Source organism: Liquorilactobacillus cacaonum DSM 21116, assembly GCF_001436735.1.
Lineage (GTDB): Bacteria > Bacillota > Bacilli > Lactobacillales > Lactobacillaceae > Liquorilactobacillus > Liquorilactobacillus cacaonum.
In genome coordinates, this window is the sequence record NZ_AYZE01000008.1 from 115,344 (window position 1) to 173,014 (window position 57,671).

43 protein-coding genes, 2 pseudogenes and 1 CRISPR repeat array (2 of these 46 cut by a window edge) are annotated in these 57,671 nt (G+C 33.9%); of the genes and pseudogenes, 15 read left to right on the forward strand and 30 right to left on the reverse strand.

From position 1 onward, the window contains the following. A protein-coding gene (locus FC80_RS01940; protein ID WP_057828468.1) for a PTS fructose transporter subunit IIABC crosses the window boundary here: on the reverse strand, positions 1-1,579 show its 5' portion. The gene continues 317 nt to the left of window position 1, outside the view; only the first 1,579 of its 1,896 coding nucleotides appear in the window; it begins with the start codon at positions 1,577-1,579; its stop codon lies off the left edge, out of view. A 213-nt stretch (positions 1,580-1,792) separates the two neighbouring features. Here FC80_RS01940 and FC80_RS01945 point away from each other — a divergent pair, with 213 nt between their 5' ends. After that, positions 1,793-2,449 (forward strand): ribose-5-phosphate isomerase A, encoded by a 657-nt coding sequence (locus FC80_RS01945; protein WP_235807220.1) that lies wholly within the window; start codon positions 1,793-1,795, stop codon positions 2,447-2,449. Further along, positions 2,436-3,416, forward strand: coding sequence for a Gfo/Idh/MocA family protein (locus FC80_RS01950; RefSeq protein ID WP_057828469.1), 981 nt, complete (start codon positions 2,436-2,438; stop codon positions 3,414-3,416). The genes FC80_RS01945 and FC80_RS01950 overlap by 14 nt, the downstream gene beginning before the upstream one ends. A 375-nt stretch (positions 3,417-3,791) precedes the next feature. On the opposite strand, the gene galE is transcribed toward FC80_RS01950, so the two are convergent. Genes galE through FC80_RS01970 form a run of 4 tightly spaced genes read right to left on the reverse strand, consistent with a single transcriptional unit; the run spans position 3,792 to position 8,484 of the window. Then, entirely contained in the window at positions 3,792-4,787 is a 996-nt protein-coding gene (gene galE / locus FC80_RS01955) for a UDP-glucose 4-epimerase GalE (RefSeq protein WP_057828470.1), read from the reverse strand. A gap of 17 nt (positions 4,788-4,804) precedes the next feature. Next, positions 4,805-5,812 (reverse strand): aldose epimerase family protein, encoded by a 1,008-nt coding sequence (locus FC80_RS01960; RefSeq protein WP_057828471.1) that lies wholly within the window; start codon positions 5,810-5,812, stop codon positions 4,805-4,807. Beyond that, positions 5,809-7,299 (reverse strand): UDP-glucose--hexose-1-phosphate uridylyltransferase, encoded by a 1,491-nt coding sequence (galT, locus tag FC80_RS01965; RefSeq protein ID WP_057828472.1) that lies wholly within the window; start codon positions 7,297-7,299, stop codon positions 5,809-5,811. Before galT ends, FC80_RS01960 begins: the two co-directional genes overlap by 4 nt. 18 nt (positions 7,300-7,317) lie before the next feature. Continuing rightward, on the reverse strand, positions 7,318-8,484 hold the full coding sequence (locus FC80_RS01970) for a galactokinase (protein WP_057828473.1): 1,167 nt from the start codon (positions 8,482-8,484) through the stop codon (positions 7,318-7,320). Between the two features lie 296 nt (positions 8,485-8,780). On the opposite strand from FC80_RS01970, the gene FC80_RS01975 reads away from it, so the two are divergent. Together FC80_RS01975 and FC80_RS01980 are read left to right on the forward strand one after the other, a co-directional pair. Then, positions 8,781-10,691: a sugar MFS transporter gene (locus FC80_RS01975; RefSeq protein ID WP_057828474.1), complete on the forward strand. Its 1,911-nt coding sequence runs from the start codon at positions 8,781-8,783 to the stop codon at positions 10,689-10,691. Positions 10,692-10,713: 22 nt separating this feature from the next. After that, positions 10,714-12,732 carry a beta-galactosidase gene (locus FC80_RS01980; protein WP_057828475.1) on the forward strand — a complete coding sequence of 673 codons (2,019 nt, stop codon included), beginning with the start codon at positions 10,714-10,716 and terminating at the stop codon, positions 12,730-12,732. Positions 12,733-13,001: 269 nt separating this feature from the next. Here FC80_RS01980 and FC80_RS01990 read toward each other — a convergent pair whose 3' ends face one another. Both FC80_RS01990 and FC80_RS01995 read right to left on the reverse strand, forming a co-directional pair. Continuing rightward, a complete protein-coding gene (locus tag FC80_RS01990) occupies positions 13,002-13,238 on the reverse strand; it encodes a hypothetical protein (RefSeq protein ID WP_057828477.1) in 237 nt (78 codons plus the stop codon). A 30-nt stretch (positions 13,239-13,268) separates the two neighbouring features. Beyond that, positions 13,269-13,553: a helix-turn-helix domain-containing protein gene (locus FC80_RS01995; RefSeq protein ID WP_057828478.1), complete on the reverse strand. Its 285-nt coding sequence runs from the start codon at positions 13,551-13,553 to the stop codon at positions 13,269-13,271. A gap of 165 nt (positions 13,554-13,718) precedes the next feature. Between FC80_RS01995 and FC80_RS02000 the strand changes: the two are divergent. Continuing rightward, positions 13,719-13,916: pseudogene (locus tag FC80_RS02000) on the forward strand (site-specific integrase); the annotation flags it as partial. Positions 13,917-13,967: 51 nt separating this feature from the next. Here the strand turns inward: FC80_RS02000 and FC80_RS02005 are convergent. The 4 genes from FC80_RS02005 to FC80_RS02020 form a co-directional block, all read right to left on the reverse strand. Beyond that, positions 13,968-14,972, reverse strand: coding sequence for a LacI family DNA-binding transcriptional regulator (locus tag FC80_RS02005; RefSeq protein WP_057828480.1), 1,005 nt, complete (start codon positions 14,970-14,972; stop codon positions 13,968-13,970). A 74-nt stretch (positions 14,973-15,046) separates the two neighbouring features. Continuing rightward, complete coding sequence (locus tag FC80_RS02010) at positions 15,047-15,622, reverse strand: TetR/AcrR family transcriptional regulator (protein WP_057828481.1); 576 nt, start codon at positions 15,620-15,622, stop codon at positions 15,047-15,049. 299 nt (positions 15,623-15,921) lie between these two features. Next, positions 15,922-17,280, reverse strand: a complete 1,359-nt coding sequence (locus FC80_RS02015) for a dihydrolipoyl dehydrogenase family protein (protein WP_057828482.1) — start codon at positions 17,278-17,280, stop codon at positions 15,922-15,924. Positions 17,281-17,308: 28 nt separating this feature from the next. Then, positions 17,309-17,770, reverse strand: coding sequence for a MarR family winged helix-turn-helix transcriptional regulator (locus FC80_RS02020; protein ID WP_057828483.1), 462 nt, complete (start codon positions 17,768-17,770; stop codon positions 17,309-17,311). Between the two features lie 191 nt (positions 17,771-17,961). Between FC80_RS02020 and FC80_RS02025 the strand changes: the two genes are divergently transcribed. Beyond that, positions 17,962-18,954 carry an LCP family protein gene (locus FC80_RS02025; RefSeq protein ID WP_057828484.1) on the forward strand — a complete coding sequence of 331 codons (993 nt, stop codon included), beginning with the start codon at positions 17,962-17,964 and terminating at the stop codon, positions 18,952-18,954. A 258-nt stretch (positions 18,955-19,212) separates the two neighbouring features. On the opposite strand, the gene FC80_RS02030 is transcribed toward FC80_RS02025, so the two are convergent. From FC80_RS02030 to trpB, 8 genes and pseudogenes are all read right to left on the reverse strand, one after another. After that, positions 19,213-19,980 (reverse strand): DUF1003 domain-containing protein, encoded by a 768-nt coding sequence (locus tag FC80_RS02030; protein ID WP_057828485.1) that lies wholly within the window; start codon positions 19,978-19,980, stop codon positions 19,213-19,215. 432 nt (positions 19,981-20,412) lie between these two features. Next, positions 20,413-21,234, reverse strand: coding sequence for an undecaprenyl-diphosphate phosphatase (locus FC80_RS02035; RefSeq protein ID WP_057828486.1), 822 nt, complete (start codon positions 21,232-21,234; stop codon positions 20,413-20,415). Between the two features lie 160 nt (positions 21,235-21,394). Continuing rightward, positions 21,395-22,831 carry an APC family permease gene (locus tag FC80_RS02040; RefSeq protein ID WP_057828487.1) on the reverse strand — a complete coding sequence of 479 codons (1,437 nt, stop codon included), beginning with the start codon at positions 22,829-22,831 and terminating at the stop codon, positions 21,395-21,397. Between the two features lie 259 nt (positions 22,832-23,090). Beyond that, the gene (locus FC80_RS02045) at positions 23,091-24,440 is read right to left on the reverse strand and encodes an MFS transporter (RefSeq protein WP_057828488.1); all 1,350 of its coding nucleotides are present in this window, start codon (positions 24,438-24,440) and stop codon (positions 23,091-23,093) included. Positions 24,441-24,453: 13 nt separating this feature from the next. Then, complete coding sequence (gene leuD, locus FC80_RS02050) at positions 24,454-25,038, reverse strand: 3-isopropylmalate dehydratase small subunit (RefSeq protein WP_057828489.1); 585 nt, start codon at positions 25,036-25,038, stop codon at positions 24,454-24,456. Between the two features lie 2 nt (positions 25,039-25,040). Further along, positions 25,041-26,417, reverse strand: coding sequence for a 3-isopropylmalate dehydratase large subunit (gene leuC, locus FC80_RS02055; protein WP_057828490.1), 1,377 nt, complete (start codon positions 26,415-26,417; stop codon positions 25,041-25,043). A gap of 5 nt (positions 26,418-26,422) precedes the next feature. After that, the gene (gene leuB / locus FC80_RS02060; RefSeq protein ID WP_057828491.1) at positions 26,423-27,466 is read right to left on the reverse strand and encodes a 3-isopropylmalate dehydrogenase; all 1,044 of its coding nucleotides are present in this window, start codon (positions 27,464-27,466) and stop codon (positions 26,423-26,425) included. 350 nt (positions 27,467-27,816) lie between these two features. Next, positions 27,817-29,002 (reverse strand): annotated as a pseudogene (gene trpB / locus FC80_RS02065) (tryptophan synthase subunit beta). Between the two features lie 547 nt (positions 29,003-29,549). Here trpB and FC80_RS02070 point away from each other — a divergent pair. The 6 genes from FC80_RS02070 (at position 29,550) to FC80_RS02095 (ending at position 38,014) form a co-directional block, all read left to right on the forward strand. Beyond that, on the forward strand, positions 29,550-30,962 hold the full coding sequence (locus FC80_RS02070) for an amino acid ABC transporter substrate-binding protein/permease (protein ID WP_420806303.1): 1,413 nt from the start codon (positions 29,550-29,552) through the stop codon (positions 30,960-30,962). Then, positions 30,962-31,702, forward strand: coding sequence for an amino acid ABC transporter ATP-binding protein (locus tag FC80_RS02075; protein WP_057828493.1), 741 nt, complete (start codon positions 30,962-30,964; stop codon positions 31,700-31,702). Before FC80_RS02070 ends, FC80_RS02075 begins: the two co-directional genes overlap by 1 nt. Before the next feature lie 428 nt (positions 31,703-32,130). Beyond that, positions 32,131-33,330, forward strand: a complete 1,200-nt coding sequence (locus FC80_RS02080) for an acyltransferase family protein (protein ID WP_057828494.1) — start codon at positions 32,131-32,133, stop codon at positions 33,328-33,330. 480 nt (positions 33,331-33,810) lie between these two features. After that, positions 33,811-34,425, forward strand: a complete 615-nt coding sequence (locus FC80_RS02085; protein ID WP_057828495.1) for a TetR/AcrR family transcriptional regulator — start codon at positions 33,811-33,813, stop codon at positions 34,423-34,425. Positions 34,426-34,442: 17 nt separating this feature from the next. Continuing rightward, the gene (locus FC80_RS02090; RefSeq protein WP_057828496.1) at positions 34,443-36,170 is read left to right on the forward strand and encodes an ABC transporter ATP-binding protein; all 1,728 of its coding nucleotides are present in this window, start codon (positions 34,443-34,445) and stop codon (positions 36,168-36,170) included. Further along, positions 36,170-38,014 (forward strand): ABC transporter ATP-binding protein, encoded by a 1,845-nt coding sequence (locus FC80_RS02095; protein WP_057828497.1) that lies wholly within the window; start codon positions 36,170-36,172, stop codon positions 38,012-38,014. Before FC80_RS02090 ends, FC80_RS02095 begins: the two co-directional genes overlap by 1 nt. A 179-nt stretch (positions 38,015-38,193) precedes the next feature. On the opposite strand, the gene FC80_RS02100 is transcribed toward FC80_RS02095, so the two are convergent. The 8 genes from FC80_RS02100 to FC80_RS02135 form a co-directional block, all read right to left on the reverse strand. Beyond that, positions 38,194-39,471, reverse strand: a complete 1,278-nt coding sequence (locus tag FC80_RS02100; protein WP_057828498.1) for an O-acetylhomoserine aminocarboxypropyltransferase/cysteine synthase family protein — start codon at positions 39,469-39,471, stop codon at positions 38,194-38,196. A gap of 391 nt (positions 39,472-39,862) precedes the next feature. Next, positions 39,863-41,359: a glutamate/gamma-aminobutyrate family transporter YjeM gene (gene yjeM, locus FC80_RS02105; RefSeq protein WP_057828499.1), complete on the reverse strand. Its 1,497-nt coding sequence runs from the start codon at positions 41,357-41,359 to the stop codon at positions 39,863-39,865. Positions 41,360-41,533: 174 nt separating this feature from the next. Continuing rightward, on the reverse strand, positions 41,534-42,781 hold the full coding sequence (locus FC80_RS02110; protein ID WP_057828500.1) for a sensor histidine kinase: 1,248 nt from the start codon (positions 42,779-42,781) through the stop codon (positions 41,534-41,536). Continuing rightward, the gene (locus FC80_RS02115; protein WP_057828501.1) at positions 42,778-43,464 is read right to left on the reverse strand and encodes a response regulator transcription factor; all 687 of its coding nucleotides are present in this window, start codon (positions 43,462-43,464) and stop codon (positions 42,778-42,780) included. Before FC80_RS02115 ends, FC80_RS02110 begins: the two co-directional genes overlap by 4 nt. Positions 43,465-43,475: 11 nt before the next feature. Next, positions 43,476-44,087 (reverse strand): GTP pyrophosphokinase, encoded by a 612-nt coding sequence (locus FC80_RS02120; protein WP_057828502.1) that lies wholly within the window; start codon positions 44,085-44,087, stop codon positions 43,476-43,478. Between the two features lie 132 nt (positions 44,088-44,219). Then, on the reverse strand, positions 44,220-45,101 hold the full coding sequence (locus tag FC80_RS02125; protein ID WP_057828503.1) for a hypothetical protein: 882 nt from the start codon (positions 45,099-45,101) through the stop codon (positions 44,220-44,222). 37 nt (positions 45,102-45,138) lie between these two features. Next, entirely contained in the window at positions 45,139-45,864 is a 726-nt protein-coding gene (locus FC80_RS02130) for a gamma-glutamyl-gamma-aminobutyrate hydrolase family protein (protein WP_057828504.1), read from the reverse strand. A gap of 213 nt (positions 45,865-46,077) precedes the next feature. Next, complete coding sequence (locus tag FC80_RS02135; protein ID WP_057828505.1) at positions 46,078-46,617, reverse strand: YagU family protein; 540 nt, start codon at positions 46,615-46,617, stop codon at positions 46,078-46,080. Between the two features lie 297 nt (positions 46,618-46,914). On the opposite strand from FC80_RS02135, the gene FC80_RS02140 reads away from it, so the two are divergent. Further along, on the forward strand, positions 46,915-48,003 hold the full coding sequence (locus tag FC80_RS02140; protein WP_057828506.1) for an Ldh family oxidoreductase: 1,089 nt from the start codon (positions 46,915-46,917) through the stop codon (positions 48,001-48,003). A 133-nt stretch (positions 48,004-48,136) separates the two neighbouring features. On the opposite strand, the gene FC80_RS02145 is transcribed toward FC80_RS02140, so the two are convergent. Then, positions 48,137-49,378, reverse strand: coding sequence for a chloride channel protein (locus FC80_RS02145; protein ID WP_057828507.1), 1,242 nt, complete (start codon positions 49,376-49,378; stop codon positions 48,137-48,139). A gap of 453 nt (positions 49,379-49,831) precedes the next feature. Next, a complete protein-coding gene (gene dld / locus FC80_RS02150) occupies positions 49,832-51,517 on the reverse strand; it encodes a D-lactate dehydrogenase (protein ID WP_057828508.1) in 1,686 nt (561 codons plus the stop codon). A 151-nt stretch (positions 51,518-51,668) separates the two neighbouring features. Here dld and FC80_RS02155 point away from each other — a divergent pair, with 151 nt between their 5' ends. Beyond that, positions 51,669-52,574, forward strand: a complete 906-nt coding sequence (locus tag FC80_RS02155; RefSeq protein WP_057828509.1) for a LysR family transcriptional regulator — start codon at positions 51,669-51,671, stop codon at positions 52,572-52,574. Positions 52,575-52,737: 163 nt separating this feature from the next. On the opposite strand, the gene adhE is transcribed toward FC80_RS02155, so the two are convergent. Beyond that, on the reverse strand, positions 52,738-55,410 hold the full coding sequence (gene adhE / locus FC80_RS02160; protein ID WP_235807227.1) for a bifunctional acetaldehyde-CoA/alcohol dehydrogenase: 2,673 nt from the start codon (positions 55,408-55,410) through the stop codon (positions 52,738-52,740). Between the two features lie 269 nt (positions 55,411-55,679). Here adhE and FC80_RS02165 point away from each other — a divergent pair, with 269 nt between their 5' ends. Beyond that, on the forward strand, positions 55,680-56,891 hold the full coding sequence (locus tag FC80_RS02165) for an acetate/propionate family kinase (RefSeq protein WP_057828511.1): 1,212 nt from the start codon (positions 55,680-55,682) through the stop codon (positions 56,889-56,891). Between the two features lie 30 nt (positions 56,892-56,921). Continuing rightward, a CRISPR array of direct repeats spans positions 56,922-57,671; the repeat unit is 36 nt; unit sequence GTTTTACTGATAGGAAAATGTTGAGAGTACAAAAAC (it continues 1,663 nt past the right edge of the window).

Below are 57,671 nucleotides of genomic sequence, written 5' to 3' on the forward strand. Positions count from 1 at the left end.
TCCATATCGTTGTGGCAATTGCGATTGCAAGCGGTGGAATCATACCACCCACCATAACAGAAGCCATCATACTACCATTGCCTGTTGCTGTTAACACACCTATTGCAGTAGTATATGCAGCCTTATTGACTGGTCCACCCAAGTCGACAGCTTGCATTCCGCCAAGAATTGCCCCAAGTAAGATTGCATTTGCAGTACCCATCGTTGTTAAGAAGTGTACTAAAAATAAATTAACTACTGAAAAAATTGGATCAATCACAAAAAACATTAAAGTACCTACAAGAAATAAACCAAGTACAGGGAAGATAATCATTGGTTTAAGTCCATCAAGTGATTTAGGTAACCTAATGAATAATTTTTTAAGCACTAAAATCAGATAACCAGCAATGAATCCGGCAATAATTCCACCAATAAATCCAGCACTCCCATTTGATTTGACAATACTTGCACTTGCTTGTGTAGCCATATATCCACCAACAAATCCCGGCATCATTGCTGGACGATCACCAATTGAAAATGCGATAAAACCAGCTAAAATTGGAATCAAAAAGCTAAAAGCATTCGTTCCAAGAGAATTTAAAAACACAAAAGCCGTCGAGGTCTTACCTAAAGATTGTTCAAGTAAGAACGAAATCGCCATTAAAATTCCACCCCCAACAACAAACGGCAGCATGTTTGAAATCCCACTCATCAAATCTTGATAAACATGATGCCAAATTCCTCCTTGTTGCCCCTCGTCTGCCTTAATAACTTCCGCATTTTCACCATTAAAAATTGCCGGCTTCCCATCAAGAACAGCTTGGATTAATTTCTCAGGTTTTTTTATTCCATCAACTACTGCTGTTTGTAGTACTTTTTTCCCGGAAAAACGATCAACCTCAACTTTCTTATCAGCTGCAACAATCACACCTATAGCTTGATCAATTTCTGATGTACTCAATCGATGCTTTACACCCTCAGATCCGTTTGTTTCAACTCTCATTTTGACATTCATCTTCTTGCCAGCTTCAAGCAAGGCTGATTCCGCCATATAAGTGTGTGCTATCCCAGTAGGACACGCAGTCACAGCAACAATTAATGGTAAGTTTTTTTCATCAATAGCTGATGATTCTTTTTTCTTTTTTTTATCACTTGCCTTTTTAAATAATTCTTGTACTTCATCAGATGTTTTAGCATTTTTTAGACTTGAAATCAATTCACTATCTAACAGTAAAGATGACAAACTTGCTAAAGCTTGAAGATGGATATCGTTAGCATTAGCTGGTGCAGCAATCATAAAAAATAAATGTACTGGTTGTCCATCCAGTGCTTCATATTCGATTCCCACCGAACTTTTTGCAAATAATACCGCAGCTTTTTTTACAGCTATATTGCGAGCATGTGGCATTGCTATTCCATCACCAATTCCAGTTGTTGCTTCCTCTTCTCGTTTAAAAATATCCTTAGCAAAAAGTTCCTTATCATCGACTAAACCGCTTACAAAAAATGAGTTAATCATTTCATTAAGGGCATCCTCCTTAGTCCTCGCTTTTAAATCCATAATCATGATGTCTTTTCTCAGAATATCCAATACGTCCATCGTGAAAACCTCTTTCTTGATTTTTTTATTAATGAAATTAATTACAACAAAAATGTAACCGCTTTTTCTAAATTTGTCAACTACAAATTTAAAGTGTTGACAAATAAAATTTCAAGTAATATCATTTACTTGTAAATTATTTTCACAAAAAATAATATTATGAAATAATTGAAAGAGGTGATTTCATTGCTTGCGTTAATCGAGGAGGCTTTGTTGTTAATTAAACCCAATATGTCTATAAGTTTGGGTGGTGGTAGCAACGTCGCTAAATTAGCTGCTGAACTTGCAAAACACAAAAATCTTCATTTAACAATTTGTACACCTTCTGAGGTTACACAAAATTATTGTGAATCTATAGGTATACCGATTACGGATTTTAATCAAGCATCACATTTCGATATTGCATTTGATGGCTGTGACTCTTTAGATTCAAATCTCAATGCGTTAAAAAGTAACGGTGGTATCCATTTATCTGAAAAAGTTAGTGCTGAACTTGCAGATGAATATGTAATTTTGGCACCACTTCAACGAGTTACAAAAATACTTAGTCCGGATATTCCGCTTACTTTAGAAATTGATGAAAAAGTTATTGGACCCATCCAGAAACAGCTAAATGAGTTAAAACTCAGAAGCAAAATCAGAATGTCAAATGATATTGCAGGTTATGTAAGAACGGCATCTGGAAATCTTTTAATTGATTGTTACGCAGATAACTGGGGTAATATTAGTTTTCTTAATGACTCCTTAGCTAAACTTAACGGAGTAATTGCTACTTCTTTTTTTGAAAATTTGGTGACGCTCGCTTTAACCTTTGATACAGATGGTAAAATTCATAAATTTGAAAGGAAGATTGACTATGACAAAATATAACTGGGGAATGATTGGTACTGGTTGGATTGCACATGAAATGGCGGATGCGTTAAATGATGTTAACGGTGAAGTCTATGCAGTTGCAGACGTTAACAAAGAAATGTTAGCAAAGTTCGCAAGTGAAAAGAATGTTAAAAAGACTTTTACAGATGCAAATGAAATGATAAACGATCCCGCAATAGATGTGATTTATATTGCTACTCCACATACCTATCACTATCAATATATTAAAGCAGCCTTAGAAGCAGGAAAACATGTTTTTTGTGAAAAAGCGATTACTGTTAATGCCAAACAATTTGATGAAGTTGAGACACTTGCTAAAAAGAAAGGATTGATTCTTACTGAAGGATTGACCTTATACCATATGCCCGTATTTGATCAAGTTAAGAAAGTAATTGCTGACGGAAAACTTGGCGACATTAAACTCGTGCAAGTCAATTTTGGAAGTTTAAAAGACTATGATCCAAAAAATCGTTTCTTTAACAAGGATTTAGCTGGTGGCGCATTACTTGATATTGGTGGTTACGCTACCGCATTTGCAAGGACATTTTTGGCAAGCAAACCTAATACGACTTTGACGACTGTCAAATTTTTTGAAACAGGCGTAGATGAACAATCAGGTATTATTTTAAAAAATGACGAAGAACAACTAGCAGTAATGGCTTTGTCAATGCGCGCAAAGCAACCAAAGCGTGGAGTAGTCTCAGGTACAAAGGGATATGTTGAAATTAATAACTATCCTCGTGCTACTAGTGCTGAAATCACTTATACTGCTGATGCTCATGAACAGGCAAATGAAATATTGACGGCTGGCGATGATACACAAGCTTTGCGTTATGAAGTTAGAGATATGCAACATTATATCGATAATGGTCATGATGATGGTCAACTTGCTATTTCACGAGATGTGGCACATATTTTGAATGATGTGCGTAATGCTTGGGGAATGAAATACCCTTTTGATTAAAAGAGTGCAACTTCATCCCGAAAAAAGCTGAGTATAACGAAAAATAACCCATAGCGAGATTTTGGCTGTGGGTTATTTGAGTTAGACGGAAGATTTTGGGTGGTGAAGCACGTTTAATCAGAGTGCGACTCCATCCCGGAAAAAGCTGAGTATAACGAAAAATAACCCATAGCGAGATTTTAGCTGTGGGTTATTTGAGTTAGAAGCATTAATCACGCTTTCAAAAAATCATATCATTTGGCTTAACATTGAATGAACCCGCATTGAATAAAAAGGCCTATTTTCGATTACATACCGAAAACAGGTCTTAACATGTCTAACTTATTCACTATCTAGCTTCTTTATACATTCCTAGCAATTACACACTTTTTATTACTACTTATCCCCATAGCCATTAGGATGTGTTTCATGCCACTTCCATGCAGTTTCAATAATTTTATGGATGTCATCGAATTGTGGCTGCCAACCTAATACCTTCCTCGCTTTATCAGAAGCTGCTATCAAGGTGTCAGGATCTCCGCCTCTTCTTGGAGCCATTTGTGCTGGAATCTCTTTTCCAGTAACATCACGCGCAGCCTTCAAAATTTCCAGATTTGAAAATCCAGTTGATGAACCCAAATTAAATGCCGAACTCTCATTACCATCACTAAGGTATTTTGTAGCTAAGATATGCGCATCCGCCAAATCAAAGGGATGAACATAGTCACGAACATTCGTTCCATCAGCTGTATTATAGTCATCTCCAAAAATTTGTAATTTAGCGCGTGTGCCTGCAGCTACTTGCAAAACAATTGGTAACAGGTGTGTTTCGGGATTATGATCCTCACCGATACTTCCATCTGGTTTTGCACCTGCAACATTGAAATATCGCAGAGCAACAAACTTAATACCGTTTGCTTCATCTGCCCAGCGCATAATTTTTTCCATCATTAACTTACTTTCACCATAAGGATTAATTGGATTTTGGAATTCCTCTTCTGTAATTGGAATGTTCTTAGGAATTCCATAAGTTGCAGCTGTTGACGAAAAGACTATCTTATTTACCCCAACTTCATTCATAACTTCAAGTAATTTGATCATCCCAGCTGTATTATTGTCAAAATACTTCAAAGGTTTTTTCATTGATTCTGCAACAAGAGAAAACGCAGCGAAATGAATAACTGCCTCAATCTCTGGATTTTCTTTAAAAACATGACGCATGAAATCTTTGTCCGCAATGTCTCCTTGATAAAATTTTGCTGAAGAATTAACTGCATCAATGTGACCTGTTACCAAGTTATCAACTACTACAACTTTTTCACCATTTGTTACCAATCGATCAACTGTATGTGAGCCAATATACCCTGCTCCACCAAGTACCAATATTGTCATCTTCAAACCCCCATTACTTATTTTATCGTGTTATAGTGATATCTAATTTCATATTGAGCTTTTTTCGTGTCTGCCAAATAATAGTTTTCTCCCCATTCGGGATGATGCATAAAATCGGGTAATCCTTGTGCTTCCAATGCAATCGCATTAAACTCGTTTTTATTTCCAAAAATATTAGCGGTATATACCACAACTCCTGGGCGATCTGAATAAATTGCTACTTGTTTTCCGTTTTCACGATTACTAATGATTGCTACAGGTTCGTTTTCGTCTTCTTTAACTACAAAAATATCGTCAAGTTCATTGATACCAAATTCTTTTTTTATTTGACTTAAAGATTCAGTAACTAATTTTCCATTTTCAAAATCATATCCCGTTGACTTATTTGCTAAAAATTCACCTGTAGGCAATTTTTCTTTATTGAGTTCCAGCCTGGAAGCCCCATTAATTTTAAGAACATGGTTTCTTAAACTAGCTTGATTAGACTCCAAATTAAAGTAGGCATGGTTTGTTGGATTAAATATTCCATCTCCATTTGCAACACCCGAAAACTTAATGCTCACTTGATTTTCTTCATCAAATGAATATTCGATTATTGCTTGCAAGTCTCCTGGAAAGCCATCTTGAGTTTGGAGGACATTTTGCGAAAAAACAACCTTTGATTTATTTAACTCTTCAATCACAGTTGCATCCCAATTAAAGTCAGAAAACCCATGTGGTCCACCATGTAATGTATTAGTTTCTTCATTTTGTGGAAGTTGAAAAATTTTTTTGCCTATTTCAACTTCTCCACGACCAATTCTACCTGCGACGCGTCCAACACTCTTACATAGATATGTCGGTGTTTCGTAGTATTCTTCAATTGTATCAAAATGTGCTAATAAATTTGCATCGTCTGCAACAAAAGAAAGCCAAGTTGCTCCTTGTGACATTACTTCAATATAATTTTCTTGTTTATTGGTGATTTTATATTTGACAACGTCTTCTCCGTGAAACTTACCAACAACTTCTTGTTCTACATTCACTTGATGACCTCCTTTTCATTTATTCCTACAAATTCAATAAATCGCTTAAACGCAGCATTACCATTTTCATCATTTTTAAACACACCTGCATCTTCCAAAACTCTTGTAAAGGTTCGACCAACTTCTTCTTTAATGATTCCGTCTACATTTTCAGATGTAATTTTTTCATGAGATTCTTGTATCTTTTTTACCCATGTTGCATGTTTCTTTGCTACAGAATTATTATTTCCTATTAAGAAATCCTTTATATCAGCCAGCTCTCTTTTCAGTCTTGGTGGCAAGATTGCTAAGCCCATAACTTCAATTAGCCCAATATTTTCTTTTTTAATATTTTGAACATCTTGATGTGGATGAAAAATTCCATCTGGATACTGCAAAGATGTTTGATTATCGCGCAAAACTAAATCCATTTCAAAAATATTACCTTTTTTTCGAGCAATTGGTGTGATTGTGTGATGTTCTTCCCCGTTACTTTCAGAGCGTACATCTACACTTTCATCAGAATACATTTTCCATTTATCAAGAATCTTTGTTGCTAATTCAACTAATTGATCTTGTTTTGCTCCTCTAATTCTAATTACTGACATTGGCCAATGAAGTATTTCAGCATCAATCCCTGTAAACCCAGCAAATTTAAATTTGTATCTTGCTTTTGCTCTTGCCATCGCAAAAGTATGACGTCCCCCTTGGAAATGCTCATGATTTAGAATTGATCCGCCAACAATTGGCAAATCGGCATTGCTACCCGCAAAATAAACTGGGAACGTATTGATAATTGCTAAAAGGCGTCTAAATGTTTCTTGGTTAATCTTCATTGGTTGATGGATTGAGTCCACGAAGATACAGTGCTCATTGAAATATGCGTAAGGCGAATACTGTAACCCCCATACTTCATCTTCCAAATTAAATCTGACAATACGATGATTTGTTTTTGCTGGAAAATCAGCTCTACCTTCATATCCTTCATTCTCAAAACATAACTGGCACTCAGGATATGTGTTGGTAGTCGCTAATGACTTCAATTTTGCAATATCTTTGGGATCTTTTTCAGGTTTTGCAAGATTGATTGTGATTTCAAGTTCACCATATTTTGAATCATATTTGAAATACTCATTTTTTTTGTTATCTTCAACCTTAATATAGTTACTTTTTTGTGAAATGTGATATAAATACTCAAGTGCCGCATCCACACTCACTTGATACTTCTCCCAAAATTTATTATTAATTTCACTAGGTACCGGAACAATAAAGTTCATTAATTCTGTTCTTATACACTCAAGTTCATTACTTGTTTTATCACTAAACGGTTCCAACAACTTATTAACTAATCCAAGAAAATCAAGACTTTCATTAGCAGAGAGTTTTTCGTCATGATTTGCTAAAATATTCAAAACACGGTTATACAAATAATATTCATCCAGTTGTGTGTAAGAAGAATTATTAATTACTTCTTGAACAAAACGACCAATCAAAGTCTGTTTAATCATTTTCTCCACCTCAATATCTTAGTCTAGTACTTTGGTTCCGGTAGCAATTTGTGCAATATAAAATGATGGTGCATATCCTATTTTTTCTTTATAAACACTACCGACTTTTTCTTTAAACTCATCAACTTTATTTCCATCTACAAGCGCAATTGCACAGCCCCCAAATCCTGCACCAGTCATACGTGCACCTAAAACACCACTTTGTTGCCATGCAGTGTGCACAAGTGTATCTAATTCGATTCCTGTAACTTCATAGTCATCTTCAAGTGACACATGAGACGCATTCATTAAGTGCCCAAATGTTTCAAGATTTCCCTTATCTAAGGCTTTTTTTGCTTGTAATGTTCGTTGATTTTCAAAAACAGCATGTCGTGCACGCTTACGTTCTACACTGTTCTTTATCACGAAATTATATTCATCAAATAGTTCAATAGATAAATCTCCAAGTGTTTTGATATCCAAAACTGTCTTAAAATCTTCCAAAGCACTTTCGCATTCTTGACGGCGTTCATTATATTTGGAATCTTCAAGCTTTCTTTTCTTATTAGTATTCATAATCACAATTACATTATCACCTAAATCAATATCTGCATATGCATAGTCTAATGTATTTGTGTCTAACAAAATTGCCTGATTATCTCTCCCCATTCCAACAGCAAACTGATCCATTATTCCTGAATCTACTCCAACATAATTGTTTTCTGTTTTCTGACCAAACTTCACTAAATCAAGCATTTCAATATTCAAACCAAACAAGGCATTAATCATTGCTCCTGTTAAAAGTTCAATTGAAGCTGAGGATGATAATCCAGCTCCATTTGGAAGATCACCATCAAAATATAAATCAGCCCCACTATTTATTTCATACCCAGCATCAAGAAGTTCAAGAATCATTCCCTTAGGATAGTTAATCCATTCACCTTTTTTTCTTTCATCCAAAGAATCAAGTGTTGTTTCCAATATTCCTAATTCTTCAAAGTTAGCTGAAAAGAATCTAATTTTGCGATCGTTTCTCTTCGTTGCTGCACCATAAGTCCCAAGATTAACTGCACATGGAAAAACATGTCCACCATTATAATCAGTATGTTCACCTATTAAGTTAATTCTCCCAGGAGAAAAGAAAAGTATCTCTGGTTCTTTTTTGAATACCTTTGCAAATCCTTCTTTTAGCACTGTTTTTTTCATAATTATCCACCTAACTTCCTTTATTTTATTGTCGAATACATTGTAACTTTTATTTACTAAATTTACAACTGTTTAGTAAATAAAAATAAATTTATTATTTTCTTGTATTTACAAGCATTTTCAGCAACAAAATTTAAGTGTGTTTCGGTATTTATCATATAATAATAAGTATTACGTTGTCTAAAAAAAATAAATTTAGTAATACTGTTTACTTGTTAACTAAAACATGTATAATAAGCAATGTAATCGTTTTCTAAAATTAAGAAACCAATTTGGTTGCTCGGGAGGAATTTAAAATGCAAGAAACAAAAAAACTTACCGGTAAAAAGCTGGTATCACGCATTTCATTCGCATTTGGTAATTTAGGGCACTCAGCGTTTTACGGTGCGCTAAGCACTTATTTTATCGTGTTCGTAACTAGTAGTATGTTTAGTAATCTTGATAAGTCAATTGCTAATAAATTAATCGGTCTAATTACCGGATTAATCGTTGTAATTAGAATTGCAGAAATCGTAATCGATCCTTTACTTGGGAATATGGTTGACAATACTCATACTAAATGGGGAAAGTTTAAGCCATGGATTGTAATCGGTAACATTGTAAGTGGTCTCCTCTTATTCGTCCTCTTTACTGGCATTTTTGGTCTAGCAAAAATCAGTTGGATACTATTCGCAATTGCTTTTGTAATTATCTTTATCACTTTAGATATCTTCTATTCTTTTTCTGATGTCGCATACTGGGGGATGGTTCCAGCTTTAAGCGAGGATAGTCATGAACGTGGCATCTATACTTCACTTGGAGCATTTACTGGTACAATTGGTTGGAATGGTTTAACAATTATCATCATCCCGATTGTTACGTACTTCACCTATCTTTCAACAGGAAAAAGCTATCAAGGTGCTCCTGGGTGGGTCGCATTTTCAATTATTATTTCCCTAATCGCTATCTTGTGTGCACTTTCTGTTGCATTTGGAACAAAAGAAAAAAATAATATTATTCGTACTTCCGCAAAGAAAAAAACAACAATCAAAGATGTTTTCTCAGCACTAGCACATAACGATCAAATTTTATGGACTAGTCTAGCTTACTTTCTATATTCATTTGCATATGTTGTTACAAATGGTGTTTTGTTTTATCTCTTCAAGTACGTCGTGGGAAAGCCAAATGAATATTGGTTAGTTGGTATTATTGCGACAATTATCGGATTTTGTACTTCACCAATTTATCCAATTTTAAATAAGTTTATTTCTAGAAAAGTTCTTTTCGCTATTGGACAAATTTCAATGATAGCAGCCTACCTAATTTTTATTTTTGCAAGAACGGATATGACACTTCTAGTAATCGGTTTGATATTGTTCGATATTAATTTTGCTCAACTTGTTACAGTATTAACACTGACAGATTCAATCGAATATGGTCAATTAAAAACTGGTGAACGAAATGAAGCCGTGGTTTTAGCAGTTCGTCCAATGATTGATAAGTTAACTGGTGCCTTCTCAAACGGTTTAGTTGGTTTTGTTGCTATCTCAGCTGGTATGACAGGTTCTGCAACTGCCGCTGATATGACAAGCAAAAACATTCATACCTTTGAAAGCCTAGCATTCTATGTTCCTTTAGTCATGGCAATTTTGGCATTATTAGTGTTCCTATCAAAGGTGAAGCTAACAGAAAAAGAACATGCTAATATTGTTGAAGAACTTAAGGACAAACTTATTAAAGGTGAAATCTCAATTGAAGATGAATCAGTCAACACACCTATTACAACCACTTCGTCCTCAATTTATGCACCAGTAAGTGGACAACTTGCAAATCTTGATAAATTAAAAACTGAATTTCCTGGTACTGGTTTTGCTATCAAACCAAGCGATGGAGTGATTTATGCACCTTTTGACGGAACTATTCGTTTCACTTTCACAACAAAACATGCATTAGGTATCATTTCAACCACCGGTATTGAAGCCATCATTCATATTGGGATTGGAACGGTTAATATGCATGGCAATGGATTTACAACACATTATACCGATGGACAAGTTGTAAAACGTGGTGATTTGCTAGTAGACTTTGATCGTGATTTGATCAAAGAAGACGGTTATGATGATACGGTTATCTTCTTCTTGACGCAGCCACAAAAATTGAACCTAGGCGAGATTGAAGAAAAAGCAATCAACCATGGCGACAAAATCTGTGACGTAACTTTTAAATAAAAAAACTGGGAGGATTTTAATAATGAAGAAAAAACTTACAACGATGCTTTATGGTGGAGATTATAATCCAGAACAGTGGCCTGAAAAGTCTTGGAATGACGACATTAAGATTTTTGAAGAAGCAGACATTAATTCAGTAACCATCAATGTATTTTCGTGGGCTCTCTTGCAACCAAATGAAAACACTTATGATTTTTCAATACTTGACAAAATTATTGATAAATTTACAAAGAAGAATTTCAAAATTGTTTTAGCGACTGCAACTGCTGCATTACCCGCATGGATGTTTAAAAAGTATCCCGATGTTGCTCGTGTAGACTATCAAGGTAGGCGCCATGTTTTTGGACAAAGGCACAATGCTTGTCCAAACAGCCCAAATTATCTCAGGTTGATGCAAAAACTTGTTGATAAAATTGCACAGAGGTATGCTTCCAACAGTAACATAGTTGTATGGCATATCAATAACGAATACGGTGGTAACTGCTACTGTGATAATTGCCAAAGTGCCTTTAGAAAATGGCTTAAAAATCGTTATCAGACAGTTGAAAAACTTAATAGTGCTTGGAATATGAATTTTTGGAGCCACACTATTTACGAATGGGACGAAATTGTTGTCCCAAATGAATTGGGCGATGCTTTTGGTCCTGAAAACTCCGAAACAACTGTCGCTGGTTTGTCAGTTGATTATCTCCGTTTTCAATCTGAAAGCATGTTAAATACCTTTAAGTTGGAGAAACAAATTATCGAATCCTATGATCCAGATACTCTGATTACAACAAACTTTCATGGTCTACCAAACAAGCAAACAGATTATGCTAGTTGGGCAAAAGAGCAAGATATCATTGCATACGATAGCTATCCAACTTTTGAGACACCTGCATTTGAGACAGCATTCATGTATGATATGATGCGTGGATTAGGTAATGGAAACCCGTTCATGTTAATGGAATCAACACCTAGTCAGGTAAATTGGCAAGCTTATAGTCCTTTAAAACGTCCAGGGCAGTTACGTGCAACTGAATTTCAAGCAGTCGCACATGGCGCAGATACAGTTCAATACTTCCAATTAAAACAATCACTCGGTGCAACTGAAAAGTTTCATGGAGCTGTAATCAGTCATTCAGATAGTACTGATACACGTGCATTCAAAGAAGTTGCACAACTCGGTCATGATCTTAAAAAAATTTCCAGTGATATCATGCACACAACAACTTCTGCAAAAGTAGGGATTTTATTTGATTGGGCTAATTATTGGAGTGTTGAATATATGGCCACAATCACACAAGACTTGAATTATACAAAACTAATTCATGACTACTACAAGGCTTTATATAATAACAACGTTACAGTAGATGTGATCGATATTGATAGTGACTTTTCTAAATATGATTTACTTGTTGCTCCACTGCTTTATATGGTTAAAGATGGCTTGGGTAAAAAAATTGAAGACTATGTTGCTAACGGTGGTAATTTCTTAACCACTTACTTCTCGGGACTTGTCAATGAATCCGACAAAATTTATCCTGGCGGATACCCTGGCCCACTGAAAAAAGTCACTGGCCTATGGGTTGAAGAGACAGATGCAATTATCCCCCAGAACAAGGTAACAATTAACTATGACGACAAAACAACATGTACAGGAAATCTTGTCAGTGATATCATTCGTCTCGAAGGTGCTGAAGCTATAGCAACTTATGCATCTGAGTTTTATGCTGGGACACCTGCAGTTACCAAAAATAATTTTGGTAAAGGAGTTGCTTATTATGTAGGTACACATCTTGATGATTCAGGTTTAGCTCACCTATTCAAGTACCTAATAACCAAAATTAGGCTTTCCCAACTCAGCACAAATATAAATCCTTCACTTGATATTACCGAGCGTCATAATGAGAAAAACACTTTTTATTTTATTTTAAATATGAGTAACGAACCACAAGAACTGCCATCAGAATTCAAAAATAATCAGTTCATTGATATTTTGACTGCATCCCAACCAAAAACCACTTTAGATCCTTGGGCCGTAACTATTCTAAAAAAATAGGTTTAATTAATTCGATTTCAACTATCTAAAAGTAGCTTACAAAATACAGTTATATCAACAAAGAGGGGCTGTGCCATAAGTCCTTCAAAATAGAAGAGATTAGTGAAAGTCGTTCCTTGATTTTCACTAATCTCTTCTTTAGGTTTATAAAACGGTTCTGGTGCAAAATTAACAAAATAGTCTGTGTGTGCTAACTTGAGAAGATTGTTGAACAAATCATTGTGCTAAATTTTTCACCAGAACCTTATTAAGATAAATTAACCATAAAATCAATCTTTTCTGTGTTTAAAATAAATCGTTACAAATTTAATCCAAGCAATTAGGCTGCCGACTAAAAACAAAAAAGAAAACGAAGATCCAATATCAATTCCAGATCCCTCAGCATTATTAGTTACTGTAAACCAGCTACTAAGAAGGCTTCCACTGCTTAAATAAGCGTATAAGCTCAGTATTGAAAGTGTAATCGCAACAATTAATGAATAAACAGTATATTTATGTTTTAACAAGTTAATTCTCCTTTATATGGAATTTATTATTTATAATGTGGGACTAAATTGAATTGTTAATCGTTGGTTAGTTGCCTGCGCAATCTCAGACAATACCTTAGTCGAAACATTCATTGATCCATTTTCAATTCTAGCAATGGTTGATTGTGGTTTACCAATTAGACTAGCAAATTCACGTTGACTCATACCCATATTTTCACGGAGATCACGAACTTTAACAGCTACCTCTAAGTTGATATTTTCTTGTTCCACGATTTTTGCAAAATCAGGATTATTTTTACTTCTTTCAGCAACATATTCATCAATTTTACTCATTATTGGTCCTCCTTGTTAAAATACTGGCAGCGTCTTTATCAGGCAATTGATCCAAAAATTGTTTAAATTCATTCCAGTCATAATAGTCAAATTCTATTTTTTTTATATTTATATGATAGCCTATTAGCTATCAAAAAGCAAACAATTGTGTAATAACACAATCCCTTGCCACAAGCGGATATTTTTAATCCGGACGGCTCAATTAAACAAAATGCGTTTATTCATGATAAAAAAACTGGTAAACCTAACACACTTTATTTAAAACCAGTTCAACAAGATTTATTGCTTTATCATCAGTGGCTACTAGAAAATAAATTACATTCTGAGTGGCTCTTTCCGTCAACTCAACAACCAAAAAGACATAAGCAAAAGTTAACTTTTGCTTATGTCTTTCTATTGATAACTATACCTAATTTAATTAATCGTACTATCTCGTAAAACAAAATCAGTTGCAAGCGTAATCATCTGTGCAGGATGTGAATTTTTGTTTTCAATATGAAAAGTATTTAACAACATCAAAGCCAGCTTGCCCATTTCCTCAGTGAACACATGTACACTGCTCAAAGAAGGCGTAATGTATTTTGAAATCGAAGTATCATTGAATGAAACCACACTCACACGGTTTGGTACATCTATGCCTGCCTCTTTTAACGCCTTCATTGCACCAATTGCAATAGAATCATTTGCAGCAAAAAAAGCTTGAGGTAAATCTTCTTGTAACTCATTAATTGCCTTTTTCATCATTTCATATCCTGAATCAGCAGTAAACCTACCAATATATACATAATTAGGATTATATAGATGATATGCACTTAAATAATTTTTAAATGAAATTAATCTTGGATCTATCAGACTTTCAACCATATCCATCGTATGTTCTTCACCAACAAGCATACCAATTTTCGTTTGCCCTTTATTTATAAAATGTTGTAATAGTTGTCCAATAGAATTATTAAAATCAGTTACCACACAGTCAAATCCAGCATTGAGAGTGTTACTATCAACAAAGACCAGATGTTCATTTAAACTAGCCATAAGCTCTTGTTGTTGCTTACTATATTTTCCTATCGCAAGCACTCCATCAACATCTTGCAATTTTTCACCAAATTCGCTTTGAAAATATCTTACAACTTCAAATCCCAAATCCTGAGCTTTTTTCTCAATTCCTGCTCGAATCGAATAATAATACAAATCATCTAACTCTTCTTTTTGAGAATACCATTCAACAAGTGCAATCTTCCCAATATTTTTGCGCCGAATTATGCGTTTGGATTTTACGTAGTTCAATGCACTTGCAACCTCAAAGATTCTATTCTTAGTTTCTTCACTAACTGACAATGTCTCATCCATGTTTAAGACACGCGAAACCGTTGCGGTCGAAACACGTGCTTTTTCTGCAATATCCCTGATTGTTGTCACAAAAATCCCCCCTTCTTCAATATTTACTAAACAAGTATAACATTAAAGAAGTGTTTACTAAAAACAAAACATCACTATTCTCCCAATTGTTCATTTCTATTATCATTAACAATACCGTAAAGAATGCCTTTAATTATAGCATTAAGTGCATCCTTCAAACTAATTTCATTATCATTAAGAAACTTAGGATCTGTAACAAGTATGCCAACTTTAATTAGTAATTTAGCTAAGACTCTTAAATTAGTATCTTCCTTTAGCTTGCCAATTTTTTTTGCATGTTCCAGCAACTCAAAAATACATGAAATATTTTTTTCTTTTAAACTTATAAAATCATTCCATAAATCTGGATAGGAAACCTTAATTTCATTTAATGAACTTACAGGTAGCCGGTATTTGTGTGTAATTTTTAAAATAGCATAAATTTTACCAAAATCATCCGAATCGCTATTCATTATTTTATCTAATTCAAATGAATTGCTCTCAAATATCTCACCAACGTAATCTTTAATAAGTTCATCCTTATTCTTGAAATATTTATATATCGTTTTCTTACTAATATGTAAGGTAGTTGCTATTTGACTCATCGTAAAATTTTTAAGTCCAGATTTAGCCACAATCTCTTCCATAGCATTTAATATTTGTTCTCTCACAAAAACCCTCCTTTAAACAAGAATATTAACTTTCAATCTGATTCACCAAAGGACCTTAAAAACAGGCTTATCATATTCAAAATATAAACTCAATTATTTCAAGTTCTCTTGTTACAAACATAAATAACAGAATTATTGATAGCTTTAATTATACACCAGATTCAAATGGATATATAACCTTGAATCTCACTAAAAGCCCTTTAACTCATCGTTTGTAATTAAAAAGTTCTTTCTATATGAGAAATATGGATAACAATCCACTCGCATAATAGAAAGAACTTTTTAGTTGACACACTATATCATTTAAATTTTCTCAGATACGGTGTCAACATACTTAATAACCCTATCGTTTGACTAGGAAACGCAAATATTTGCTTATTCAATTCTGATTGGGTTAGTTTTTGCCCTATAATTATTGCCAAAAAATTAATTAATTCAGGAGCTTCATCACCATAAACACTAGCACCTACTAAATATGAATCCTGATCAAAAATTAAAGTGGCTTCCGCTTCTGGTTCATTCTTAGTCTGAAAACGCAAGCGACTTCCATAAGGGATTGTTTTAATCAAGTACTGATCCTCTTTTTCTTTAATCTCCAACTCACTTATTCCCACTTGTGCAATTCGTGGCAAGGTAAAAACGACACTTGCAATAGCAGGATATTCAATAGCTTCACTTGTCTCACCTAACAACAATTTTGCTAAGTAGTTTGACTCAAATGTCGCAGTAGGTGTTAATCTAGGTATTTTTTTATCAATTACATCACCGCTAGCATAAATATGAGAAATATTTGTTTGTAGATGATTATCAACAATAATCCCGCCTCGATTAAATTCAACACCGGCAGCCTTAAGGTCAAGCTCATCAATATTAGGAATTCTTCCTGTGGCATCAACAATATAATTGGTTTTAACCTCAAGTCCTGAAGCAGTCACAACACTTAACCCGTTAGTTTCATTTTGTTGAATTTTTTGCACCGCTTCATTAAAATGGATTTTTATACCCATCTTTTCCATTTGCTGCAAAAGACTGTCAACGTACTTTTGATTAAAACCTCTCAGCGCTCCTGCAGCAAATTCAATTACTGTAACCTCAGCACCTGCAGTTTTAACTAGCATTGCAAATTCTAAAGAAACAATCCCAGCCCCAATAAATGTCATATGTTTTGGCAACTCAGATAAGTCCAAAAAATCACGACTATCATGTAAAAATTCGTTTCCCTCTACTGGTAATCGATTAGGCTTTTGCCCCGTCCCAATTATAAAATCAGTTGCACTAATTCTATTTTCACCAACTGATATAGAATGTGCATCCAAAAACCTAGCTGTTCCATTGAATATTTCTATCCCTACAGCTTTGAATTGTTGCTCTAATAACAGATGGATTGGATTTATTGTTGCTTTTTTATATGCCATTAACTCTTTCCAATCAATTTGAAGATTGCCTTTTATTCCAAATCCTTCGTATGCGTTAGCTTGGTGAATTAAGTCAGCTGCCCCATCTAATAAAATTTTGGCATTACATCCATAATTCGTACAAGTTCCAGCAATTAAATCTTTTTCAACAATTGCCACTTTTTTCCCTGCTCTTTGTAATTCTACAGCTGCATGCCAATTTGCATGTCCACTTCCGATAAAAACAACATCAAATTTTTTCATATTTTTTCCTCAATCTTTTCCTTATTCTTTATTTATATTCTTCCATTTGTTCAGAAATTACTTTTGCAACTCGTTCATTCAGTTCATGTGCTTCATTCAAAATTGAAATAAACTTTGAATGCTCAGATCCAACTAACTTGGCCTGAATCTTAGCAATTTTAGCTTGAATAACTTTAAAATTTAGCATCGCTTTACCTGTCAATGCCAATTCAAAACTCCGTCCATCAGTTAAAGATTTTTCTTTATTAATCCAGCCCTTTTGAATTAGTTTCTTTACGACAGGTGTCAAAGTATTGGTATCCAAATCTAAATTAAGACAGATCTGAGACAATGTACATTTCTCATATTGAGTGATACTCAATAGCGCCATATATTGCAAATAAGTCAAATCGTACTCAGTTAGCACCAACTGATATAGTTGATGAAAATAACGGTTAGTTGTATAGACCGCCAAACAAAGTTCGTCATAAAAAACGTTTTTGGATTCCATGATTCCTCCTCTTTATATCGTATACGATATATTATCGTTTTTTTTTAGTTAAATCAAGTCATTTGAAAATAAAAACATTAAGATATTCATAACTTCTCTTTTTTTTAGTCAAATCTTCATAATTATCATTTACAGATCCTAAAATCACACTAAAGTTAATAAAAAAGGATTTTTTTAAAGGAGCTAGACTTGTGCAAGAAAATAGAAGACGAAGAAACAAAAGGCAAACCAAAAAAAAGCATCACTTATGGTTTTGGGGAATATTAATTGCAATTCTTATTATATGTGGCAGTGTTTGGATGATGTGGAATTACTTGAATCCTCAAAAACATTTTTCTAATCTCAAAACCCTCAACACAACTAAAACTAAGTATCATCAGGCAAAAGGAACTTTCAATATCTTAGTAATTGGTTCGGATGAACGCCCTAATCAAGTAACTGGTCATACAGATTCAATGTTATTAGTCCACGCTAATTTAAATAGTCATAAATACAATATTGTCAGCATTCCCCGTGATTCTCGCATATATATGCAAAATTTTGGCTATACAAAACTAACAAGTGTCCAATCTGTCTATCAAGAAAAATATGGCGCAAAAAAAGGCGTATTAATGGCAGTTAAAACTATTTCCAGTTATCTTAATGTTCCTGTAAACTATTACCTTGAAACAAATTATTGGGGATTTCGATCGATGGTAGCGGCCGTTGGTGGTATAACTATGAATTTACCGTTCAACGTGACACTAACTCACCCCTGGTACGCAGATGATCAAAATAAGACTTTTACAAAAGGCAAGCACAACTTAGATGCAAAAATGGTTACTGAAATTGTCCACGAAAGAGATTCTCTTCCCGGAACCGATTTTGGAAGACAAAGACTTCAAGAAGATGCTCTCGTTGGAATCGCTAACAAGGTAAGCAATCCTGTTAATGCATTCAAAATACCTGCGCTGGTCAATTCGACTTCTAAATTTCTAGTCGCCACAAATATGAATAAAACTGACATGATTAGTATTGCTTTAGCCGTCGCAAATAATTTCGATGCAAAAAAACAACTTCACTACTTCCAACTTAAAGGGACTAACGAAGTTGCTTATGACAATATTCTTGAAAATTATAATGACGAAATAATCCTAAATAAAGCAGATTTACAAAAAATTATTTCAAATAAGTTGGATAATTAATCATTATTTTTCAAGTAATTATAAATTAATATTTATGCATTTGAAAAGTTGCTATATCTGAAACATAAAAATTTTAGTTCTTTTTGTGGAATTTTATTTTTAAAATCAAATTTCGATGCTCTATACTTTAATCACATTTATATAAAAAAGGAGCTAAATCAGAAAATAGATCTGATTTAGCTCCTTCTTCTATCTAATGTTTCGTTTCTACAAATGTTTAAATTTTACTGTGCTATAACTTAAAAATCCACACAATGTTCACTTTTGATCTTTTTGCGTTGCATCCCTTGCTTCAAAATATTGTTGAAGTCTCCGCAATTCACTAACTTGCGATTCGATTGAGCCCAACATTTCTGTTTGAATCTTTTGGATTTGTAGCAAATTGGGTTGATCTTGCTGGATAAGGTGATCAATCTTTGAATGCAACACTCTGATTTCTTCCTCCGACTTTTGGTTTACTTGGTAATCATTTCGCGATTCCATTCGATCATACTCTGAAGAGCGATTTTGACTCATCATAATCAGTGGTGCTTGAATAGCCGCTACCATACTTAAAAACAAGTTAAGTAAAATAAATGGGTACGGATCAAAGTGGACCCCGAACCAATGGAAAATATTTAATAAAATCCAAAAAATCATAATTCCGATAAATGTCAAAATAAATGACCAACTACCACCAAAACGAGCTACTCCATCAGCAATTTTTTGCCCAAAAGTTAAAGAATGTTCTAACTGCTCCCTTACATCAATCATCTGATATGCATCATTTTCCATCACTCGTGTCAATTTTCTAGTTAACTTATCATTTTGCCGATAATCTTTTGCAATCATCTGATCCATTTTTTTTACACGATATTCAACTAAATGCTCGCTACATATAAATTGATTATCACTTGCTTTAGGAAAATCTCTTCTTATTAGGGCCCGCAAAGAACCGTCCAAGTCCTTTAGAAATACCCCATCTACTAAATCATATTCCTTTTGATCTACTAAACATTTTAGTGAACGCTTAACTTCTTTTTCCAATGATAATTACCTCTCAATTGAATTATTTTAGCGTTCATGCCGCGAGGGATCGCAATCGTCTGCACCATGAACAGTTATCTCATCATTATTATTGTTATTATCTCTATGACTATCTGACATTTCCCTCACCACACTTTCTAAAAGTTTATTATAACCATACAAGTTAAATTTATTGATTTATTAACCGCATGTCAACTTAATCTTAAATTTGTATTTTTTTTTTAATAATTCATCCCATTTTATGATTTTTAACAAAGCTATAATATCAAAAAGCTGTCTTATCTATATCAGATATTCTATTTAACATTAAAAATCATAAGTGTTGCCTAAATAAAAACTCTAATTAAATTTAGAATGGGGCTAAATCAAAATATAACTTGATTTAGCCCCATTCTATCACATAAACCATTTTTAAAAATTTCCAGCTTATAATTACACACCAATTAACTTAGCAATTACAACTGCTCCACCCATCAAAATGCAGTAAATCGAAAATGGGCCCATCGTGTTAATTTCTTTGCGATTGAACCAATGCATCAAAAAATAAACACTTAAAAATGCAAATATTCCAGCAACCACACCACCGCTCAAAGATAATGTTAGTAAGCCAGCTGGATGATTATGAATTAATTTGGGCACTTCTAAGACAGCTGCACCTGCAATAACCGGAGTGGATAAAAGCATTGAAAATCTAGCAGATTCCTCATTAGATAACCCCATCCAAAAACCTGCAGTCATGCTTGACCCAGAACGCGAAAAACCAGGTATTAAAGCAAAAGATTGGAAAACTCCAACTATCATTGCCTGCCACCAAGATAATTCCTCTAATTTCTTGGTACCTTTCTTCCGAAGACGTTCACCTAAAAATAACAATACTCCATTAATACACAAGAAACTTGCTGCAAGTGTTACGCTGCTAAATGCATCAGTAATGGATTTTTCAAAAATCGCACCAAGCAAAATTGCGGGAATTGTTCCCATTACAAGTAATAACAGTACTTTTTTGGAATCTTTAGCGGTAAAAAGAGAACGAATTATTTTTGCCCAGTCTTTTCTGAAATAAATCAACAGTGCAATTGTCGTACCAATATGCATCATCACCACAAATTCTAAAAAATTATGCTTTAAAAAACTTGGATTAAGGTTCCATCCAAACAAATACGGTACAATCACCGCATGAGCGACACTACTAATTGGAAAAAGTTCTGAAATTCCCTGTACAATAGCTAAAATAATAGTTTTAAAAAAAGTCATTATGTACAATCCTCCCTATTTTTATCAATTGTATCTTGATAGAAAAACAAAAGTGGATGTCATAATAAATTCTTAAAAAACTTTGCACTAATTTATTATTTTTGAAAACAATCTCTACTATAACTGTACTAGATCAATTTTCATATTCTTTAGGCTGACCTCATTTTCTTAATTCACGTTTTCTCAAATATGGTAATAATAATCCTACGCCAAATAAAACAAAGACGGTAATAAAATTCATCAATAATTGATGATCAAATGATTTTGTCCCTACTGCTGCATCTTGTGGAATGAAACCTAATGTCGCACAAACAAAAGTAAATAAGAAACACCATCCTCCGACAAGTAAGGCGAACTTACGATTTCGAATAAATACATAATCTGATTTAAACTTCTTTTCACGCCACCTTATTGCAAGAAAGGCGAAGAATACCCAACAGGTTTTGTATGGTGAAACAATTCCATTGATATTTAATAACCAATTGTAAATAGTATTAATATTGGGCAGCGTACCTGTCAGTAATAATAAGAACAAACTCAGTCCTGTAGTCATCAAATATGAATTAACTGGTAAGCCCTTCTTGTTCTTCTTCATAAGCCAGCTTGGCATAAATCTATCGGCAACATCCCCAGCAAAAACACGACTTGAAGCATCCAGTAATACTGCCAATTGTGCCATCATAAAAATTGCTTGTACAACAGCAAAAATGTACATTAAAAGCTTACCTACACCAAGTTCAGCTCCTAACATTGAAAATGCATAATATGGCCCGTTCATCTTGAAATCATGTGGAATTGCATTTGCATTAAAGAAAATCGCTAATGAAAGTGTCCCGAAAATCGTAAGGAAAGCGGTCATCAATGCTAATAGCCACATTGCTTTTGGAAATTCATGTTTTGGATCTCTCATTTGAACAATATAAGGTGCCGCCAATTCCGCACCAGACATCGCAAAAATCAACAGCCCAGTTGTTGAAAAATATTTCAAGCTAAAATGTGGCATAAATGCCCCAAGATTAAATGGCTGTGTTGCAATATGAGTACCATTCATCAAAGCATATCCTGCCAACAAGACAAATAACAAGGACATGATGAACATCGCCCCACCACCAATAAGAGATAAAATTTCAAGTGAATTTTTAATCAAATTCTCTAGCAAGATAAATACTAAGATGATAATAAACGTCAATAATCCAAATTCAAACGTCGACATCTTATTACCTAGTGTATTATTACCCAACACCATCCAGCTAAATGAAACAATAACCGAATTAGAGACATCTACAATATAAGGAACACTTTGAATCCAATACATCCATGATGTCCAGTAACCTAAAGTATCGTTACCACCACGTCTTACCCATGAGGCAAGACCGCCACTTTGATTGTCAAAAGTCAAACTGAGTTGACTAACAATCAATTCATATGGAATTATATAGGCAAATAATAGAAAAACCCATGATACAACAACTGAAAGTCCTTGATTTTGAAACGGATAAAAAATATTTTCAAAACTAATTATGGTTACAAAATCCAAAAGAGCCATTACCGGCCAACTCATATAATGTTTTTTTGGTTGTAAAAAATTATCTTGCATGTTTATTCCTCCAAATTATAATTACTTTAGTTTCTAAAATAATTATAATTTGGCGGCTTGTTTACAATTGTTGCCAGTTCTAAGCACAAAAGAAGCTCCCCCACTTAACCTTAAATTAGTACTTGTCAGAAATATAGCCTGCACAAATTAAGTTATCTTACATATCTGCCAAAATTCATACTTACTTATATATTTCCTAAACTCCCATAACTATAAATTTTAAAGCAATGCTTTCTAAAAATAAAGTATAAATAATAATTTAATCGACTTCTTGGTTATTAGTCTCTGGTCCAAAGAAATAGACTATACAGGCTGCCACCATAGCAAAAATACTTATTATAACAAAAATCATCATTGAATTTGAAACACTTAATAACCATGCGACGACCAGAGGCATTCCTACAGCTATGAGCTTGGAAATTCCATTTGCAATTCCTGCACCTCGAAACCGGTATTTGGTAGTGAACAACTCAGAAACATACACTCCTACCACTGATGCCATCAAAATATAGAAAAAAGTTGTCAAGAAAAAACCAATTACCATAACCATGGTGGCACTTTTTTGTTGCGAATAAACAATCCCCAAGATTGCTGCTAACATAAAAGCTGTCACAATTGTGGGCTTCCTTCCTACTCGGTCAACTAACTGGGAACCTAAAAATGCACCTATTGGAGCTCCTAACATCATAATAGTTGAAAATCCCAGTGAAGAAACAATGTTAATTCCTTGTCTCACCAATAAGGTGGGTACCCATGAAGTAAAAGTATACTGGCAAATAATTGTGGCAGAAACTGCAAATATTGCAACAAAAAGATTACGTTGAAAATGATTGTTTATCTCTTTTGTAGCTTTTTCCCCTTGCTTATTTTTTCCAATTATTTCTTTTTTTGTATCTTGTTTATCCATCTCAGACTCTAATTTTTCGATAACACCTTGCGCTTCTTGCATGCGCCCATGTGTAATACTCCACCGTGGTGATTCTGGGAGACTACGCCGAAAGTACCACAACACCAAAGCTGATGCCCCAGAAATAACAAACATTATCCTCCACGAAAAAAGTGGAATTAATAACGTACACATCAACATCGTAATTGGAGCTCCACAATTAGCAATACAAGAGGTCATTGCACACCATTTTCCACGACTTTTAACTGGTGCGAACTCATTAATCATTGCAAAACCGGTAACGATTTCGGTTCCTAAACCAATACTTGCAATTAAGCGACAAACAATTAAAAAAAATATGTTTGGAGCAAAAGAGCCAATAAGTGTAAAAGAACCAAATACTAATAGATTCAACTGATATGCTTTTTTTCTACCAAAAAAATCCCCCACTAAACCTGCAAAAACTGAGCCTAAAAATAATCCAAAAAAACCAACTGCCAAAAATATCGAATTAAGTTGCAAAGTTGACCACTTTGTTTCTAAAAGATAACTACTAACCCCACTTGCTAAATAAATATCAATTGCATCTAAAAACATTCCAGCTGAAACAAGTATAAAAATTTTATAAAATGTTTTTGTTGGTTGAATTTGATTCATCCTAATTTTCAATTGTTCTACATTTTCATTATCTGTCATTCTTTTTGAATTTGTTATTTCGTCCATTTTAAATCCCCCTCTATTCAAAAATTGGTATACTTTTCTCAAAACTTTGAATCTTATGTTCTTGTTTAAGAGTTAATTCAATATCGTCTATTCCATCAATAAATTTTTGTTTCCATGTAGGATCAATGTCAAAAGAATATATTCTGTCGTGACAAATTACCTTTTGATGAAGCAAACTAACAGTTATCTCATCATTTGAAGCAAGTTGTGCAAATTTTTCACGTGCTATTTGCGGTAAAACAATTGGTAATATTCCATTTTTTGTACAATTCATAAAGAAAATATCACTGTAACTACCAGCAATAATAATTTTGAATCCCCAATCTTTAAGTGCCCAAGCGGCATGTTCACGTGAAGATCCACATCCAAAATTATCGCCAGTAATTAAAATTGTAGCATCTTTATATTCGGGTCTATTTAGAATAAATTTTGGATTAGGACTTCCATTATCAAGAAACCGCCAATCATGAAAAAGATGGTTTCCATAACCCACTTTTAAAATATTTTTCAAAAATTGTTTAGGGATAATCTGGTCTGTATCAATATTATTGTTCATCAGTGGAAGAGTCGTTCCTTTGTGTATTTTGATTGCCTCCATAGTCAGATTACCTCCTTTTGTCGAATATCAATAAAATGTCCATGAATTGCTGCTGCAGCTACCATCGCAGGACTTGCTAAATGTGTTCTTGCATCCTTACCTTGACGCCCTTCAAAGTTACGATTAGTTGTTGATGCACAATGTATCCCTGCTGGAATTTTGTCTGGATTCATCGCTAAACAGGCTGAACATCCAGGGTCTCGCCATTCACACCCTGCATCCTTAAAAATTTTATCAAGTCCCAATTTTTCAGCCTCATGCTTGATTGTTCTTGATCCTGGAACAATCCATGCTGTCACACTCTTGGCAATATGTTTTCCATTCATTATTTTTGCGGCTTCCTTAATATCTGACAAACGTCCATTAGTACAAGAACCAATAAAAATCCATTGAATTGGAATTTCAGTTGCTTTAATTGCAGGCTTTAAACCCATATAATCATATGCAAGTTGAATGTTTATATTACTAATCTTTGGCAAAATTCCATTTATGGGAACCGCCATAGAAGGATTCGTCCCCCAAGACACATAAGGTGCCAAGCTACTTACATCAAATTCGATTATAGTATCATAGTCAGAGATGTTATCGGTGAAAAATTGTTTCCAATATTCAATTGCTTTTTCTATATTTTTAGGCGCATACTCCCGGTATTTCAAATACTCAAAGGTAGTTTGGTCTGGTTTCACCATCCCCATCTTTGCTCCACCTTCGATTGCCATGTTACAAATTGTCATTCGATTTTCCATAGACAACTGCTCTATTATGTCACCATAAAATTCAATCGCATATCCTGTTCCAAAATCTACTCCATTTTGAGCAATTAGCGCCATGATAATGTCTTTTGCCGCTACGCCAGTTTGTAAATTTCCATGTAAGTGAATCCCCATTGTTTTAGGTTTGAGTTGCCAAATAGTTTGTGTAGCTAATACATGTTCAACCTCTGATGTCCCAATTCCAAATGCAATTGAACCAAATGCACCATGAGTCGCAGTATGCGAATCTCCACATACAACAACTTGTCCAGGTTGCGTCAATCCAAGTTGTGGGCCAATAATGTGCACAATCCCTTGATTTTCATTTCCCATATCAGCCAAACGTATTCCAAACTCTTTGCAGTTTTCCTGCAATGTTTCAATTTGTTTTCTTGAAATTTGGTCTTTAATATTAAAAATGTCTTTTGTGGGCACGTTGTGATCCATTGTCGCAAAAGTTCGATTTGGTCTCCTCACAGCTCGTTGATTTGTTCTCAATCCTTCAAACGCTTGTGGAGATGTCACTTCATGTACAAGATGCAAGTCAACATAGATCAACTGTGGCTCGCCATTTTTTCCACTAACCACGTGTTTTTCCCATAATTTATCAAATAATGTTCTTCCCATGTTCATCATCCTTTCAAATTCTTAATTACTTCTTTTACGACTTGGTTTGTTGTTGCTACTCCACCAAGATCTGGAGTCAAAAATCTCTTTTCAATTGTCTTTTCTACTGCCTGAGCAATATTATTCGCGATTTCATATTCCTTGAATGACTCGCGCAACATCATTTCTATGCTTAATATCATTGAAATTGGATTTGCGATTCCTTCTCCTGCAATGTCTGGGGCTGATCCATGAATAGGCTCGTACAAACTGGGACCTCTTACTCCTACGCTCATCGAAGGAATCGTTCCAAGTGAACCAGTTAGTACTGATGCCTCGTCACTCAAAATATCTCCAAATAAATTAGCTGTAACTATTACATCAAAACTATTTGGTTGCGTAATAATTTTCATTGCCGCCGCATCAACATAACAATAATCTATTTTTATATCTGAATACTCTTCACTTATTTTTTCTGCAACTTTTCGCCATAACTTTGAGGTAGCCAACACATTTGCTTTGTCCACTACTGTCACATGCTTTTTACGATGCCTGCTCATCTCAAATCCCACTCGCATGATTCTTTCAACCTCTTCTGCTTTGTAACTTGAAGTATCAATTGCCAACTTCGCGTCTAATTCTCGAGGTTTTCCAAAATATATTCCACTTGTCAATTCACGAACAATCACAAAATCAGTACCCTCTAGCACTTCAGCTTTGATTGGTGATTTTTCAGCCAAAACTTTATTAATCATAGTTGGTCGAATATTAGCAAATAATCCCAAGTGTTTTCTAATCTCTAATAATCCCGTTTCTGGTCTAACCCTCTTCTTATCCCACCTAGGGCCACCAATCGCACTCAGTAAAATAGCATCAGAATCTTGACATCCTTTTAAAGTTTCTTCAGGTAGTGGTTCACCATATCTATCAATTGCTTCACCACCAAATGGATAATTGTATATTCGATATTTAAAACTAGTATTTTCACTGGCCAACTTCAATACTTCAAGTCCCGCATGCATTATCTCTGGACCAATATAATCACCTTGTAAAACAGCTATTTTTTTCATTCTTCTTCTCCTTTTCTTCTTTTTTAATTGTTTAAATAAACAAAAAAAGACGTCCCATTCATGTTGAATGAGACGTCCTTTCTCGAGCCCCATTCCCATAACGCAAACAGGACTCGACTAATAATGTCAGAGTCCTCGGTCATAGTAGTAGGGCAAATTCAATTGTGAAATTTTTACACATACTATTAATCATGTCTAGGACTTCTTTTCTTTGATTTAAAAATAATTTAACCTCTTTATCATCAATTGTCAATGAAAAATTACACTTTTTTTAATAAAAATAAAATGATTCTCAAATTGTAAAGTTTCAAAAAAAATTATTTAATTAATTCACAATCTTCAAGCATTTGTCAATTTTCCCTTAAATATGCTGCAACTTGTTCTACATCTTTATCTCCACGTCCAGAAATATTAATAATTACTATTTCATTTTTCTCCATTTGGGGTACTAACTTTATTGCTTTTGCAACCGCATGTGAACTTTCAAGAGCTGGAATAATTCCTTCGGTTTTTGCCAAAAGTACAAATGCATCAACCGCTTCTTGATCTGTTATCGCATCATATTGGACCCTTTTTATATCTTTTAAATATGCATGTTCTGGACCAACGCCTGGATAATCTAAACCTGCCGAAATTGAATACGCTGGAAGTAAATTACCTTTCTTATCTTGCAATACGTATGTTCTCATCCCATCAGAAATTCCAATAGTTCCATTTGTCATAGTTGCAGCATTTTCGGATGTATCCACACCCTTTCCTGCTGCTTCAGCTCCAAACAATTTTACTGTGTCATCTGCTATGAATTCAGCAAAAGCCCCAATTGCATTTGAACCACCACCAACACAAGCAATCACTGCATCTGGTAACCTCCCCTCTTTTTCCAGAATTTGTTTACGTGCTTCTTTACTAATAACACTTTGAAAGTCTTTAACAATCATCGGGTATGGATATGGTCCAACAGCCGAACCCAACACATAAAAAGTATCGTTTAAATGCTGTGAAAAATAATTAAAAGCCGCATCAACAGCATTTTTTAATGTCCCATTTCCTTCTTTTACTGGGTTTACTTTAGCTCCGAGCAAATTCATTCTAAATACATTTAACTTTTGCCTTTGGACATCTTCTTCTCCCATAAAAATTTCACATTCCATTCCAAACTTGGCAGCAGCCGCCGCCGTTGCTACCCCATGTTGTCCTGCACCAGTCTCTGCAATGACCTTGTTTTTACCCATTTTTTTAGCAAGTAAAATCTGCCCCAAAACGTTATTTAACTTATGTGCCCCTAAGTGATTCAGATCTTCTCGTTTTAAGTAAACTTTAGCTCCCCCCTAATTTTTCCGTTAAAGATTCAGCAAAATAAAGTGGTGTTTCTCTTCCTGAATAATCTTTTAAATAATAAGCTAGCTCATCTCTAAATTTTTCATCATCTTTAAACTTTAGGTATGTCTTTTCAACTTGTTTAAGAGCCTTAGCGATATCTCTCGTAACATATTGTCCTCCAAAAATACCATAATATCCCTTTTCTAACTCAGTAATTTTTTTCATAATAAAAACTCCTTTTTAAATTTTATAAAAAGAAAGTCTACGCAAAAAAACCGATAGCACACACCTATGCACCATCAGTTCTTTATCTAACTAAACTGTATTTGGCATAGACTCTCTTAGAGTTACAAAAACTAAGCGAGTCAATGCTTAACATCAAACTCACCTTTAGCTACGCCAAAGTTGCCATTTTTTAATGTTTAAAATCATAATACAGCCATCCTTTCGGTTATTAATTGCACATATTATCATTCATTTTTAATTTATTGTCAACATTTTTCTCACAAAAAATTAGATGTATACATTACATTATATGGTAGTTTGAGTTTTGCAAAATATAACTGTTTACTGTTGCCATCTCATTGCTTTATTAATTAATTGATAATTAAAAATTCATTTTAAAAATAAAAATAGCTAATATTTTTAGAAAGCATAGCATAAATGCTTTATTTTACCTTGGTGTGATACAATTACTATATTACATATACTTATTAGAATAGGGGAAGATTAGATGAAACATAAATTTTTAGTTTTTTTTGCAATGTTTTTTGCAAGTTTGGCACTTTTTATCTGGCAAGCCCCTCAAGTGCATGCTGATAAGACTTATACGATTGGAACAGATGTTACATTTCCTCCATTCGTTTATGCTAACTCAAATAACAAGTATGTTGGTATTGATATGGAGCTAATTCGTTCTATTGCTAAAGAAGAAGGATTCAAAGTCAATATAAAGCCACTTGGTTTTAATGCTGCTGTCCAATCGCTTAGTTCAGGACAAATTGATGGTGTAATTGCTGGAATGACAATCACAAATGAACGCAAACAGACCCTAGATTTTTCAACACCTTATTATGAATCTGGAATTGTTATGGCAGTTGCAAAAAATAGTAAAATATCAAATTTAAAAGATTTGAAAGGAAAGACTGTCGCTGTCAAAACTGGAACACAAGGTGCAACTTATGCGAATTCCATAAAGAATAAATACGGATTTAAAGTGGTCACATTTGACGATTCCGATAATGTATACAATGACGTAAAAACTGGAAATTCGGCAGCTTGCTTTGATGATAGTGCTGTACTCAATTATGGTGTTAAAACAGGACTTGGACTAAAAATTGTTACAAAACCAACTGATATTGGTCAATATGGCTTTGCTGTTAAAAAAGGGCAAAATCAAAAATTATTGAAGATGTTCAATGCTGGTTTAGCTAAATTAAAAAAGAATGGTAAATATGACCAAATAATTAAAAAGTACACCGGAAAAAAGGCTACAAGTAAAACTAACAAATCAAATTCTGAGGATCGAACATTCTTAGGACTTTTAAAACAAAATGGGCAAGCAATTACCAATGGGATTGTTGAGACTCTGAAATTAACCGTAGTTTCAATAATTTGTGCTACAATTTTTGGAATTTTAATAGGTTTACTTGGCGTTTTACCAAACAAATTTGCTCGTGGTTTATCAACTACAATCGTCTACATTTTTAGAGGTTTACCTTTATTAGTTCTTGCTTTATTCATATACAATGGAATTCCTAGCTTAACTGGTACAAAAATCCCTGCTTTCGTAGCGGGAATTATAACTTTAACCTTAAATGAAGGTGCTTATACTGCCGCTTTCGTAAAAGGTGGTATTGAAGCTGTTGATAGTGGACAAATGGAGGCAGCTCGTAGCCTTGGGTTACCTTTTGGAAAAGCAATGCGTAAAGTTATTTTGCCACAAGGAATTAGAATAATGATCCCATCTTTCATTAATCAATTTATTATTACTTTGAAAGACACTTCAATTTTATCAATCATTGGTATTTTAGAGTTAACACAGACAGGTAAAATTATTATTGCTCGTAATCTTGAAGGCTTTAAAGTTTGGGCAATCATTGCCATAATTTATCTTGTGATTATTACAGTATTGACATTATTGTCAAATTGGATTGAACGGAGGATTAACGGCTAATGACTAATTTAAAAGTAGATGTAACAAATTTAAACAAAAATTATGGTGATAACCATGTCTTAAAGGGAATAGATTTCAAAGTTGCAAGTAATGAAGTAGTCGTTTTGATTGGACCATCAGGTTCTGGAAAAAGCACATTATTACGTTGCTTGAATCGTCTGGAGGAGCCAACTTCAGGAAGTATCATCATTGATGGACAAGATATCAGTAATTCAAAAACAAATATTGATAAAGCACGGGAAAATATTGGAATGGTTTTTCAACATTTTAATCTCTTTAATAATTTAACAGTCGGTCAAAATGTCGAGCTCGCTCCTACTGAATTAGGTAAGATCTCAAAAGATAAAGCTGCTCAACAAGCAAAAAAATTACTTGCGACCGTTGGCCTAGCAGATAAATATAATGCAAAACCTCAATCTCTTTCTGGTGGACAAAAACAACGTGTTGCAATTGCACGGGCACTCGCCATGAACCCTGATATCATGCTATTTGATGAACCTACATCAGCTTTAGACCCTGAAATGGTTGGAGATGTTTTAGAGGTTATGAAGAAACTAGCCAAGAATGGGATGACTATGGTTGTTGTCACCCATGAAATGGGATTTGCAAAAGAAATGGCTGACCGCGTTGTTTTCATGGCTGACGGTGTTGTCGTGGAAGAAGGAACACCTGAAGAAGTATTCGATCACCCACAAAATGACCGGACACAGGCATTTTTGGAAAAAGTTATTAACGTTTAGACCAGAGTGTGACGTTAACTGGGAGAACTTGAGCATTAACCAAGAATTATAAAGTAACAGAACTTTTGTTACGAGTAATTTAAGGTTAGGCGTAAAGTTCTAGTTGACGGAACACGTTTAGACCAGAGTGTGACGTTAACTGGGAGAACTTGAGCACTAACCAAGAATTATAAAGTAACAGAACTTTTGTTACGAGTAATTTAAGGTTAGGCGTAAAGTTCTAGTTGACGGAACACGTTTAGACCAGAGTGTGACATGAGTTGGGAAATTCAAGTAACTCAAAAATTCCTGATTCATGTCACACTTTATTTTAGATCTTTAAAAATTCATAGTTTTTTAGAAAAGCTAACAAATATCTCTTCAAGAAAAATCTTATATTTATTTTAAAATAACTTTATTAAAAATATTATTTTGAAATGGGGTTTCTATTGATTAATTCTAATACTACTCACAATCGTCAGCACTTATATGAAATTGATTTTATGCGTGTTTTCTTTACACTTGGTGTACTATTCAATCATACAGTCAATCAATTTACTTCCGCAATGACAGTTGGAAATGCGTATTATACTGTAAGAAGTATGCGTGTCATGTTCCATTATACTAGAATGGGGTTCATCTTTATTAGTGGCATTGTTCTAACTTTGACATACTTTAAAAAACATGATTGGCCAAAATTTCTAAAGAAAAGGTTTGGTGGAAGTGTTTGGCCCTATTTATTTTGGAATGCTCTACTAATGTCACTCATGATTCTCGTAGGTAATTCTAACTATTCATTAGATTCATTTGGCACCAAATACTTTACCATTGTCCTTCATGGTAGTAGCTTTTATTTATATTATATGCTATTAGTAATGCAACTTTATTTACTATTTCCATTTATTGTTTACATTTTCCATCAATTCCCCAATTCTCACAAAAGGATTCTTTTATTAAGCCTCTTAACTCAGATATTATTTGACTTTTGGATTAAATATGGAATGAGCCAATTAGATACAAGTTCATGGTCTTACTGGTTAAAAGCCACTAGTATCAATATCTTTGCCTATCAATTCTATATTTTTTTTGGAGTTTATACTTGGTTATATCATGAAAAAGTCTATGCATTCTTAGATAGAAACATTAAAAAAATAGCCTTTCTTGCAGTATTAATGGCAGTTGGTATGATTATATATTACCGTATTTGGAACCAACAAATATTAGCACTTGATAGCGATCATGCTTTGTCTTTACATCAGCCTTATATTGTTTGTTACGATACCGTAATGCTCAGTCTTATTTTTTGGATTGGCAAAAAATATGCGCAGAAACAATCACAAGGTTTACCTAACTGGTTACAAACAGTAGTTGATAAAATTGTCAAAGTTAGCTTTGGAATGTATCTAAGTCAAACCATTGGTCTTCTAATTGTAAGTACTCTATTAAAAATATTTCTTCTACCTAATTGGTTATTAATAGCACTCATTCCTGTTGGTTGGCTCCTAGTCATTTTTATTTCCTTTGAAGTATCGTGGCTTTGTTATAAAATACCTCCTTTTGGTTTTATAATAGGTCGTCCTAATTGGCATCCTTTTAAAAAATTAGCAATACTACTGAAGACAACATCTACTTCTGCTAAAGAAAGTTAAATTAAAAAATATATATAGTAAAAATTTATACATTAGTTAAAAAAGAAATGCCTTGCCAAAAAATATTAGTTCTTTGTCAAATCCTGTTTAGGGGTAAATTTATTTATACAGAATTGGAATTTAACTTACTTCTAATTCTGTTTTTTTATTTTTAGATTTAATCCGCATTTATTATATTTTAACTTGTGAAATCGTATGGTGATAGTTATGGAAACCAAAAGCTGTTCGTTAGATTTTTTTAATTATGTGATTAATACCTTTGGTTGATCCATTAGGATAATTAGTCTCGGTTGCACTAAGTACTAGTGAAGAACTTTTTTTGTCATTATTGTCCCATCAAATGTTACTTTAGTCATAAAGTTCATCATTTTACTATTCATCTCACCTAAAATAAATGACTTGTTTTTTCATATTGAATAAACTATAATATGACACGTTGTCACATGACAGTGTGTCATATTATAAAAAGGAGGTCATTTTATGCCTAAAGAAACCTTTTTCAATTTGGACGATGCAAAAAAAGAACGTCTTTTTGAAGCGCTCAGCTTTGAATTTTCAAAAAAAAGTTTTGATGATTCAGCAATTAGTGTAATTATTGACCGTGCTGGAATTCCGCGAGGCAGTTTTTATCAATACTTTGAAGACAAACTAGATTGTTACCTTTACTTTGTTGGTCAAATTCAAGATGAACAAAATGATTTATATTTAACTGTTTTAGAAAGAAAACAGGGAAATTTATTTGAGGCAACCAAAGAATTTTTCAAATTGGGGATTACTGATGTATTAGAAGGCAGTCATTCTGCTTTTTATCAAACGATGATTGAAGCTCATGATTTTCGCTTACAACGATCTTTGGGTCATGGACGTATTCACCAACTAATTTTAAGTCTTTATGAACAAACAGATTTTTCACTTTTAAAAATTGAAAGTTTTGATGAATTTCGTGATTTAGTTAGTTTCTTATTGAATATTTTTTTTAAATCTATCGGTAGCTACTTTCATAAGCGCAAAAGCAAAGAATCAGTTACTGTTTCAGAGGTACAAGCCAGTTGTCTTAAGATGCTATCATGGCTTCAAAATGGAGTTTCAAAATAAACTAATGGAGGAAAAATATGTATAAAATCGTTCGTAATCGTGTCGAATTGTGGCCGGTATTAGCAGCTGCTTTCTTTATGATTATTCAAGTTTTTTGTAATCTTAACCTACCTACACTTACTTCAGATATGATTAATAAAGGTGTCTCAACTGGTAATACAACTTATATTTGGAATACCGGTGCTAAGATGCTTGGAATTGCCCTAGTTGGAATTTTAGCTTCTGCCTGCAATGTTTTTTTTGCATCAACTCAAGCACAAAAACTCGGCAATAAATTGCGGAATGAGCTATTTGAAAAAGTTTTATACTTCGGAAATCATGAAGTTGATAAATTTGGTGCGTCATCTTTGATAACACGAACAACAAATGACGTATTACAAATTCAAAATGTAACTGTAATGATTTTACGAATGATGTTACAAGCTCCAGCTATGCTAATTGGCGGAGTTATCATGGCATATCTTAGCGAAAAAAAATTAACAATCGTTTTCCTAGTCTCCTTACCACTTCTTGCTATCGCAATTGGAGTAGTTATGTCTTTTGCAGGTCCTCTTTTTAGTAGTTTACAAAAGAAAATTGATCGAATTAACCTAGTTTTCCGTGAAGGATTAACAGGTGTTCGTGTAGTTAGAGCATTTCGCCAAGACAAATTTGAACAAGAACGCTTTAAAAAAGCAAATGCATCTTATACGAATACTGCAATAAAAGCTTTTAGTCTTGTATCCTTAATGTTTCCGATAATGACCTTAATTTTAAATGGAACAAATATCGGAATTATCTGGATTGGTGCAAATCTAATTGCAAAACAATCTATGGAAATAGGTAATCTTGTGTCCTTTATGACCTACGCTGCAATGATTTTATTTAGTTTTATGATGCTCTCAATGGTTTTTGTTTTCATCCCTAGAGCACAAGCAGCTGCCATTCGTATTCAAGAAGTTCTTGATACTGATTATTCAATTAAAGAAAATTCTAATCCTGTTAAAATAATTGACTCAAAACCAACACTGGAATTCAAAGACGTCAATTTTCGATATGCTAATGCGGAACGCCTAGCACTTAATAATATTAGTTTCAAATTAAACGCAGGAGAAACTCTTGCAATTATTGGCGGAACTGGTGCAGGAAAATCAACATTGATTAATTTAATTCCAAGATTATATGACATTGAATCAGGTCAAATCAGTCTCAATACAAAAAATATAGCACAATTGCAACAAAGTACGCTGCATGAAAAAATTGCTTTTGTACAACAAAAAGCATTTTTGTTCAAAGGAACAATTCGCAGTAATTTACAAGTTGGAAAGGCAGATGCAACAGAAGAACAAATGTGGCATGCATTAGAAATTGCACAAGCATCCGAATTTGTAAATCAACTTGATAACGGTCTTGACTCCATTGTTGAACATAATGGTGCTAATTTTTCTGGTGGTCAACGCCAGCGCCTTGCAATTGCCAGAGCTATTATTAAACCAGCAGCAATCTATATCTTTGATGATTCATTTTCAGCACTTGATTTCAAAACTGATGCAAAATTACGGGAAGCTCTAGCAAACGACGCAATAATTAGTAAGAGTATTGTTATCATTGTTGCACAAAGGATTGCTACGGTTACAAAAGCTGATCAAATCATTGTTCTTGATGGTGGAAAAAATGTCGGTCACGGAACCCATTCAGAGTTAAAAAAGAATAACATCACTTATCAAGAAATTATTAAATCACAATTGAAAGGAGAGGATATCTAATGGCAAATCATGGACCAGCAGGTAATATTGGTAAGACAACAGAAAAACCCAAAAACTTTTGGCAAACCACTTGGCGCTTATGCAAATACATGGCACCGTGGAAATGGTTTTTATTCATTGTTATCGTCTTTGCAATTGGCTCTGTAATTTTTCAAATTATTTCACCAAAAATATTAGGTGAAGCTACAACTACCATTTTTAGTGGCCTCCTAAAGGGCTATAAAGAAATTAAAACTGGGCAACATCTCAACTCTCTTCCTATCAATTTCGGTAAAATCAAAAGCATTCTTATAACTGTTGGTATTATGTATCTCTTTTCAGCAGCATTATCCTTTTTCCAACAGTTGATTATGGCAAACATTTCTCAAAAAATTGTCTTTAGACTACGACAAGATTTAAAAGCAAAGCTTCAAAGACTACCAATTGTTTATTACGATACTCATTCAAATGGTGATATCATGTCTCGAGCAGTCAATGATATGGATAATATTGCGGGAACACTGCAGCAAAGTCTCGCACAAATTGTTACTAGTGCCGTAACATTCATCGGTGTTTTAGCTATGATGCTTTCAATCAGCTGGGAAATGACTTTAATTGCTTGTATCACTGTTCCACTTGGGATATTGGTTATCTCGCTTGTTGCACCACGTTCGCAAAAATATTTTGCGGCGCAACAAAAAAGTTTGGGGCTACTTAACGATCAAATAGAGGAAAGTTTTTCAGGTCATACAGTAGTTAAAACATTTAATAAAGAGCAAACAAGTATTAAGGAATTCAAAAAGCAAAATGATACTTACTATCGTTCGTCATGGAAAGCACAGTTCATATCCGGTTTAATCATGCCACTGATGAACTTTGTTTCAAATATTGGCTATGTTTTCATAGCTGTCGTCGGTGGTCTGAAGGTCGCCAATGGTCAAATTTCACTTGGAAACATCCAAGCCTTCTTACAATATGTCAATCAATTCACTCAGCCGATTACACAACTTGCTAATTTAGCCAATACAATTCAAGCAACAGTTGCATCAGCTGAGCGTATCTTTCAAGTAATTGATGAAGAAGAGATGGAAGATACTAAAGTGGCAATTACAGATGAAAATACTGATAACGCTAAAATCAAGTTTGAACATGTTGATTTCGGTTACCAAAACAGTGAGATCCTAATTAAAGATATGAACCTATCAGTAAAATCTGGCGAAAAAGTCGCAATTGTTGGACCTACCGGAGCAGGTAAAACAACTTTGATTAATCTACTTGAACGTTTTTATGATATTAAGAGTGGTTCTTTAAAATTAGACGGAATAGACACTCGAAACATGAGCCGTGAACAAGTCCGTAAGCACTTTGCAATGGTTCTGCAAGATACTTGGTTATTTACCGGCTCAATTTACGAAAATATCAAATATGGCCGTGAAAATGCAACAGAAGAGGAAATCTATAATGCGGCTAAAGCAGCTCATGCTGATACTTTTATCCGTCAATTACCCAACGGATATCAAACCACTTTAAATGAAGAGGCATCCAACATTTCTCAAGGACAGCGTCAACTACTAACAATTGCTCGTGCTTTTTTGGCCAATCCTGATATCTTAATACTCGATGAAGCTACGAGTTCTGTTGACACTCGAACAGAAATCTTAATTCAAAAAGCAATGGAACGGCTATTAAATAATCGAACAAGCTTTGTAGTTGCACATCGCTTATCAACAATCCGCGATGCCGATAATATTCTTGTAATGAACCATGGCTCCATTGTTGAAACAGGGAATCATGAATCATTAATGATTCAAAATGGCTTTTATGCCGATTTGTATAATAGCCAATTCACTGTTCCGACTGACTAATGGTCTAAAAAGGACAAAAAAAGGACTTGATCAAAAAACTAAATTGATCTAGTCTTTTTTATTTATCTTTTAATAATTTTTTTACCCTTATCATTTAAACAGTTACCCTAGAAATAGCACCAAGGATTACTACTAAGAGGCTTTCTATCAAATTTTTCTTAAAATAACTTCAATAAATTCTATATTTTATCTAATGCTTGCTTTAAATCTACAATTAAATCATCCACATTTTCAATTCCAATAGAAATTCTAATTAAATCAGGAGTAATTCCTGCTTGTAATAATTCTTCTCCATTTAATTGTGCATGTGTTGTCGAAGCTGGATGAATAATTAGCGACTTAGCATCACCCACATTAGCTAGTAATGAGAAAATCTCCAAGTTCTCAATTAATTTTTTCCCAGCTGTTTCTCCCCCAGTTAGGCCCAACGTGAATATTGAACCAACACCATTTGGAAAATCTCTTTTTGCAAGGTCAGAATATTTATTGTCTGCTAATTCAGGATACTTTATCCATGCTACCTTGGGATGGCTTTGTAAAAAATCAATTATCTTACGTGTATTGAAGACATGTCGTTCCACTCTTAACGATAGTGTTTCTAAACCTTGAAGTAGCAAGAATGAATTAAATGGACTGATTGCTGCTCCTGTATCCCGGAGGCCTTCAGCCCTGACCTTAGTAGTGAATGAACCGCCACTTAAATCGGCAAAAACTAATCCATTGTACTGAGCATTAGGTGTTGTAAATTCAGGATAACGACCACTTTTGCGATAATCAAATTTGTCATTTTCAACAATTACTCCACCCATGGAAGTACCATGTCCACCAATAAATTTAGTTGCTGATTCAATTACAATATCGGCTCCATGATCTAAGGGACGATATAAATAAGGTGAGGCAAAGGTATTATCAGAAAGAACTAGAATTCCATGTTCATGCGCAATTTTCGCAATTTTTTCGAGGTCAATTAAATTAATGTCAGGGTTTCCTATTGTTTCAACATAAATTGCCTTTGTGTGCTCATTTATTTTCTTCGCAAAATTGTTTGGCTCATCTGAATCAACAAAATGTGTTTTAATCCCAAGTTTAGGTAAAGTAACATTAAATAAATTATACGTCCCACCATAGATTGTACTTGCCGAAATTATCTCGTCACCTTGTCCTGCAATATTCTCGATTGCAGCAGCGATTGCAGCAGCACCCGATGCCAAAGTCACCCCACTTGTTCCATGTTCCAGTTGTGCAATTCTTTCGTCTACCACCGCTGTAGTTGGATTAGTAAGTCGATTGTAAATATTTCCTGGCTCTTTCAAACCAAATCGTGCAGCAGCTTGTGCTGCATCTTTAAAAACATAAGATGTTGTTTGGTAAATTGGAACTGCACGTGCTCCTGTTTCATCCACCTGTTGTCCCGCATGTACTTGTAATGTTTCAAAATGTAAGCGTTCCTTTGTCATAAAAAATTCCACCTTTCTTTTAATCCATCTGTTTAATCTAGCAACAAACTATTAGAACGACAAAAAGCCCCCTACCTGACTTTATAAACAGGTAAGGGGCGAATTAGCGCGTTACCACCCTTGCTTTACACTTATAGAAAGTGTCTCAACAGCACATATTGGATACTATGCCTGGGAAATTAACGGTTCCTACCGAATATTTAGCAACTCACCAAATATCTCTATCTCAAAGTTCATCTTCACCAATACTCTTAATATCTGCTCTCAGCAAAAACAGATTTTCTGTAAAAACTAATATTGACTACTCTTCTTCTCACAAGATTATTAATATCATTCTAATGGTTTAATCGAATTTTAATTCTTACTTTTTATTCTGTCAATAGTAAACAAATTATTTTTCAAGTTTTTTTATCCATCTTTCATACAAAACATAAAGACAATATCCTATAAATCCAAATAATACTGGACCAATCAATTCCAAAAAGAGATCCAAGTAATTATTTGTTTCGATTGCATCAACTATTGTTGAGCCAACTCCCATTAATAAAACCGTATTAACAATTATAACAATGATAATATAATTCCACTTTTTTTTGAAAATTTCATACGGCTTTTTTAACTCCTTATTTTGTTTAAAAAAAATAAATGCACTAACTAAAAATAAATAAGGCAACGTTGATGAGACATTATCCATTAAAGTTAAAATTTCGTAAAAAGCAGTTGCCGTACTATTTCCAAATGAAGTTAAGCCAATTAAAATGCAAATAATGATTGCTTGCCACCACATTGCATTGGCAGGCATTCCAAATTTATTAAGTTTCGGAAGCGATTTTGGCCATAACTTCTGCGGTGTTCCTAAGATAAATGACTTTATTGGCATATACACAATAACAAAAAATGAGCCTAAATAACTCAACAGCATTGTAAACGACCCAAATCGAGCAAAAAAGAAACTCAAAGCTTCTGCACTTCTGTGATTTATTCCTAATGAATTTCCGATACTATACCCTAAATTGCTCATCAAAACGTATGTTGTATTTCCTAAGTTTACACCACTTTTTTGAAACACTTCATGCCAATTAGCTGACGTACTCCATAAAAAAATAACCATTGCATAAGCAGCTGTAATTAAAGTGGCACTAACTGCTAAGGCAATAGGAAAATTTCTCTTTGAATTTTTCATTTTATCTGAAATTCCACCTAAAGCTTCGATACCCGCATAGGCATATACAGCGTATATCAAAAAAGAAATCATCTGACTAATAGATTGATAACTAGATCTTGGTGATTTAATAAAGCTTTTTGGAAAATCGATAGGTTCAGCTAATTTAAAACCATTCAAAACTAACAAAAAAAGGCTAGCTGCAATAAAAAAAAGTGTCAAAAAAACTGCTGCTATACCTCCTATTGAAGCAAGACTTGCAACTTTATCTAATCCTCTTGTAGAAACAGCTGTTACCATAATAATGAAAATAATACTGATAATTCCAATTGTTTCGGTAGAATTAAACCCTAAAATGTGCCAAGTTCCTGTTTTATCAGCACCACTAATTGTCGTAGAAAGCATTATCCATATTTTAGACACTGTGGATACTGTCAAAATCACCCAAGAAGCAATCCAAATAAAGCCACCAATAAAAGCCCATTTTAATCCAATAGATTTTTCCAACCACGAAAAAACGCCTCCTGGTTCAGCACGAAATGCTACACCAAACTCTGAAAACATTAAAGTTGAAGGAACAAAAAAGAAAAAAGCAGCTAAAATATACCAGATAATACCTGCATCCCCCATTGTATAATAGGCAATCGATGTATTATCAAATGCAAATGTTGAAGTAAATATCATGAGCATCACACTCAGTAAAGTAAGTCGTCTCTTATCATTCATTAAATTAATCTCCATTGATTTTTAATCATATCAAAAATACCTATTATTAAAATTATTGTCAAGAAGACAAATTCAAAAAGTAAAAATATTTAAAAAAAGCCTGCTTTTGGTTGAATACCAAAGGCAAGCCCTAACTTCTTAATTTAAAATTTTGATTACATAACTTTAATCGTTTTATTTACTCAACTTAAATGTAGCCACAAAATACATCATTCCTTTTTTGTATTCTACATTTAATTTCCCATTAAATACTTCAACCAGGCTTTGCGCCATGGACAATCCAATTCCAAAGCCTTTTTTTTCGCTATTTCGCGACTTATCATTTCGATAAAATCTTTCAAAAAACTTGTTATAATTAATCCCTTCACCTTTAGCATACGTATTACCAACGACTAGGCTAACTTTTTTAAATTTTTTGTCTGGAACAAATGTGATACTTATATCACCGCCCACATCACAATACTTATTAGCATTATCTAACAAAATATTGCATAACTCTAAAAAACCACTTTCTTCTGCCTTTATCCTTACCCCAGACACAATATCCAATTTAAGTTGCTTGTTAGCCTGAACAACCACTGCTTTAAAACTTTTAGCCGTTTTTTCGAGAATACTAGATGCATTGATTACTGTCAAATTAATCTGTTGTTGTTCTTCCATTCGTGCCAAAGAAATTAGTTTATTAATCAGATGTGTTAAACGATTAACTTGTTGTTCATTACTGATTGTCCATTCGGTTTTACCTGTCAACATTTCTTGTAACTCATTATTAGCCTTAATAATTGATAATGGTGTTTTTAACTCATGTCCCGCATTAGTAATGAACTCTCTTTGCCTTTTGTCCGCTTGTACAATTGGTTTAATTGCCCTTTTTGAAACTGCTATTAACATCAATGTAAATAAAAATAGACTTGTTACACTTACCATCAATCCTAATTTGATAATATTATTAGTTGTTTCCATGATTACCGATTGGTCAAGGAAAACAATCGTCGTTCTCCCATTTCTTTTTGCAACTCGGTAGGCGTAACTCGACATTAAAGATTGCACTGTACCTTCTTCTTTTTTACTTCTAAGAATCTGATAACCTAAATCAGAAATTGTCTGAGGTGGCACACTGACAATATGTGAATTATCAAGGGCAATTTGCTTCCGCTTTTTATTAAAAGTCACACTAAAATAGCGATATTGATAGAGACTTTCTTGATTAAAATCAGGGCCAAATCTTTTTTTGACATCTTGGGTATTAATCTGTGAATCAATCTTGCCATTATTTTGTAGCAATATTAGTAACACATTATCAATTTGTTGTTTTGCCCTATAGTATGAAGTTCCCACAATACTCCCGATTAATGTAACTAAAACAATAAATAGTGCAATTGTTGACATATAAATGAAGCGATAGCGGATTTTTTGAATCACTTATTATCCACCTCACTATTTCTCATTAATCGATATGGGCCTCCTTTTTCACCTAAAATACTGACATGTGCACTAACAGAATGTAGTTTCTGTCTCAAATAAGATATATATATCCACAAAGTGTTGTCATCAACACCTTCATTTTTGGGCCATGTATGCTCGATAAGTGCCTTACTATCCAACTTCTTATCAGCATTTAGAATCATTAAATTCAATAATTTTGTTTCTTCAGCAGACAAACTAATCGAGTTATAACTCTCCAAACGTTGCTCTGTATTTATCAAAGTTATATCACCAAATCCAAGAACATCTTCTGTGTAATTTTCATTTCTTCGTTCCAAAGAATGTAACTTTGCAAGTAATTCCTTTAATGAAAATGGTTTTGTTACATAATCATCAGCACCAGAGTCTAACCCGGTCACCCTATCGTCGACTTCAGACATTGCCGTTAACATTATTATATAAGTCTTGTCCCCTGCTAAGCGGATCTTCTTAACTGCTTCTATCCCCGTCATTAATGGCATCATAACATCAAAAATCATCAAATCAAAGATTTCATCACTTGCCTTTTTTACAGCATCTTGCCCATTATACACAGGAATCACTTCATATCCTCTGCTATTCATAGCCGCTATTAAAACACGGGACAACTCTTTTTCATCTTCAGCTAGTAATATTCGCATCAAGTCACTTCCTAATCATTTTCATGAATCACTTGTCTAATTGTCTGCATCTGAACATCACATGATGCTAGCTGATCTGCACAACGTTTCAATTCTTTTCCAATTTGTTCTGCATTTTTTACATTGTGCTTATATTTCATTTCATGCTCTAAACTTGCCCAAGAATCCATTGCAATTGTTCGTAACTGAACCTCAACAAAATATCTTCCATTTTTTGGGGCTTCAATTCCTGGAAAATCTGTTTTTACACTCACTATCAAATGATAACTTCGATATCCATTTTGCTTAGAATTAGAAACATAATCTTTTTCCTTAATCACATTACACCAATCTTGTTGTTTCAAAAGATTAACCACTCTATAGATATCATCAATAAAATTACAAACAACTCTAATTCCAATAGCATCCTTACACTCTGTTAGTGAACTCTTTGAATTTAGACTAAGCCCTTTTCTTTGACACTTTTCAATCATACTATCTTCAGTCTTAACCCGACCTATTAAATGTTCATACAGTTTTTCATTTTTTCGTAGTATCTCAGTCTGATTCATTTCAACTATCTTATTCATAACAAATTCTTTTACTCTCGGAAGATACTTTCCATAAACTCCATATATCTCCATCTCGTTCATTCCTTTAAATAACTTGTTTTTTAATAATTAATAAACATCTTCAAAATAGCATATAAATGTTAATTAACTATGTCTAATATTTGAAGAAGAGTAATATTTACTAATTCTCAATATTCTTAAAAATTACTTTGAACTTGCAGCCATCTTAATTGCTGTAGTGATATCATGTGCACTTAATTGATAAACCACATTGTTCATCTGCCACGTAATTATTTGATTTTTACTACCATAGGAAGTTCCCATATCAGCAGTAATCGTCCCATGCTGTAAAGGTGCCGGCAAGCTGTACTCTTCTAACATATCCACAATCTGTGTTGCCAAAAGTTTAGGATCTTGATTTGTAACAGCAGTCGCATGAACTGTTAATGACCAATTACCCTCATGCCAAGATAAATATCTTTGTCCTGCACCTGCGTCAACATATCCAGTAATATTATTCCCTAAATCAACTGTTTCCAATCCATTTAAATTATCTTGACTCAAATAATTAACTTGTGCACTTGCATCAGCTGTTGTATTGTATGTTATTTTTTTAAATTGTGCATACGGAACCTCTTTAGATACTGCTGCATCATTAACATTTCGAGCGACATTCCCAACACTATAATTAACTGTATAATTGTCCTTTGTTCCAATGTACCGTATATTTAATTTGTCACTTCCCGTTCCTAGCCCATCAACAGTAGGCAATATAACAGTCCCCAATTCTGCTCGTAACTGTTTATTAAATAATTCCAAACGACTAGATGAATTTGATTTATCCATCGTTGAACTACTAGATGTACTACTAGAAACTTTATCAGATGTACTTACAGAATCACTTTGAATACTAGTCGAACTTTTTAAGGTACTTTTTTCTTTTCTTGAATTCTTTGAACTTGCTATCTTTTCAGGTGTTGTTTTTTTACTTGAACTCGTTGCTGAACTTTTTTGATTACCGCAAGCTGCTAAAAAAAATATGGTTAGTAAAGCCATCGTTAAAATCGAAATTTTTCCTTTTTTCATGTTAGGTCCCCCAAGAAATTTTTATGCTCACCTTAAATTACTTATTTGCAGCTTCAATCATTTCGCTAAAAATTTTATTGACACTTTCAACACTATCAATTAACATTTCTGGATGAAATTGTACCCCCATAAAGAACTCATATTTTGGATCTTCAAATGCTTCAACAACACCATCAGAAGTCATCCCCGATATTTTAAGACTTGTTGGCACTGATTTAACCAATTGATGATGGAATGAATTGACAACTATTTCATTTTTTTTAATTATTTTATTAAGTAATGAATCTTTTACAATTTGAATTTGATGTGTTGGAATTGGCGGATCCTGTAATTGAAAGTGCCGCAATGTTGGCATATCACGATAAGAAATATCTTGGTATAACTTGCCGCCACGATATACATTCATTATCTGTAACCCACGACAAATACCTAAAACAGGTATTCTCCTTTTTTCAGCTTCTCTGAGTAAAGCAAACTCAAATTCGTCTCTAGCTGGGAATATTGCTCCACATTTTTGTTGAATTTCTTCACCATAACTAAACGGGTTAACATCTTGTCCTCCAGAAAGAATCAATCCATCTACCGAAGCTATTAATTGCCCAGCATTCTCTACTGAACCTGGTGGTAAAATTATTGCTATTGCCCCATTTTTGTTGACTGCTCTAACATAATCATTATTAACATACGCACGTTGATATCCAGGAAAAATCCCCCCTTGATCTTTAATGATGCTTCCTGAAATTCCTATAATTGGTTTTTTCATTATTCCCTCCAATCAAGCTCATGGAGCTTATTCTTAGCATAAAATTCAAAAGAACTTACTTTCTCATTATAGCAAAAAAAGAGTATGTATCCTAAGACACAAGAATTCAGTTCCAAATTTATAGCAAAGCTATGTACAATAATTATATGAAAAACAAAAAAAAGCTAGGTCATAATATACATTTTGACCTAGCCTTTTATTTTGTTAACATTTTTATAAATTTTCTAATTTATTTTTTTTCTCATTTTTTACTAAGCACACAGCAACCGCATAAATTGACCATGCCCAAACAATATGCCCCAAAAACTCCGAAAAATGTTCATCGAAGGGTTGATTCCATGCTGCCGGAACAGTCCCCATCGCAGGCATAATTATTATATGAAAAGCAATCCAAATAACAATTCCATAAATTGCACCTTGTCCCATTGTTACATTCTTCCAATACTGTGCTAAAAAGATGAATAGTGCTGCAAATACAATTGAAAATGCAAAATGAATGATGAGTGCAACAAAGTAAACTTTCTGATCAGTTGAGTAATAAACAAATGCATGGACTGCTTTTGATGACATTCCAAATTGTTCCAATAAATGCTGTGGTGGATTTGTTGCATTTCTGGCTAAAGTACGTGGTGGTAAAATATTTTCCCACCCGATTTTGACCATTCCAGAAATCATTCCTGCAATAAATCCATACCAAATACTTTTCAACAAAATTATTCTAAATGATAATTTAGGTTTTGACAAATTGAACATACATAACTCCCCCTTTTCCATTAATAATAATACTTAATTGTGATTTTTTTGTCAAACACAAAAAGCTATATAAAAGTAAAAATGAATAAAATTTATTGAGTTAGATAAATATTGAACAAATAAAAAGGATGTACTTTTAAAGCAGAATCTACTATCTTATAATACGTTCTAACTATCATCACAAAATATATCAAGTAAATTCTAAAACTCTACTTTATTTAACCAATTTACATGTTAGAATATTATTAGATTTTTAAGCAACAATTATAATTATTAATTACAAACAAAGGTGAACACATGATTAAAAAATACGATAGCAATAAGATGTACCAACTTGTTCTTAAAATTTATGAAGCTTATGGCTTTTCAAGAACTGACAGCGAAAAAGTTGCGCACACAATTATTTATACCGATATGCATGGAATAGAATCCCACGGTGTCCAGCGGATGGCGATGTATGATAGATTTATCCAAAATGGGAAAATCAGAATTAATAGTTCTCCAGAAATTGTCAAAGAAACTAAGGTTAGTGCAGTTATCGATGCTCATTTTGGTCTCGGACAATTAAATGGAATTTATAGTATGGAGCTCGCAATTAAAAAAGCGAAAGAATCTGGTGTTGGTATTGTTTCTACCAAGAAATCTGGCCATTATGGGATTGCGGGTTTTTATGCAAATATGGCTGCAGAGCAAGGCTTGATTGGAATATCTTCAACCAATTCCCGTCCTGGTATGTTACCAACTAATTCAACACAACCATTTGTTGGTACTAATCCAATCGGATTTGCAATGCCAGCAAATCCCCATAATTTTATTCTTGATTTTGCCACAACCACAGTTCCACAAGGGAAAATTGAAGTTTATCGTAAATTGGAAAAGGATCTTCCAGAATTTTGGGTCGCAAAAAACGGTATTACACCTATACATAATCATACAAATGATTACGACTTAGACTTATTACGTGTTCCAAAATCAAATGTCGGTTTAACACCGCTTGGTGGCGTCTCTGAGTTGACTGGTGGTCACAAAGGATTTGGTCTTGGGATAATGGTTGAAATTTTCACCTCAATTCTTTCTCAAGGAGACATTTCTTCTGAAATCGATGGATCTAATCCTGATTTAGGCCCATGTCAAAGCTTTATTGCAATTGATCCCACAATCTTTGGTGACAGGGATGCAATAATTGCAAAATTTTCAGCATATTTACAAGAAATGCGTGACCTACCAGCTGTCCCTGGCCGCAAAGTTTATGTCCATGGTGATAAAGAGCACCTTAGTTACCTCGATGCAATCGAAAATGGCATTAAAATTGATGATGCAACAATTATTGAAATCAAAGAAATCGCTACAAGATTAGGCGTTTCTGCTAATGAGTTTTTAGCTTAGTAATCAAAAAAGCATTGCACCAAATCAAAATTTACTTTTGACTTGGTGCAATGCTTTTTTTATTCTCCTGGTGAAACTAAAATCTTGACTTGTGTTTTATGTGTTACTTATTAAATTTTTTAATCATCTATAATTATTCTGAAACAAGTTTAGATGCAATAATTGCTAATCCGACACCTAGGCCTAATGGTAATATGGCAGAATAATTTAGATGACTGATTTCAATAATCATCATTAGTGCCATTAACGGAGCTTGTTGTGAAGCAGCCAATAATGTACATGCTCCCAATAGTGTACATTGCCAAATTGGGACAGATGTAAAAATTGTATGGAATAAAACTCCCAAAATTGTTCCAATTACAGCACCGATTGCAATTGAAGGTGTTAATGTTCCACCTGATGCACCTGCACGAATTGTAAAAATTGTTACAATAGCTTTTAATATCGCCCCAATAATTAATATCCATATCATTTGTTGATTAAAGGAATCAATTGATAATTGAGCTAAAGCTCGTCCATTACCCATAATTTGCGGAAATAGCATTGAGATTATCCCAGTCAACAGTGCCACTAGTGGTAACTGCCATAAGATTTTCTGATCATTGGTCTGATATTTCCCAGCCCATTTAAATCCTTTACGGAAAAATGCACCCATCACTCCACAAAGTGGTGCAACAATAATTACAAAAACTAAAAAGATAATTGGAAATTTTTGGTTACCCACTATGTAATAAGGTCCAAAGCCCTTAACAAGGGTACCTATTAACATTGCGATTGAAGACATTATTAAACTTACTACTATTACTTTTTTTGTGACCTTTTTTAGTAATATTTCAGCACAAAAGAGCATTCCAGTAAATGGAGCGCTATAAACACCTGCAAAACCAGCTCCGGCGGCGGCGGCTATCAACAATTTGTAATCCTCTGCAGATAATTCTAATTGCAGTTTATTCAACAAGCTATTCCAGCACTGAGCTAACATTGCCCCAGCCTCTCTTGGAGCCAGTTCTCGTCCAACAGATCCACCTGTTCCTACATAAAATATTTGTACCATAACATGAATAGCTGTTTGAACAGGTGGCATTTTTTCACCTTTTAATCCCTTAGCAATCGTTACCGGTGCTTTAACCTTTGTTCTAATAATCCACCAAATAATTGCAGCAATTATCCCACCTACAAAAACAGAAAAAAAGCGATGAATTGGTAATATCGCTAGTGATGCTGGATCTTTAGCACTCTCTTGAAAAGAAAGAAACAGTCGTTCAACCCCATCTAACAACAAGCTTAGCAAGAGTGAACTAAATCCCACTATAACCCCAAGAATAACTGTTGAAAATAATAAAGTCCAATTCTCTTTTTTTAAAAAAGTATTCAAATGCTTCCACAACCTTACTAATATATAGTTTTATTTTTTTGTTTTTTTATCACACATTCTAATAATAAACTATCTCTTTGAACTGAACCAGATAATTATTCATATGTAAGACTGCTAAACACGTAGTTTGTTAAATCTGATTCTAAAATTGACTATCGCTATAGCATGAATGAAAAAACTGTTACAAAAATCATTTTCTTATTAATATCACAGTCTAACAACTTGTTTCATAGTTTTTATCAAATAACTAATTTCTTATTCATTCGATAATTTATCGATTAATAAAAACTAAATTTATATGTTGTGCAATTAAAAAAATAAAAAAACCTAATGCCGTGTGCTAGCATTAGGGTATATAGAGCATAAAAGTGTGTGTGTGTACTTCGTACGATTTATAGTATACTACTATAAATCAAATTTGTTAATAAATAATAATTATATGTTGAAGAAAAATTAATATTCTCCCCAATATTTGTGCATATTAGTTTTACCCACACCTGGATTAAAACTATTTGTGGGATCATTTTTCTTATAATGGGCTACTAAAGTAGGAGCTGCCTTATATAGATGACCTACATTATGTTCAGCAGGATAAATTGCTCCACGTTTATCCAACAATTTCAACATTTCCTCTTTTAATTCATGCGGGTCAACACCTGGTTTCAAAATATAATCTTGATGCATCACATGGTCCAAAAAATGCCCGTAGTACAATTTATGTTCAATCTTGTCTTCAATTTCTTTTGGAAGTTTTTCAAACCAATCATATTCATTACGACGTAAAGCAATATCAAGAGGTAAAATATCTGTGATTGTATCTTGAAAAACCTCTTGATAGCGAATCGCGATACCTGCTGTTACATATCGATGCAACTCAGCTCTTTTTGTTTCCTTTGCACTTGCTTCAAAATAGCCGCCTTTAGCTTCTTTGAAATATTCTCCTAGATATTTACGAGCTTCTTCTATGCCATCACCAGCCATTTTTAAAATCAAATAATGTTCATATTTATCATGAAATTCCTCAAGCCTTTTTGGCAATTGGTTAGGGAACAGCATCCCTACTTTTTGTAAAACTCGATCTGGAAAGTACGGTTTGAAGACAATCAGATGATCCAATATTCTTTCTGCCGTTGCTTTTAATGCAAATAAATAAGGAAGAAAGTCTGTTCCCAATTTATCAATAACTATCAATGAGTCCTTGCCATACTTCTTAGCCAATGTATATGCTTCACTATGCATATATTCTCCGGAAACTGGAAGATTAGCAAAATTTTTCATGATATGACGGCGAAGATCTTCAAGTACGTTAGGATTATTTGTTCCAATATAAAACACTTGGGATTCCCCGTCTTTAGGAAAGGTATCTAACCGTACTGCAAAAGTTGCTACCTTCCCTGCTGAACCAGACACTTCATATAATTGATGTGGATCTGCATTATATCTTGCCGGAGTATCTGCTTCAACATCGCGCACTCGTGCTTGATAGTTAGGAATGTGGCCATAATGATCTGCTTTTTTTACTGCATCAACATCAAAATTACGTTGCTCCAAATTTTTTAAAATCTCTTCAGGTGTTGCTCCAAGGTCAATTCCTAGATGATTAACCAAATGTAATTCGTCATTTTCATCAATACGCGCATACAAAGATAGTTCGGTATATGCAGGGCCTCTACGAATCAGCGCACCACCAGAATTATTACTAATCCCTCCAACTACTGAGGCACCTAATGTTGATGAACCAATTACAGAATGTGGCTCGCGATTTATAGGTTTTAATGCATTTTCTAACTTAAACAAGGTAGTTCCAGGAAATGCTAAAACTTGCTCCCCATGATTAATTAATTGGAGACTCTTAATTCTTCGACCACTAATAACTACAACCTCTCGATCATATCCGTGATCTGTCGGGATTGATCCTTCTGTTAAACTTGTATTGGAAGCTTGCATAATAATAATGATATTATTTTTGTGTAGAACTTCTAATACATGCCACAACTCCACCAAGGTTCCTGGAAATACTACTGCTAAGGCATCTCCTTGTCCAGAGCGATAGCCTTTACGAAAACGTAGCGACTTTGCTTTGTTCGTAATTACATGTTTTCTTCCAACGATTGTCGACAACTCTTCTACTACTACCATTTTTTCTCCCTCATTAAACCAAAATTTGTTTTAAGTATTCTCCACTTTAATAACTATGAAAAAAACATCTTATAGGATATATTATTAGTAAGTGTATAATCAAATTTAGCAAAACTCATAACTATAAGTTATTGAAAAGAGATTTTAAAAAATGAATATTCAAGATATTGAGTACTTTAAAAAATTATATGTACTAAAAAATTTCTCCAAGGTTGCAAAATTCTATAGTGTTAGTCAACCTGCTATTAGTAACTCTATTAAGCGACTTGAAACCTTATTTAATGCAAAATTAATGATTCGTGAATCAGCCCGCAAAGAGATTATTATTACTCCTGCTGGTGAACAACTTTTTCAACATTCTGTTACAATCCTAAATGAATTTGAAGCCGCAAAAAAAGAAATCAGCCGTTTAAATACAAAAACTTTTAAGCTTGGATTAGCTTCAGTTATTGAAAATACTTATTTTTATAAGCTAGCAGAAAAACTAAATACAAAAGGATTATTAAATCACATAAAAATTTATGAAGCAGGATCTAACAGTCTAAGAAAATCGTTGAAAGGTGGAAAAATTGATGCTGCATTAATTGGTTCTTTAGATATTGACAAATTGGCAGAAAGTGAAAGCAACGATTTAATTATTGAGAACTTTGCTTCAAGTAACTTTCATATTTTTGTATCAAAAAAACATCCTTTAGCTCAAAAAAAAGGAATTTATTTTTCTGCCTTAAAAGATGAAAACTTTGTACTATTAAACCAAAACTTTGTACATTTGAGAGTCTCACAAATTCTATCGAGTTCCAACAAAATAAATCTAAATGTTGTACTTGAAACAAACAATGTCGGCTTTTTAATGGATATGGTCTCCCAAAATGTTGGCATCACAATTCTATCTGAAGTTGTCCAAAACACTCACCCCGACATTGTAAGTATCCCATTATTAGACAAATTTCAGCCTCGACTAATTGCAAGTATCGCGTACCGCAAAAATCATTTTTTTACATCGGAGCAAGAAGAATTTCTTAAATTAATAAATAGTGAACTAAATTCTTCTGACTAGACTATGCCTCATACTCGAATTACTGATTAGTACCAATCACAGTATACGAGCGTCAATTAAATTTACTTATCTGCACTAAAAAATAACACCCTTTTTGACCACTTTGGCCTTAAGAGTGTTATTTTTAATGCTTTTGATTACAGAGTTGAATAACTAGTCCCTACTAAAATTGATCTTCTAATAATTGTTTTATTTCTTCTAAACTTGGCTGTCTAGGATTAGCTGGGGTACATTGATCGTTGTAGACCAAATCAATTAATTTTCCAAGTGATTTTTCGAAGTTCTCCTTTGTAACACCATTAGCAGATAGTGTAGGCTTTACTTCTACTTCATTCATCAGTTCATTTATTTTCTTACAAAGAGCTTCAACTAGTTGCGCATCGTTATTACCCTCTAAGCCAATAAAACGTGCAATTTCAGCGTAATCTCTTTGCCCACGATAGACTTCATATCGTGGAAATGGTGTTCTTTTGACCTTACCAACAACACCATTAAAGCGAATCACATGCTGCATTGCAATAGAAATTGCTAACCCATGAGGTAATCCGAATTCTCCTCCTGTTTTGTGCGCCAGTGAGTGATTTATACCTAAAAATGCATTGGCAAAAGCCATTCCCGCTAAACAAGCTGCATAATGCATATTCTCTCGGGCTTTTTCTCCAGCTCTTGTTGGATTTTTTGAATCAAATTTGTATGATAATGCTAAGTTCTCAAAAACTAATTTGATTGCCTGTAATGACCATGGGCGAGTGAAATCCGAAGCCATTACTGAAACGTAAGATTCAAGTGCATGTGATAACGTATCTAATCCTGACCATGCAACAGTTCTTTGCGGAACGGTCATCACAAATTCTGGATCCACAATTGCAATCTGTGGTGTTAATTCATAATCAGTCAACGGATATTTCACATGCGTTTTGTCATCCGTAATAACCGCATAAGGAGTAACTTCCGAGCCTGTTCCAGATGTCGTTGGAATTGTTATTAGTTGGGTATTTAATTGATGATGAAATTTGACAATTCTTTTTCTAATATCTATGAATTTTTGTTGTAAACGTGTAAACAATTCACTAACCTTTTCATAGCTATCTAAAAATCCATCTGGTTGATCAAGTGAATACTCATAAATAAATCGTGCGATTTTGGCAGCATCTAGTGCGGAGCCTCCTCCAAGTGCAATAATCGTATCTGGCTTAAATTGTCCCATTTGTTTTGCAATTTCAATTGTTTGCCCAAGTGTCGGATCGGGTTTTACAGTCCCGTAAATAGAGCTTTTAACCATTTTTTCACGTAATGCAAGTTGTTCATAGATTTTATCAACAAATCCGAATTTAACCATTCCTGGGTCGGCCACAATAAATACTCGTTTTATATCCTCAACCTCATCTTGCAAATACGAGATAGCATTTTTTTCATAGTAAATTTTTTCTGGCAAACGTACCCACTGTGGGCGATTTCGCCGCTTTGCAACAGTTTTAATATTCAATAAATCATTTGTTGATAAATTATGCGACAATGAGTTTTTCCCCCATGAACCAGTGCCAAGCGTCAGACTAGGCCGTAATGCATCAGTATAAATATCGCCAATTCCACCAATTGAATCCGGTTGATTTACCAAAATCCGAGCCGCCTTTGTCTGTTTTGCATATTCAGTAATGAATGGATCTGACTGCGAGCCAATTTGGATAGCTGCATTATGACCAGCTCCTTGATAATCTAATAAAGCGGTCACAATTTTTATCCCTTCTTGGCGGGTATGTGCCTTGTAAACTGAAAGAAGTGGTGATAATTTCTCAGATGATAATTTTTCTCCAATGTTTTTGGCATCAAGTTCAAATAACATAACATCTTTATCATTAGGTAAAGAAATCCCCGCTTCTTTAGCAATCCATGAAGCCGATTTACCCGCCACAGGACCATTCACACCATGGTTATCATTAAAAACAAAATCAGCAACCTTTTGGTAATCCTTTTTAGGAACAACATAAGCTCCCTTATTTTCCATCTTCTCTAACCATTGGGTATATATAGCTTCTTCAACAACAACCGAGTTTTCAGTTGCACAAATCATTCCATTATCAAAACGCTTTGATAACAATAAATCTTCCACTGCTCGATCTAAATCAGCTGTATGATCAACAAAAATTGCTCCATTACCTGCGCCAACCCCCATAGAAGGATTCCCTGATTTCAAAGCCGCATTCACCATCCCTGGCCCACCTGTTGCCAGTATCGAGGCAATTTTTGAATTACGAATTAAAGCTGTTGTGTTATCCAAGCTAGGAACTTCAATCCATTGGACGATATCTTTGGGTGCCCCTGCAGCAACTGCAGCATCATACAATATTTTGGCTGCATGTGCTGAACATTTTTGTGCTTGTGGATGAAAAGCGAAAATGATAACATTCCGTGTTTTTAATGCCATTAAAGTTTTGAACATCGTCGTTGATGTAGGATTAGTAGTTGGTACAATTCCGGCTAAGACTCCAAGTGGTGCGGCAATTCTAACTTGTCCCGCAACTTTATCCTCATTTATCACACCAACTGTTTTTTCATTTTTTATTAAATTGTAAATATTTTCAGTTGCAAAACGATTTTTTGTGTCTTTGTCTTCAACGACTCCTCTTTTTGTCTCAATAACTGCTTCATGTGCTAATTCTAGTGCCGCTTCAGAACCAGCAAGTGCTGCTGCTGCAACAATTCGGTCAACTTCGGCTTGCGAATACGTCGAATACAACTCCTCAGCAATTAAAGCCCTTTCAACCAAATTTTTTGTATATACTTCAGCTTGTTCATAGTGCTCTGCTTTTTCTTCAGGAGATACCGTCTTTTTCATTTTCTTTGTCATTGTCATGCGAAAATCCTCCTTAAATAAAAAATAATTGTGAAATAAATCACTAAATATATTACAAGGATATCCTACTCTTTTATATTGTGAAATTCAACACTTATACAAAAAAATAACTTATAACTCCAAACATCCACAATATTCCTCAATAATTACCTATAAACCACAGACACTATTGGTCAAAAATATAATTGACTTTTTTTGATTTGATGTTAGTCTATATTGTGAAATAAAACACATAAAAAAGAAGTGATCTTATGGAAAAAATTTTGTCAATTAATTCTGGAAGTTCTTCGCTAAAAATCAGCCTATTTTCCATGCCTACTGAAACTTGCCTCGCAAGAATACTCATTGATTACTCGAATCCAGTTAGCACAAACATGATTATCAGCTTACCTGGTAGCGAACCAATTCCATACACATATACTATGAAATCAACACCTGTAGCTCTCGTAATTTCATTACTAAAAAAATATAATGTCATCAAAAATCCTAAAGAGATTGTGGGAATCGGCCATCGAATTGTTGCTGGGGGAGAAATATTCAAAAAGTCTATTACATTAACTCCAGATATGCTTATACAGCTACAAAGCATTCATGATTTAGCGCCTTTGCACAATCCTGCAAATATAGCAGGAATTCAAGATGCAATGAACCTACTACCGGATTGCCCACAAGTTGCAGTCTTTGATACATCCTTTTTTAGTGATTTACCTCCTGAAAATTATTTGTATGCCTTGCCCTTAGATTTCTATCGCGATTATCACATCAGAAAATATGGGGCACATGGTACTAGCCATCGTTTTGTTGCACAACAAGCAGCCTCCTTACTTGGGTATTCCTTATCAAGTTTAAAGTTAATTACCCTTCATCTAGGATCAGGTGCATCAATTGCCGCAATTAGGTATGGTAAAAGTATTGATATTTCTATGGGCTTTTCTCCTTTAACTGGATTATTGATGGGAACACGTTGTGGTGATATCGATCCTTCTGCATTAGCCTTTTTAATTAAAAACCAAGCATTCTCCAGTATCGATGATTGTATGGAAACTTTAAATAAAAAATCTGGTTTACTTGGCATATCAGGTATTAGTTCAGATATTCGAAAAATTGAGGCACATATAGAAGATAATCATCAAGCCAAACTAGCAATTAATATGTTTGTCAAAAAAATTTGTGATTATCTTGGAGCATATTGGTTAGAATTGGGGGGTGCTGATGCACTTGTATTCACTGGAGGCATTGGGGAAAATGATTGCTATATTCGAAAATTGATTTGCCAAAAATTAACTTGTCTAGGAATTGGTATTAATTCAGCTAATAATAAAAATCAAGAAGCTCCATTTGATTTTGCTAATTACAACAGTAAAGCTCGATTACTAGTTATTCCTACAAATGAAGAATTGATGATTGCCCGTGACACCTATGAACTGATAAGGCGAAAAGAAGATGTTATGGATACCGTATGATTTTTCTATTCTTATATTCCTATAGACCCTGTTTTACTGATAGGAAAATGTTGAGAGTACAAAAACCACTGAACCGCAATTCTACAAGTTGGCAATGTTTTACTGATAGGAAAATGTTGAGAGTACAAAAACCACTCAAAAGCTCACCATTATTTTTATCATGTTTTACTGATAGGAAAATGTTGAGAGTACAAAAACCGAGCTTATCAATCCATTCTTCTTTGAACCGTTTTACTGATAGGAAAATGTTGAGAGTACAAAAACCATAAAGTGAATTCGAATTGCCCTCTTTTCGTTTTACTGATAGGAAAATGTTGAGAGTACAAAAACTACCTGTAAAATAAATGAAGCCATTATTTTGTTTTACTGATAGGAAAATGTTGAGAGTACAAAAACGAGCAATGGACCAAAATGAGGTCAAAATTGGTTTTACTGATAGGAAAATGTTGAGAGTACAAAAACTATCCAACTTGGCATACTATCATTTTACGAGTTTTACTGATAGGAAAATGTTGAGAGTACAAAAACTACAGCTATGATCTAAATGAAGTTAAAAATGTTTTACTGATAGGAAAATGTTGAGAGTACAAAAACAAGATGAAAAGACGCAAATTGCCAAAGCAGGTTTTACTGATAGGAAAATGTTGAGAGTACAAAAACAGTCCACGTGGTGCATATGTCCTTCCAAAAGTTTTACTGATAGGAAAATGTTGAGAGTACAAAAACTAGCGACGGAAGTGTATATACTATTCATTCGGTTTTACTGATAGGAAAATGTTG

Excerpts from the sequence above, each read along its gene's own strand:
- FC80_RS02045 (WP_057828488.1), bottom strand. The coding sequence starts at position 24,440 with ATGGACGAAATAACAAATTCAAAAAGAATGACAGATAATGAAAATGTA.
- FC80_RS02085 (WP_057828495.1), top strand. The coding sequence starts at position 33,811 with ATGCCTAAAGAAACCTTTTTCAATTTGGACGATGCAAAAAAAGAACGT.
- FC80_RS02130 (WP_057828504.1), bottom strand. The coding sequence starts at position 45,864 with ATGAAAAAACCAATTATAGGAATTTCAGGAAGCATCATTAAAGATCAA.
- yjeM (WP_057828499.1), bottom strand. The coding sequence starts at position 41,359 with ATGAATGATAAGAGACGACTTACTTTACTGAGTGTGATGCTCATGATA.
- FC80_RS01995 (WP_057828478.1), bottom strand. The coding sequence starts at position 13,553 with ATGAGTAAAATTGATGAATATGTTGCTGAAAGAAGTAAAAATAATCCT.
- galT (WP_057828472.1), bottom strand. The coding sequence starts at position 7,299 with ATGATTAAACAGACTTTGATTGGTCGTTTTGTTCAAGAAGTAATTAAT.
- FC80_RS02115 (WP_057828501.1), bottom strand. The coding sequence starts at position 43,464 with ATGCGAATATTACTAGCTGAAGATGAAAAAGAGTTGTCCCGTGTTTTA.
- FC80_RS02140 (WP_057828506.1), top strand. The coding sequence starts at position 46,915 with ATGATTAAAAAATACGATAGCAATAAGATGTACCAACTTGTTCTTAAA.
- leuB (WP_057828491.1), bottom strand. The coding sequence starts at position 27,466 with ATGAAAAAAATAGCTGTTTTACAAGGTGATTATATTGGTCCAGAGATA.
- FC80_RS02035 (WP_057828486.1), bottom strand. The coding sequence starts at position 21,234 with ATGACTTTTTTTAAAACTATTATTTTAGCTATTGTACAGGGAATTTCA.
- dld (WP_057828508.1), bottom strand. The coding sequence starts at position 51,517 with ATGGTAGTAGTAGAAGAGTTGTCGACAATCGTTGGAAGAAAACATGTA.
- FC80_RS02075 (WP_057828493.1), top strand. The coding sequence starts at position 30,962 with ATGACTAATTTAAAAGTAGATGTAACAAATTTAAACAAAAATTATGGT.
- FC80_RS02020 (WP_057828483.1), bottom strand. The coding sequence starts at position 17,770 with ATGGAATCCAAAAACGTTTTTTATGACGAACTTTGTTTGGCGGTCTAT.
- leuC (WP_057828490.1), bottom strand. The coding sequence starts at position 26,417 with ATGGGAAGAACATTATTTGATAAATTATGGGAAAAACACGTGGTTAGT.
- galE (WP_057828470.1), bottom strand. The coding sequence starts at position 4,787 with ATGACAATATTGGTACTTGGTGGAGCAGGGTATATTGGCTCACATACA.
- adhE (WP_235807227.1), bottom strand. The coding sequence starts at position 55,410 with ATGAAAAAGACGGTATCTCCTGAAGAAAAAGCAGAGCACTATGAACAA.
- FC80_RS02100 (WP_057828498.1), bottom strand. The coding sequence starts at position 39,471 with ATGACAAAGGAACGCTTACATTTTGAAACATTACAAGTACATGCGGGA.
- FC80_RS02120 (WP_057828502.1), bottom strand. The coding sequence starts at position 44,087 with ATGGAGATATATGGAGTTTATGGAAAGTATCTTCCGAGAGTAAAAGAA.
- leuD (WP_057828489.1), bottom strand. The coding sequence starts at position 25,038 with ATGGAGGCAATCAAAATACACAAAGGAACGACTCTTCCACTGATGAAC.
- FC80_RS02090 (WP_057828496.1), top strand. The coding sequence starts at position 34,443 with ATGTATAAAATCGTTCGTAATCGTGTCGAATTGTGGCCGGTATTAGCA.
- FC80_RS02095 (WP_057828497.1), top strand. The coding sequence starts at position 36,170 with ATGGCAAATCATGGACCAGCAGGTAATATTGGTAAGACAACAGAAAAA.
- FC80_RS02040 (WP_057828487.1), bottom strand. The coding sequence starts at position 22,831 with ATGCAAGATAATTTTTTACAACCAAAAAAACATTATATGAGTTGGCCG.
- FC80_RS02125 (WP_057828503.1), bottom strand. The coding sequence starts at position 45,101 with ATGAAAAAAGGAAAAATTTCGATTTTAACGATGGCTTTACTAACCATA.
- FC80_RS01950 (WP_057828469.1), top strand. The coding sequence starts at position 2,436 with ATGACAAAATATAACTGGGGAATGATTGGTACTGGTTGGATTGCACAT.
- FC80_RS02165 (WP_057828511.1), top strand. The coding sequence starts at position 55,680 with ATGGAAAAAATTTTGTCAATTAATTCTGGAAGTTCTTCGCTAAAAATC.
- FC80_RS02015 (WP_057828482.1), bottom strand. The coding sequence starts at position 17,280 with ATGAAAAAATTTGATGTTGTTTTTATCGGAAGTGGACATGCAAATTGG.
- FC80_RS02070 (WP_420806303.1), top strand. The coding sequence starts at position 29,550 with ATGTTTTTTGCAAGTTTGGCACTTTTTATCTGGCAAGCCCCTCAAGTG.
- FC80_RS01980 (WP_057828475.1), top strand. The coding sequence starts at position 10,714 with ATGAAGAAAAAACTTACAACGATGCTTTATGGTGGAGATTATAATCCA.
- FC80_RS01975 (WP_057828474.1), top strand. The coding sequence starts at position 8,781 with ATGCAAGAAACAAAAAAACTTACCGGTAAAAAGCTGGTATCACGCATT.
- FC80_RS02135 (WP_057828505.1), bottom strand. The coding sequence starts at position 46,617 with ATGTTCAATTTGTCAAAACCTAAATTATCATTTAGAATAATTTTGTTG.
- FC80_RS01970 (WP_057828473.1), bottom strand. The coding sequence starts at position 8,484 with ATGAAAAAAACAGTGCTAAAAGAAGGATTTGCAAAGGTATTCAAAAAA.
- FC80_RS02155 (WP_057828509.1), top strand. The coding sequence starts at position 51,669 with ATGAATATTCAAGATATTGAGTACTTTAAAAAATTATATGTACTAAAA.